A 43866-nucleotide genomic window follows, 5' to 3' on the forward strand; every position below is an offset into this window, starting at 1 on the left:
AAAAGGACAGCGCGGTGAAGACGGTGCAATCCATACGGGAACATTTAACGATTCTACAAATTGAAGTGCATTTTCATTTGCATATTGACGGTCAACATCTGTTCCGAGAACCACAGCAACTTTTTCAGCAGAATTAATTTTTTGAGCAATTGTTTTTAAATCATGATCGGATAAACATTGTGAAGATACGACATTCTTCCTTAATAAATGCTCACTTTGTTCATCAACCTCGATATCCCAATCACTATAAGGTATGGAGACATATACAGGCCCAGCAGCTTCAGCTTTTGCAAGATCAATAGCACGACTGATCGCATGCGGAACTTCATTGGCACTTGCTGGCTCATGGCTCCATTTCACCAAGGGTTTGGGTAATTGGGTTGCTTCTAAGTTTGTTAATAAAGCTTCTACCCCCATCATGGCACGGGTTTGCTGCCCCGATGTAATCACTAGAGGCGTATGCGAGTTCCATGCATTACTTAAGGCCCCCATTGCATTACCTGTTCCCGCCGCTGAATGTAAATTTACAAATGCAGGCTGCCCTGTTGCCTGAGCATAACCATCGGCAATACCAACCACCGTACCTTCATGTAAACCTAAGATATATTGGAAATCAGCTGGAAAATTTTTTAAGAAAGGAAGCTCATTCGAACCAGGGTTTCCAAACACCTTGTTAATTTTATTTTTTCTTAAAATATCATAAGTATACTGCTGAACTGTTTTCACAATATTTCCTTGATTGTGTGATTCACTACAAATCTTAGAGTCAGCCAAAATATAGATCAAATTAATAATAAATATTATCTCTTATAGCCCTTATCTATGTAGAGTAGCTTTTTTATTCAACATAACTTTTAAGCGAAAACGAAAAGTCTCAATCATTCAGTCAGCTCTGCGAAAGCGTATCCTGTAAGAAATCGATAAACCATTTCTGAGCCGTGATATCACCAGCTTTTTTATACCAATGTAAGGTGACATCAATCTCAGGTAGCTCAAATGGGAGGTCATAAATTTTAATATTGGTATTTGACTTAAAAAAAGCACCAATTCTCATGGGTACAGTCACAATGAGATTATGCTTTTCAATCAGTTCATTCAAAATACTAAATTGAGGAACCCTTAATTTAATTTTACGTCGCAGACCTTTTTGGTTTAAATAGTTTTCAATCAGGTTATGTCCTGTAGATGCTAAAACAACTGCATGATTTTCTTTTAAAAAGGTTTCCAGCGTTAACTGATGATTGACTAGCTGGATATCTTTACTGAGCAAACAGACATATTTTTCTTGAAATAATCTCAGGGTATTTAAGTTTCTATCCTCTAAATTTCTATTACAGATCGCAGCATCAACTTTTCCTGTAATCAGCCAGTCTGTGAGCTTATTCATATCCACAGTAACGACTTCCAGAGAAATATTGGGTGCTATTTTTTCCAGACTTTCATAGATTTTTGGCAAAAAGTACATTGCCCCAATATCGGTTAACGCAATCTTAAAACAGCGTTCGCTATTGGCGATATCAAAATTGGTGACTTTACTAATTGTATTTTCAATATCAATGAATGGCTGATTTAAAGACTCATAGAGCTGAGTTGAATACGCTGTAGGAATCATGCCATCTTTTGTTCTCGTAAATAGCTGATCCTTAAATATATATCTCAATCTCGATAAATTATGGCTCACAGATGGCTGTGTAATATTCAAACGCTCTGCCGCGATACTGACGCTTTGCGTATCGTAAATTGTTATAAATACTTTTACTAAATTGAGATCAATCATCATAGATACTGCTAATAGTAGTCTCAAGAAAACTAAGCTTTTAGCAATAGTAGAGTCAACCCTTGCAGAGATATTTTTAATCGATCTGTTGTTTGAGGATGCTAATAAAGTGAGTTTGCTTACATGGTGATTACATAAATTTAAGCATTAAAAAAGCACTTACAATTAATGCATGTAAGTGCTTGATATATATGGTGGGCCCACCGTGACTTGAACACGGGACCAACGGATTATGAGTCCGCTGCTCTAACCAACTGAGCTATAGGCCCTATAAATTTCAATCATATCGATATGATCAATGCTGCCTGATCTTAGTCAAATTTAACTTAAATTACAAGCAGATGATTTTATCAAACCACCAAAATAGTGTTAAAAATCATAAACTGCGCTGATTCTATCTGATCTCTATATAATGAGTAAAGCAAATATTGCACGGTTTTGATCATTTAAAAGCCACCCAGATTTCTATTATCTGAACTTTTCGGATATGTATTTTCCTCAAAACTCGTATTACACTGCGACCTCACATTGCGAATGATCACGGATATGAAAAAGTTTTTAGGAAAATCTATTTTTAAAGCAACAGGTTGGAAATATAACGTTGATCCAGCAATCTTAGAAAAGAAACAAGTCATTATCGGTTTTGAGCATACATCCAATCTCGATACCATCCTCTCTCTGGCTTTATTTGAAATTTTAGAGATTAAAATTCATACCCTTATTAAAAAAGAATTATTCAAAGGCCCTTTAAAGCCTATTTTAGAGCATTTAGGCGGTATCCCTGTTGACCGCAAAGCCAGTAAAGATATTGTCACGCAAATGGTTGAGCTTTTTAACCAGAATGAGCGTTTTAATCTGGTCATTGCACCAGAAGCAACCCGCGCTAAAGATGGTGAGGCGCGTAAACCGATCCGTACCGGCTTCTGGCATATCGCAAAAGCTGCCAATGTGCCCATCATTCTGATGTATGCCAATGCACGCACCAAACAAGGCGGCATCTTGGGTAAAATCTACCCAACCGATCTACAGCAAGATCTGGAAAAAATCAAAGCGCTGTATGCGGAATACGATATTGATGTAAAAATTAATTAATTGATTCAATCTATTTGATCAATCTTTGATGCTTGATCAAGATTTTAAATTTTGAATATGAGTTAGGGCAGTTTTCAACAAAACCTTCGCTATGCTAATATTCCTGCACTTTTTTGAGTTTTAATTTTTTGGAGTTACTTCCATGGCGGGTCATTCTAAATGGGCCAATATTAAGCATCGTAAAGCTAAACAAGATGCAAGTCGCGGTAAAGTTTTTACTAAATACATCCGTGAAATCGTAACCGCTGCACGTTTAGGCGGACCAGATGCTGCAAGCAACCCACGTTTACGTGCTGTTGTCGAAAAAGCACTTTCTGTGAATATGACACGTGACACCATTAACCGTGCGATCCAGCGTGGTGCTGGCGGCGAAGATAATGATGATTTAAAAGAAGTAACCTATGAAGGTTATGGTGTTGGTGGTGTTGCCGTTATTGTTGAAACAATGACAGATAACCTGAACCGTACCGTTCCAGACGTTCGCCATTGTTTCTCTAAAACCAATGGTAACTTGGGTACCAATGGTTCGGTTGCCTACCTGTTCACCAAACGTGGCGAAATTTCTTTTGAAGATGTGTCTTTAGAAGATAAAGTTATGGAAGTCGCTTTAGAAGCGGGTGCTGATGATATCGAGATCGATGAAGATAGTATCTTGGTAATCACTAGCCCAGAGAGCTTTGGTGATGTTCAGGATGCACTTACAGCAGCAGGTTTAAAATCTGACAATGCCGAAGTTGTAATGAGCCCATCGACGAAAGCTGAAATCAGCGATATTGATCAAGCGAAACAGATCATGAAAATGATCGATATGCTTGAAGATCTTGATGATGTTCAAAACGTTTATACCAACGTTGAATTCTCTGAAGATGTTTTAACGCAACTTGATGCTTAAACATTTATGCTGAGTAAAAAATGCATCTTTTTAGATGCATTTTTTTTATAGCTTGTTTAAAAGTTTATAGCAGTTAAAAACATTATATTCTTTAATGACAAAGCTGGAATGCAACGCCACAACACTGTCAATCTTACCAATACGGCGTAACAGGATTTCACTATAGTCATCCATATTACGGGCCACTAATTCCAGAATAAAATCAGCACTCTGCCCTGTCACTAGAAATGCATTGGTGACTTCTGGAATATCTTCTAATTCTTGTAAGAACTTATCAAAAGTTTCGCTGTCGTGTTTACTTAATGAAACCTGCAACAGAATATGTAGGCTAAACCCCAGCTTATTAAAATTAATTTCTCGTTTGAGCTGTCCCATCACCTGGGATTCAATCAGATTTTTAATGCGGCGATGCACTGAACTGACCGAAAGATTAATACGTTCTGATAGTTCATTCAGATTGACATCTTCATGGGTTAAAATTTCTAGAATTTGTTTATCAAAACGGTCCAATTCCATTTTTACAGTCCTCATAATTTATCTACGTTTTTTCGGAACTGTCTACAATCAGTAATTTTTAAGGGTCAAGGGAAAACATTCGTTTAACTTTTGACGATGCTGCATGGATAACGCAAACATGATTCCGATAAACTTTTGGTTCATCTTTGTCTCAAAGCCGAAACAAGACCTTTTGAGCAACTGTTCAACTGATCTCCCAATAGTTGAACAACTCGTTTCGATCCCCATCACACCCTGAAACATAAGATAACAAAGCCTTTTTACAATTATTTCCCTCTTTTCAGTTTTTTTAAAGTAAATTTGGTAATTATTTCTACTATTTTCTGTTTAAAACGAATTTTCTTTTAAAAATTAATTTTATTCACCAATAATTTTTTACTTTTTCAGCAATTTTTCTATTTTCTTTCTCATAAAAAAGCCCCGATTGTTTCAATCAGGGCTTTTTTACAGAAAAATTATTTATAAACCACGCCAGTCGACACGTGCATTACGCTCAGTGGCATAAATACGCTGCACATATTGTCCAAGCGGCAAGTCGGATAAATAGTCATAATACTGTTTCAGTTCACCATTAAACTGTTCAATATCATCATTTTCCAGTTCCCACGGCGTTCCCTTAATCACCAATAAAGGCGCGAGAATTGAACAGACTGCAATATCAGCAAGACCTAAACGGTCACCGACCAGATAACGTCCTTGATTATCGATCAGGCGTTGGTTGAGATCCGTAATCAGTTCCGTCATCCGCAACTTGGATTGCGCGACTTTTTCAGGGCTCAACTTATAATTGGTTGAAACCAGACTTTTTAAGATCGGCTTAGAAATTTTTTCAAACTGACGTAAATAGCCCTGCTCACCCATCATGATTTCAAGTGGATGATCCCCGACAGATAATGCATGGGCTAAAGACCAACGACGAACATGCACACCTAATTCATCAGCCAGCTTATCAATCTCTAAGGCTTGCTCACGTAACTGTTCATCACGTCTTAATAACGCATGCTCAGGATATGTCGTATCAAGATATAAAGCGATTTGGGTGGAATCAGCAATCCAGTGTTTATCATCCTTCAACATTGGCAATAAATATTGCCCTGATTTTAGGAAGGTAAATGCACGATGGAAGCCAGGAATCAAATTATGTGCAACATAGTCCAACTCCTTATGATCTAACAACCAGCGAGCTTTTTCACAATAGTGAGATAAAGGAAATTGGTATAAAACCCGCATAGACTCTCCAGATTTATTTTTCTACTCGATCAAACATAAGGTTTTTCATACTTTAGAAGTAAAAGCTAATGAATACAATGTCCTTTTCTGCCTATCTTTTTTAATTTTGGCGAAGTTTTCTTTATCAATATTCTTGGTGAGATTATTCATTTCTTTCATAGCAAAAGATTTTTTGTACCGTTCATTCAAGTCAAAATAATCATAACCCATTATTTTAACTGGAAATTTAATATTCATTTTTTTGTTATTTTTACCATAAAAAATGCTTAAGAATTATTGTGATAACTAAGCCATAACTGATGGTTTAGTGGAAAAGTAAAACTTTTGTAAAGTTCCTCTTATCTATTAGAGGTGCTCACATGTCCAGTAATCAATCAGTGATCCAAACGCAAGTACAACTGATTTCAAATGATCAGCAGGCCATTAATGCTGCCTATCAAGTTGCTGACTTTGCATTAGAAGATCGGAATCATCGAGATCAAAATCGTATCTTACCCACCGAACAAATCGTTCAGTTTAGCCAAAAAGGTCTCGGTGGAATCCGTGTGCCACAACAATATGGCGGTGCATTTGTCTCCAACAAAACTTTGGCGCATGTGTTCCGTATTTTAACTAAGGCCGATGCCAATGTCGGACAAATTCCACAAAACCAGTTTGGTCTTTTAAATTTTATCAATATCACAGGTTCAGATTCACAAAAGCAGTTTATCTATTCTGAAATTCTTGCCGGCAAACGCATTGCCAATGGTGGGCCTGAGAAAAATTCGAGAGATACCAAAGCCATTCAAACCAGCTTAAGTTTTGAGAATAATAAATATGTTTTAAATGGTGAAAAGTTTTACTCGACAGGCACCAGCTTTGCGGACTTGTTAGCTATTCGCGCACTACATCCTGAAGGTTATACCGTATTGGTAATTGTTGATCGTCATGCCAAAGGCGTGGAAGTGATTAATGACTGGAATGGCTTTGGTCAACGAACCACTGCCAGCGGCACAGTTAAATTAAACAATGTTGAGGTTGATCCTGCCTTATTTTTTGATGAACGCATTATTGCCGATACGCCGAATGTGCGTGGTGCTTACTCACAATTGTTACAAGTCGCGATTGATGTAGGCATTGCAGAGGCAGCCTTTGATGACACGTTAGCCAGCATTCGAAAAGCAAGACCAATCATCGATTCAGGGGTAGAAAAAGCCAGTGAAGAGCATTACACCCTGCAAGAAGTTGGCAAACTCAATATCCTGCTCGATGCAGCTATTTTATTACTCGATGATGCTGCCGAGTATCTGGATGAACTGGATCAACTCACGGAAATCTCTGCTGAGCAAGCTGCTCGCGCCTCGATTCTGGTGGCTGAAGCAAAAATTTATGCCAATGATGCAGCCCTACATATCTCAGAAAAATTACTGGAACTTGGCGGCAGCCGTGCCAGTCTGAGCCAGCATAATCTTGATCAACACTGGCGCAATGCCCGTGTGCATACCTTACACGATCCTGTGCGTTGGAAATTCCATGCCATTGGTGACTATTACCTCAATGGTACGCACCCTGCCCGCCATGCCTGGATTTAAGGAGTAAATCATCATGACTTCATATCAAGAATTACAAGGTTTTGCCAAAACTCATTTTAAAGCGGCGCATGTTATTCAGAGTGATGCAGAAGCACTGGAAATTGCAACCCAACTGAGTCAACAGTTTAAGAAAAATGCGGTGGAACGCGACGCCAATCGGGACTTACCCTTTACAGAAATCGAAGCGTATAGCCAATCAGGTTTATGGGCAATTACCGTACCTAAACAGTATGGCGGTGCAGAGGTTTCCAGCCTCACCGTTGCCAAAGTAATTGCCCTATTTAGTGGTGCGGATGGTTCGATTGGGCAAATTCCACAAAATCACTTTTATGCTTTGGAAGTACTACGAAATACTGGCACAGACGCACAAAAGAAACATCTCTATCAAGAAGTTTTACAAGGCGCTCGTTTTGGCAATGCACTGGCTGAATTTAAAACACGTACTTCTGCGCATAAGCAAACCACATTGATTCCAAGCGAAAACGGTTATCTGATTCAAGGGGAAAAGTTTTATTGCACAGGCAGTCTATTCGCCCATCGTATTCCAACCTTAGTGGTTGATGAAGTGGGTAATGAGTTTCTGGCTTTTGTACAACGCGACAGCCAAGGCCTTGAGCTGATTGATGACTGGTCTGGTTTTGGTCAACGCACCACAGGCAGTGGCACAGTCAAGTTTAATCAGGTCTTCGTTGCCAAAGAGGATGTGATTCCTTTTGATACCGCATTCAAACAACTGTCTTTAGTTGGCCCATTTGCACAAATCATGCATGCTGCAATTGAAGTTGGGATTGCCCGTGCTGCATTTGAGGAAACATTACAACGTGTACGTGTGGCGCGTCCCTGGATTGATGCCAATATTGAGTCCGCAACTCAAGATCCATTAACCCTGTCTGAATTGGGGCGCGTGGCAACTGATGTTAAAGCCAGTGAACTACTCCTCAAACAAGCTGCTCAATCAGTTGATATCGCTAAACAGGAACTCAATGCAGAGAACTTAGCCAAAGCCTCGATTGATGTCGCCAAAGTGCGTGCGCATAGTACAGAAACCGCCTTAAAAGCATCTTCTAAATTGATTGAATTGGCAGGTAGTCGTGGCAGTCAACGTGCAGATGGTCTTGATCGTCATTGGCGTAATGCACGGGTACATACCTTGCACGATGCCGCGCGCTGGAAATATTACTTTATTGGCAATTATGTCCTGAACGGTATCTTACCACCACGTCGGGGGACGCTGTGATGAGTCAAAATCTCCCAAAGAAAATTTTACTAAACGCCTTTGATATGAACTGTGTTGGCCATATCAATCATGGCTTATGGACCCATCCACGCGATCAATCACACCGTTTTAATGAGCTGAATTATTGGACTGAATTGGCACAAACCTTAGAGCAAGGTTTGTTTGATGGTTTATTTTTAGCTGATATTACGGGCGTTTATGATGTCTACCAAAATGGGATCGATCTGACCTTAAAAGAGTCGATTCAATTACCAAGTCACGATCCTTCTACCTTGATTTCGGCAATGGCTTTGGTGACACAGAATTTAAGCTTTGGCGTGACTGTCAATCTCAGCTATGAACAGCCCTACCAATTTGCACGCCGTTTTGCCAGTCTTGATCATTTAACCCGAGGTCGTCTAGGCTGGAATATTGTCACAGGTTATCTGGATAGTGCTGAACGCCTGATTGGACAAAAAGGCTTAAAAGATCATGATGCGCGTTATGATCAGGCCGAGGAATTTTTACAGCTTTGCTATCAATATTGGGAAGGTTCTTGGGAAAGTGATGCCTTAAAGAAAGATAAGCAACAGCGTATTTTTACTGATCCAAACAAAGTCCACTCGATCAATCATCAAGGGCAATATTACCAAAGCCAAGGTGTATTTCAGGTGGCGCCGTCGGTACAACGTACCCCAACATTATTTCAGGCAGGTGCTTCACCGAAAGGACTACAGTTCGCCACGCGTCATGCAGAATGTATTTTTATTGGCGGTGATCAACCTGAAAAAATACGTCAGCAAGTCAATAAAATACGTCAGCAGGCTACGCAACAAGGTCGTGATACACATGGCATTAAGATCTTTGTCGGGATTACTGTTGTTGTGGCTGAAACACACGAACTCGCACAGCAAAAACTGGCTGAATATCGTCAGTATGCCAGCCCTGAAGCAGGTTTAGCCCATTATGCCAGTTCAGTCGGTATTGACCTTGCCAAGTTTGATGACGATGAAGCGATTCCCTATCAAAAGAGCAACAGCATTGCTTCCGTCAATGAAAAATTTAAAGAACAGCGTATAAGTAAAAATGATCTGAAAGCGCAGCATGTTCTTGGTGGCCGTTATCCTCTCATCGTCGGTAGTGGCGCAGAGGTTGCGGAATATCTCATTGAGCTGCTTGATCAGACAGGCATTGATGGTTTTAACCTGACCCGTACCGTTGCGCCTGAATCACATCATGATTTTATTCGATTGGTGATTCCTGAGTTACAACAACGTGGACGTTATAAAACTGAATATGCAATGGGTTCACTACGTAACAAATTGTTTGCCCAAGGCGATCATTTAGCCGCAAGCCATCCTGCCGATCAGTTCCGATGTAGAACGCATAACAACATAGATGATCTAAAAAGAATTGAAGAAATTAGTGCTTAAACATTTAAGAATAGAATTGGAGAAATAAATGGCTCAAACTGCCTCAAAAAAATGGTTGGGTATTGGCCTTGTCGTTGTTATCGCAATTATCGCGTTATTCATCTGGAATAAACAAAGACACAATAACAGTAGTGAATTGGTGATTGGGATTAGCCCTTCGTTTGCACACCCCCTACAAGTCGCTGCGGATGAAGCCAAACAACAGGGTCTCAATGTGAAATTGGTGGAATTTTCTGATTGGAACACGCCTAACATTACCTTAAATCATGGTGACATTGATGCGAATTTTTTTCAGCATCAACCCTTCTTGGATAATGCGATTAAGGAAACTGGCTTCAAGCTAAAATCCTTTGCTGCGGGTGCGGCTTCGCATGTTGGATTGTATTCGAAAAAATATAAAAGTTTCGATGAACTTCCAAATGGTGCAACAGTTGCCATTCCTAATGATCCAGTGAATCAAGGCCGTGCATTACTGCTTTTACAACAAGCTAAGCTGATTGAACTGAAAGACAGCAACAATCATCTTTCTGCACTAAAAGATATTACTGCAAACCCTAAAAATCTGAAATTTACCGAAGTTGAAGGCCCTCAAACTGCACGTGCGATTGATGATGTTGATTTAGCTTTTGGCTATCCACATTACTTACGCTTGGCAAAAACGGCTGATCCTGAAAGTGCCCTATTGTTTGATGACAACACCAACAAACGTTATGCCATTTTATTTGTGGTGCGTGATGACTATCAGGACAAAGACAGCAAACTACAGAAATTTGTCGAGATTTATCAAAACTCGCCGAAGGTCAAAGCCGCATTAGACAGCGATTTCGGCCCAACGCTCTGGTTCCCTGGTTGGAAATAAGGAGAACAATAATGGTGAGTTTTGGTTCACAGGTCGATTTTTCAGTTCCACATCTGAAAATACGCGGTTTAAATAAATTTTATGAGGTACAAGACCAACGCCTACATGCCTTAAAAGACATTAACCTCGATATACCTAAAGCGCAGATTGTCGGCATTATCGGTAAAAGTGGTGCGGGTAAATCCTCACTGATCCGTACCTTAAATGGGCTGGAAGCGATTGATACAGGCAGTATTTTGATTCACCAGCAAAATATAGCTGAACTGAGTCATGCCGAACTGATCAAAACTCGGCAAAAAATTGGCATGATTTTTCAGCATTTCAATTTAATGTCAGCAAAAACGGTGTGGGAAAATGTGGCTTTACCACTGCGTATTGCAGCTTATGATAAGGCTGAAATTGAACAACGGGTGAATGATGTACTGACGCTGGTAGGTTTAAGTGCCAAACATCAGGATTACCCGTCCCAACTTTCAGGCGGGCAGAAACAACGCGTTGGTATTGCCCGTGCCTTGGTCTCTCAGCCTGAAATCCTGCTCTGTGATGAAGCAACTTCGGCACTCGACCCCGAAAGTACCGCCAACATCCTCGCTTTGTTAAAACAGATCAATCGAGACTTGGGTTTAACCATTGTCTTGATCACGCATGAGATGCAGGTCATACAGGAAATCTGCGATCAAGTGGTGGTGATTGATCATGGTGAAATCATCGAGTCTGGGCAAGTCTGGTCGGTATTTTCGAATCCACAACAACCGATCACGCAAGAATTACTCAATTTTGAACAGGTGAATTTACCCTTTGAACTGAGCCAGTCTGCTGATCAGCACACCACACAGCAGATTTTAAAACTCAAATATATCAGTGAATCGAAATCGGTTCCTGATCTGTATGAATTGCTGGGCAGCTTTAATAGCCCCGTTCAGGTCTATCACAGTCAGGTAGATACTATTCAACAGCGAACCATTGGCTCACTGGTGATTGGCATTGGTCATCTCGACTTTGACCTAAATGATGCACAATTTGAAAAACATCCTGCCATTACACAACTTGAGGTGATCGGTTATGTACAATCAACTCATTGATCTATTGTTGACAGGCACTATCGATACCTTAGTGATGGTGGGTGTTTCTGCCTTTATTGCCTTTTTTATTGGCCTACCGATTGCCTTGATTTTAGTGAGTACCGCAGATTTTGGCATCTATCCATCCAAGAAGATAAATCAGTCCTTAGGCTGGGTCATTAACATTACCCGTTCTGTCCCTTTCCTGATTTTAATGGTGGCATTGATTCCGTTTACCCGCTGGATTGTCGGCACCAGTTATGGCGTATTAGCTGCGATTGTACCCTTAACTATTGCCGCAATTCCCTTCTTCGCCCGTATTGCAGAAGTCAGCTTACGCGAAGTCGATCAAGGTCTAATTGAAGCCGCACAAGCGATGGGCTGTAACCGCAAACAGATTCTTTGGCACGTACTCCTTCCCGAAGCTCTACCAGGCATCATTGCAGGCTTTACCGTGACCATTGTGACCATGATCAGTTCTTCTGCCATTGCAGGTGCGATTGGTGCAGGTGGACTCGGAGACATTGCCTATCGCTATGGCTATCAGCGTTTTGATATGCAAGTCATGCTGGCGGTGATCGTGGTGCTGATCGTTTTGGTGATGCTGGTTCAAACCACAGGTGATCATATTGCTCAACAGTTCGATAAACGCAAAGTTTAATGTCGAATTGATAATCCGCTCTAGCCATGACTTTGTCATGGCTTTCATGTAAAATCAGCAGCAATTTTTATATTACACATTTGTGAGTGGTTTCATGGGTTTTAATTGCGGTATTGTTGGTCTGCCAAACGTAGGTAAATCTACATTATTTAATGCATTAACAAAGGCAGCCATTGCTGCTGAAAACTTTCCGTTCTGTACCATTGAACCGAATACAGGCATCGTACCCGTACCAGATCCACGTTTGGACAAACTTTCTGCAATCGTAAAACCACAACGTATTTTACCAACCACAATGGAATTCGTTGATATCGCTGGTCTTGTTGCAGGTGCATCAAAAGGTGAAGGTCTAGGTAACCAGTTCCTTGCCAACATCCGTGAAACAGATGCTATTGCACACGTGGTTCGTTGTTTTGAAGACGAAAACGTCATTCACGTGAATGGTAAAATTGACCCATTAGATGACATCGCAACCATCAACACTGAATTAGCACTTGCGGATCTTGATACCGTTGCAAAAGCATTATTACGCTTAACTAAAGCAGCAAAAGGCGGCGACAAAGAAGCCGTTGCAACCAAAGCAGTTTTAGAAAAAATTCAGCCTTTGCTTGATGAAGGCAAACCAGCACGTGCGGCTGACCTTTCTGATGACGAACGTAAAGCAGTTCGTGGTTTCGGTTTAATGACCCTTAAACCAACCATGTATATTGCCAACGTGGCAGAAGATGGTTTTGAAAACAACCCGCATCTTGAAGCAGTACAAAAGCTCGCTGCTGAAGAAAATGCGATTGTTGTACCGCTTTGCAACCAGATCGAAGCAGAAATTTCATTACTTGAAGATGAAGATCGTGCTGAATTCCTTGAAGCAATGGGTATGGAAGAGCCAGGTTTGAACGTGGTGATTCGTGCAGGTTATAAATTACTTGGCCTACAAACCTATTTCACTGCGGGTGTACAAGAAGTTCGTGCTTGGACAGTTAAAGTCGGTGCAACTGCGCCTCAAGCAGCTGGTGTGATTCACACTGACTTTGAAAAAGGCTTTATCCGTGCTGAATGTGTGGCTTATGATGACTTCATTCAATATAACGGTGAAAATGGCGCCAAAGAAGCAGGAAAATGGCGTTTAGAAGGTAAAACCTATGTTGTTCAAGACGGCGATGTATTACACTTCCGCTTTAACGTATAAATCAGTTTTTTGATTTCCAAACCGCCAGTAATGACCTTATTGGCGGTTTTTTTATTTGCTCAAAGATAACTGCAACGTTAACAGCCCATTAACTCAATAATTTTTGCAATCGCTGAGTCACATGCTGCCGTGCTTTTTTCTGCTTGAAGATTGTCGGAATATGCAATAGAAAGAACGAATAACGATATTTTTTATGGTCGCGTAAGGCTTCACTCAAATAATGGTAAAGCTCAAGTGCAGCTTCACGGTGAAAGGCCCATAAATGCTGTTGCCGATACATCACCACATAATAGGCATCATTCGGCCAGTTCAATTCATGTTTCTGTCGATAACCACAAGATTCACATATCACCCCACCCCGACTTTGCACTGAATAGCGCGTACTCCAAGCTGTTGGATCATATCCTTCTGGTAAGTCATGGATCTGGTCAATGCCGCCAGAAAGATTTGGATAATAAAATGCAGCATGCCAATAACCGCCACAAGCATCCTGAAAACGCGCATATTCAAAATCCGCATGCTGCTGAAAATAATCGATATCTTTTTTCAACGGAATCTTTGCCAATCGGGCAAATTCAAAATCCGCCTTGGCCTGACATGCGGGACATTTAATGTTTAATTTGCCAGGTAATGACCAATATTCATAAATTCCTGTCATGTGTTTTTTAATTCTGACCACCACATTTGAATAATGATAGCTTAACAACTGAATGAGTCTTTTAGAATCTTTGAATCCAATAAATGAAAAAGCCAAGCTTAATCAACTTGGCTTTGTATATATGAGTCCAGCCCATCAAGCGGCTGTTTGCGGCTTCATATCCATTTCAGCACGTTTCATTTGTGCTTCTTTTAAAATCCGTTGATGCAATGGTTTACGGAAACCCAGTAAGAAAACAAATTCAGCCAAAACAAATAAAGGACCAATTGCCAAACCGATCAGATCATCCACAAAGGCTGGTTTTTTCTTCTCAAAATAATGCCCAACAAACTGAAACCCCCAACCCACGACGAAAATACCAATACTTGCGCCCAACCAGCTCCACATAGGTAGTGCGGCAATTTTTGCAGCGAAGGGATAGGCAACGATCATGATGATCAGCATCAGAATGCCAAACAGCTTATCCAGTGAAATATAATAGAGAATACTGAGTACAATAAGTACGGAAGCTAATGTGACTGAAACGCCCGATATTTCTACGCCCGCACGGGCCGTTAAGCTTAAAATGGAAAATACAATTAAAGGAATTCCCACAAAATGAGTCACAATATTATTTCGATCTAAGTGATAAGCTGCATATTGACTCAGTAAACGTTCCAGATTTGTCATTTTTCTTTCCTCATATCATTCGTTTATGCTGTTAATCTATAAGAAATAGCGTGATCAAGTTGTCATGTAGCTGACAAATGGATGTCTTTTTAAACAAGGAAAAATCGTGTTAGAGCCGCTTTATATTCAGCATTTAAAAGAAAATTTATGGTTTCGCCATTTAGCTGAACCTTTTCAAAACTTTATTATCGAGCATGGCAAGAAATACAGCGTTGAAAAAAATGCGGCAGTTTTTCATGCCCAAGATCGCTTTGATGGCGTATACGGTGTACTGGAAGGCTCGATTAGCCTGGGATATATCGATGTGAATGGCACTGAAGCGATTGCCGCCATTGCTGAGCCGATCATGTGGTTTGGTGAAATTTCCCTGATTGACCAGCAACCCCGTTCGCATGATGCCATTGCCTTAAAAAAGAGTGTCGTACTGCAAATTCCAGCCCAAGCGCTCAATGATTTTTTGCTAAAAAATCCCTATTACTGGTATTACTTTGCCCTGCTCACCAGCCAAAAACTACGTTACGTATTTTTAGAGCAAATCGCGATTCAAACCCAAAGCATCAGTCAACGTCTGGCACAGCGTCTGTTATTTATTCTGGAAGGATATGGCAACCGTTCAACGATTCAGGACTTTAATATTCAAATCTCTCAGGATCAACTAGCCAATATGCTGACCGTCTCCAGACAAACGATTAATCACGAACTGAACCAGTTTGAAAAGCAAGGGGTGATTCAATTAGGATTTAAGAAAATTACGGTAATTGATCTAGACAGATTAAGACAATTCGCAACAGTAAGTGATGTAAAAACCTAAGATCAAGAGATAGCAATTGTGCCTTAACGATTAAGGTCTGGATTGCAATATGCTTTTAAACTTAACGCTAAATTAAAAGACAAACTGTCACTATAAAATGCTACGCATGCTCTAAAATATTTCACAAAATCAGTCTGCTTTCCCTATCTCAACACGTCTACATTAAAGCTAAGCACTATCGCTTATCCTCGCAGATGATAATCATGAGAAAAATCGCAACAATTCTAACAGCAGGCTTATTTACCGTATTAAGCGCTAGCGCATTTGCATGTCCAAAAGGAACTCAACTCCAGGGTGGCACTGGCCCAAATCATAAAGGTGGAAAATGTGTCGCAGCTGGCGTCGTGAAAGCAAAAAAAGAAACCACCAAAGCAACCCATACCGTAAAACATGATGCCATTAAAGCCAAAGACACCACTAAACATGAAGCGATGAAGGCTGCTTCGGCAACCAAAAAAGTAGCGAGTTCCACAGCGACTCAAGCCAAACAGGAAGCGGCAAAAACAGTCAAAACCTCATAATCCAACGATAGCTTTAACCATAAAAAAGCGAGATCAATGATCTCGCTTTTTTTATATGCACCTCATTATTTAGGAGAGGTATTTCCTAATGCAGGGTTATCAATCGCATCTTTACATTGTGCTTTATCACGCTCGTAGTCTGCCTGCTTTTGGGCAGATACATTTTCCTTATCTTTGACATCACGCGCCCAAGTATCCAGACTGGTCAATGCCTTACGGCAAAGCGCATATTTACCTTCAGTCACCGAGTCTGTCATTTTGACATTGATCCGCCAATCCGTGCTGAGCTGGCGTAATGGTTTTCTAACCTTCTCTTCAATTTCAGCCGTTTGCTTGTTATAAACAATCGGATCAATTTCATTGATCAGTTTCCATGCAGCATTGGCATAGGTCGTTGCATCATTATTGAGTTTTGGCGCTGGCTTGATCTCTACCTTCTCTTTTGGCTCATCACCTGAGTTCCCGCAAGCAGCCAAGAAAAAGGCACTACACAACATGATTGCTGTTACACGAGTGTTTAGATTAGACATATCAGATCGCCGATGAAACATAAGGCCATTATGCTAGTCAATTTGGGAATAATTCTCAATCATTGTTACTGTTTTATCGTGCACAGAATTTTGCGATATCAGCGAAAGATTTCAGATTTATCTTGCGCTAAATTTTTCTGTCTTAATTTTAATAAAACAATCAATACCTCATCAGGAAGTAAATCCCCCATGTCACAAATCAAGATTTATGCATTACAACAAACAATTGAACAGTTTAGAAACCAGCTTTCTCATGCCATTCATCAGACGCTGGTCAACAGCTTGAATTATCCTGTAGAAAAGAAATTCCAGCGTTTCATCAGTCTTGCGACCAACGATTTTATTTATCCAGAGGATCGCAGTGACAATTATCTGATTATCGAAATATCAATGTTTGAAGGACGTAGTAAAGAAGCAAAAAAACACCTAATCCAGTTACTTTTTACTTATATTCAACAACAATGTGGGATTTCACCTCATGACGTTGAAATCACGATTTTTGAAACACCAAAAGTCAACTGGGGAATTCGTGGGCAAAATGCGGAGGAATTAAAACTAACTTATCAAGTCAATGTTTAATTAAATCAAAGGGCTTTACCCACAATATTTTTGTCTAACAAAAAGCATGTTTTTTGTGTCATATAGGCTTAATTCGGCAAAAAGTTCTGCTATGCTTAAACACAAATTACTCAGGATAGGATTATTCGCATGAGCGTCACTCTTGGAACTCCACTTCAATCTTCTGCATTTAAGGTTTTACTGTTAGGTTCTGGAGAGCTTGGTAAAGAAGTTGTGATTTCTTTACAACGCTTGGGTGTCGAAGTTCATGCCGCAGATCGTTATGATCACGCACCAGCAATGCAAGTGGCCCATTTTGCTTATACCCTGAATATGGCCGATCCAGCCGAATTAAAACAACTGATTGAAAAGATCAAACCGAATCTGATTGTTCCTGAAATTGAAGCCATTGCCACTGAAGTCTTGGTTGAAATCGAACAAAATAAAACAGCTACAGTCATCCCCTCGGCTAAAGCGGTGAACCTCACTATGAACCGTGAAGGGATTCGTCGTTTAGCGGCTGAAGAACTTGGTCTACCAACCTCTGCTTATCGCTTTGCCAACACTTTAGAAAGTTTCCGTGCCGCATGTGACGATATTGGTTATCCAAACTTCGTCAAACCTGTGATGTCATCGTCAGGTAAAGGCCAGTCTCGCGTCAAGAGCTTTGATGAAGTTGACGCTGCTTGGGATTATGCTATGCAAGGCGGTCGTGTTAATCAAGGTACCGTGATTATTGAATCGCAAATCGATTTTGATTTTGAAATTACCCTGCTTACCGTCCGTGCTAAAAATCCAGAAACAGGCGAAATTGAAACCCATTTCTGTGATCCGATCGGACACCGCCAAGATGCGGGTGATTATGTCGAGAGCTGGCAGCCACAACAAATGACGCCTGCCGCGCTTGAAGAAGCAAAACGTATTGCCAATAAAGTAACTACAGCTTTAGGTGGTTGTGGTATTTTTGGGGTTGAGTTATTCATCAAGGGCGATAAAGTCTGGTTTAGTGAGGTTTCACCTCGCCCACACGATACAGGTCTCGTGACTTTAGCTTCACAATTCCAAAGCGAATTTGAATTGCATGCCCGTGCCATTTTAGGTTTACCTGTAAATACTGCGCGTCACAGTGTGGCAGCAAGTGCAGTCATTTATGCGGGTGTCGATGCGAAGAACCTTAGCTTTGCTGGCTTGAATCTTGCTTTAGTAAATCCAGATACAGACTTACGCCTCTTTGGAAAACCAGAAGGCTTTAAACGCCGTCGTATGGGCGTTGCCACTGCACGTGCTGAAACCACAGATCTTGCGCGTGAATTGGCCCAACAAGCCGCAGACCAAGTGAGCGTACACACTAACTCTTAACCTATTGAGTAGACCCATTTTCATGATCAATACCTCTCCATTGTTGAACTACGTCACCAGTCATCATGATATTCAAGCCATTAACCAATGGCGAACAGATGTAGAAAATCAATTACAGGAGAGTTATGAAAATGGGCAACCGATTCGTGAAGTGATTGGCGCCCGTTCAGATTCGATTGATGAGGCGCTGATCTTTCTCTGGAATCATGCTGGTTTAAATCAAACTGAACTAGGTCTATTTGCAGTGGGTGGCTACGGCCGCCATGAAATGCTGCCCTATTCAGATACCGACATCATGATTTTATCTGAGGATGAAATCAGTGAAGAACAAGAAAAACTGATCTCAACCTTTATTTCTTCTTTATGGGATGTCGGTAATTTCAAACCGGGCATTAGTGTTCGTACCATTCAAAACTGTGTTGAACAAGCCATTAATGACTTGACTGTTGCGACCACACTGATTGAAGCACGACTCATTACTGGCAATCAGCAACTGGCAAAATGGCCACGTCGTATCGTGGCGCAAACATGGACGGATCAAACCTTCTATGACGCCAAAATGGCTGAACAAGCTAAGCGTTATGCGCAGCACAACAATACGGAAAGTAATCTAGAACCAGATATTAAAAATGCCCCGGGCGGTATTCGCGATATCAACCAGATCGGCTGGATTGCCAAACGTCATTTCCGTGTCAATCGTATTTATGATCTGGTGCATTTGGGCTTTATTACCGAATTTGAACTCGGTGTACTCGAAGAAGCGGAAAGCTTTTTATGGGAAATCCGTACCCATTTGCATCGTCTTGCCAAACGCGACGAAAATCGTCTTTTATTTGAATATCAACGTGATATTGCAGCAAAATTTGGCTATGTCCGTGAAGAAGGTCAGCCTGTTAATTTTGCAGTTGAGCAGTTCATGAAGCGCTATTACCGGACGGCGCAACAAGTTTCAACGCTGAATGAAATGCTACTGGCCTATTTCAATGAGTCAGTGATTACGCCTCGCCTGCCTGATTATGAACGTCACATTATCGACATTAATGAACGTTTTAAAATTGTCGATGGTAAGCTTGCGGTTCAACATCACAAAGTCTTTTCAGAAGAGCCAAGCGCAATTCTGGAGTTGTTTTACCTGTTGGCGAATCGACCAGAAATTACTGGGATTCGTGCCCGTACCTTACGTCTGCTGGTGCTTGCAGCAAAACGGATTGACCAGCGTTTCCGCGACAATCCAGAACATCAAGCCCTGTTCATGTCGATTATCCGTTCACCCCATTTATACAACACCATGGTGGCGATGAAACGTTACGGCGTTCTCGGCAATTACATTCCCGCATTTGGGCAGATTACTGGGTTAATGCAATACGACTTATTCCATATTTATACCGTCGATGCACATACCTTATTGTTACTCCGTAATTTGAGCCGTTTTAAAGAACCTGAATTCGCCAAAGAATTTCCCGTCGTCAGTTCTGTGTTCCAACGTATTGCCCGCCATGACATCGTATATATGGCTGCAATTTTCCATGACATTGCCAAAGGTCGTGGCGGTGATCACAGTGAACTTGGCGCAATTGATGCCATTGAATTCTGTCGCACACATGGTTTTACCGAACGTGAATGCAAACTGGTGGCATGGCTGATCAACAATCATTTACTCATGTCACTCACGGCTCAGAAGAAAGATATTTCCGACCCAGACGAAGTCAGAGAGTTTGCTGAAAAAGTCGGTGATATGGAGCATCTCGATTATCTCTATACTCTCACAGTTGCCGATATTAATGCCACGAATCCTAAGCTTTGGAATACATGGCGTGCATCATTAATGCGTCAGCTGTATACCTATGCGCGTGATGTGATCCGTTCAGGCTTAGGCCGTCCAGTCGATTATCAAATGCTGATTGAAGACACCAAATTTGCTGCCAGTGAACTCTTGGTGAATGACTTCTCTCTCGCTGAAGTTGAGAAAGTCTGGCAAGAACTAGGCGATGAATACTTTGTTAAAGAATCAGCCAATGAAATTGCATGGCATACCCAAGCAATTCTGCAACACGGTGATAACCCAGAGCCTTTGGTGTTATTACGTGCGCATCGTAATGCAGCAGATGATGCGGTACAAATCTTTATCTATACTCGCGATCAGCCAAATCTATTTGCCACAACGGTGGCCGTGTTAGATCGCATGAATCTGGATGTTCAAGATGCCCGTATTATTACGGCTTCGACGTCATTCAGCCTAGACACTTACTTGGTTCTTGATCGTTTCGGCACCTTGTTGACTGATCCAGATCGCGAACGCAAAGTGAAAGCGGCTTTGGTGGATGCATTAAGTCATTCAGACCAATATCCGGGGATTATGCAACGCCGTATCCCGCGTCATTTACGTCATTTTGATGTACAAAATACAGTAGATATCGTCCTGAACCCGACCTTACAGCAACATATGGTCGAGATTTCAACGCTGGATCAACCCGGATTACTAGCACGTATCGGGGGCTTATTCATGCTACAAGGTCTGGATATCCATTCTGCAAGAATTGCTACTTTGGGCGAACGTGCAGAAGATATTTTCTTTGTCACCAAGAAAAATGGTGTCTTGCTCACCGATGAAGAAGTCAAAACTTTTGTGGAAACACTAAAAGCCGCTTTGGATGAAGCATCGAATCAAATTTGTAATCCATCTTAAATTTTATTGTTTGGTAACTGTTTAAATGAACTCTAGCTTGTCGTTATTGCATCCCTATCCTTTTGAAAAGTTAAACCAGCTTTTTAAAGAGGTACAACCTGCCAATTTACCATTGATTCCCTTATCAATTGGTGAGCCAAAACATCCAGCGCCAGAGTTTGTGAAGCAAGCAATTATTGATAATTTTGCTCATTTATCAACGTATCCAAACAGTAAAGGTTTGCCAGAACTGCGCCAAAGTATTGCACAATGGCTCACCAATCGCTTTAAGCTGAACCAGATCAGTGCAGAGGATCATATTCTGCCCGTTTCTGGAACACGTGAAGGGATTTTCTCTTTTGTACAGGCCTTGATTAAACGCGAAGATGCACCTTATGTGGTGATGCCAAATCCGTTTTATCAGATTTATGAAGGTGCTGCCCTACTTGCAGGTGCAAAACCTTATTTCATTAACTGTACCGAAGAAAATGGTTACTTAGGCGATTTCGACGCCGTGCCTGCCGAAGTATGGGAAAAAACAGCTTTATTATTTGTTTGTACCCCGGGTAATCCGACAGGAACGGTTCTATCAAAAGAACAGTTTAAAAAGCTGATTGCCCTTTCTGATCAATATGATTTTGTTATTGCATCAGATGAATGCTATTCAGAACTCTGGTTTGATCAGGCACCGATTGGTCTGCTAGAAGTTTGTGCGGAAATGGGCCGTGACGATTATAAAAACTGTATCGTGTTCCATTCACTTTCTAAACGCTCAAACCTGCCGGGTATGCGCTCTGGCTTTGTTGCTGGTGATGCAGCTTTATTGAAACCTTATTTGCAATACCGCACCTATCACGGCGCTGCAATGCCCGTACAAAATCAACTGGCTTCAATCGCAGCATGGAATGATGAAGCGCACGTTGAAGAAAACCGCCAGCAATACCGTGCTAAATTTGATTTATTCCAGTCTGAACTCGGTCATTTATTGCCGTTACAAAAACCAGATGCAGGCTTTTATTATTGGTTAAAAGTGGATAATGATGAAACTTTTGCCAAGATGTTAATGGAAAAAGCACATATTAAAGTTTTACCGGGTCGTTATCTGTCTCGTGAGACTGAACAAGGCAATCCGGGTGAAGGTCATGTGCGCATGGCACTAGTTGCAGATTTAGCCCAGTGTGAAGAAGTGGTTAAACGTCTCAAAGCTGTTCTATAAATAAAAAATCCCCGAATATTCGGGGATTTTTTTAGCGCTATAAATTAGAAATCAAAACTTGCACTAAGCATAAAGGTACGCGGCTGACCTGCTACAACATAACCATTATTGGTATTTGAAGTGCTATTGATATTGTCAGATAGGCCAACAGAAGACCAATAATCTTTATTGAAGACATTATTCACTTTAAAGTTAAAAGTGGTTGGTGTTTGTCCAAGCTGGGTTTTATAGTTTGCACCGATATCTAGCGTAGTCCAGTCATTCACTTTTAACTTATTATCCAGACTTGCATAAGTCGAGCCTGTATAAGTCAATTGTGCATTTAAGGAGATATCTTGCGGAACTGGCAACGCCCATTCAGCACCTAAATTGGCTTGGAACTTTGGCACGCCAACTTCATTATTGCCATCATACAAGGTAGATCCTGTATTTTTTTGCTTGGCATGTAGCCACGATGCACCACCCAATACCGTAATTGAATCAGTCAGCTTGCCATAGGTATTTAGCTCGACACCACGATGAACATATTCACCTGCATCACTAAACACCCCATCTTGCAAGACACCACGCTGCTTATTAATGTCAAATAAACTGATACTCGCACCTAAACGATCATTTTCGTATTTAGCACCAATTTCTTTTTGCTTGGCAACAAAAGGTTTAAGTGTTGTTGTGACATCCACTGTAGTATTACTTAACCCTTTCGCCAATGATTCGATATAGTTTGCATACACAGAAAATTCTGGCGTCAGTTTATAAGTCACACCTAAAGCAGGCGTCCATTTCGCCTCATTATATGCTGGATTGATTTTACTTCCATCGGTCTGATAGTTATAAGTTTCCTGCATGATCTTTTGATAGCGCGCGCCAAGCATCACAATCAACTTATCATCAAGCGCAGAAATATTATCCCCAATCGCGATACTTCTTAGACGGGTACGGGTGCCAAGCTTAGGATCATTAACACGATCTGGATTACCAATCGTCAATTCAGGTGCATTGCTATAATCTGGATGCAGAATATTAGTGGTGTTACTTCCGCTCATGGCCCAGCCATTACGGGTATTTTGCTGGAATGCAGAGCCTGATAACACTAGATTATGCTGGATAGAACCTGTCTGTAACTTACCGCGAACACCAATTTCACCAGTATTCACCATATCGACCCGACCATTGTCAAAGCGTGAAAATTTCGCATCACCATTAGAGACATTGGTTACAGTCGGATTTGCCAGACTATTTTGCTCTTCACCATGACGGAAGCCATAGGCCGCATAGGCAGTCACTGCATCAGTTAAATCATATTCTGCACGGTAACTACCAAATACATCTTCTTCGTTGGAATAGGTCCATTTTTGTGCATAGTTACGACTCGCCTTTATTGCATCAGGCACTTCAGTCAAACCCGCAAGTGAAATATTAGGCCGTGTCGCAGTTAAACGATTATTGCTATAGCCCATATCTCCAGATAGACGTAGGCGATCACCACGGTAGTCTAGACCAATTGAAGCCAGACCTAATGAGTTTTTTTCATCATCAACGCTGGTATTGCCACCATGATAAGCGGTGTTTACACGTACACCAAACTCTTGGTTTTCACCAAAGCGACGAGACATATCACTGGCAATTTGGCCACCGTTAAAATCTGTACCAACCGTAACACGATTTAATGGTTCATTACCTGCACGTTTTGGCAATAGATTAATTGCCCCACCAATCCCGCCATTGCCCGGCATCGCACCATTTAAGAAAGATGAAGCACCTTTAAGCACTTCGACACGTTCAAATAGCTCTGTTGGAATATATTGGCGTGGCAGAATCGAATACAGACCATTATAAGCCGTATCATCTGATCCTAAATTAAAACCTCGGATGTAATAAGATTCCTGAAAGTTTCCGAAACCACGCCCAACACGAACGCTTGGATCAGCCTTTAATACATCCCCTACACTTTTAGCTTGCTTGGACTGAATATATTCATTGGTATAACTGGTTAAGTTGAATGGTGTATCCAGATTCTTCTGATTACCAAAGATCCCGACCCGACCACCACTGGCAACTTGTCCACCCGCAAAAGGATCCATTAAACCATCTGCTGATGCATCCGCACTCGCAGTAATACGAATTGTATTTAATGTGACGGTTGCATCCGCTGCTTGCCCCTGTTGCACTTCATCTGCAAAAACAGCCGTTGTCCCCATTGAAGCGCATGTCATCATCAATACTAATGGTTTAAGTTTTCTACCCATGATTTATTTCAGCCGACTTTAAAAAAACCGCATAATAAATGAGAATTAATACGTTTTACACTATTTTTTATCTATATGTGCCATTCCATAATTTCATGAGTTTTCCAGACTTAAACGGCATTAAAATTAACAGACTGAATTCAATCAATATAAAATTTAAAGCTACCTATTCTTAAGAAATTTCACTATTTTCTTAGCCAAGCTGCCCTATAAATAAAATGATCGCGATCATCACCATTAGGCCACCAGAAACCCGACTGACGACTTTCACAGCCATTGGACGCGTTGCCAACAATTTATTCGCTGCGATTCCCACCAGCACATAAACGACTGCACAACTCAGTAGGTGAATCATACCCAGCAAAATAATCTGGGTTGTGGGTGCAAAAGACATTTCAGGATGAATAAACGGCGGCAATAAAGCAAAAAACAGCAATAAAACTTTGGGATTCAACCCACTAATCCCCACACCTTTCAGCAACCACGAACGTGCCGAATCTAAGGTTTGTGCTTCATTATGATCACTCGAAATGGTGGCAGGATGAATCAATAAATTTGCACCCATCCATAGCAGATAACAGGCACCTAAAATCGTCATCGTGGTTAACAGTATTGGATAATGCTGCAACAATGCACCTACCCCAGCAGCCACACACAAGATTGCAATAAAATGTCCCAGAATCAGGCCAGTCACCGCATTTAAGACAAAATTCCCCTTAATGCCTGCAAGAATGGCATAGGCCCAGTCTGCACCCGGCGTTAACACAAATAAAATCGAAACACACCAGAAAGCAAAAATTACACTGAGTTCCATACACCAAGCCCTTCCTGCATCATCAATGCTATTTTTAATAGCTTTCTTTTTCACCATTTGGTGAAGATTGTTGAGAAAGGATATGCTTTAATGGTGAAAATGTTATTCCAAATACTTCTATTTCTTTAACGCCAACAGGGAGATTCTTCCAAGTGGATCGCATCGATAAGAAAATTATTGCTGAACTACAGGCAAATGGACGATTATCTATCACCGAACTGGCGGAAAGAATAGGTTTAAGCCTGTCTCCGTGCCATCGTCGCGTCAAAGCTTTAGAAGAAAGTGGCGTGATCAAAGGTTATCACGCTGATCTGGAAGCCTCAAAAATCGGTCTCAATTTCTCTGCGATTATCTTTGTAACCTTAAAAGATGGCGATAAAACAGCCCTGTCCAGCTTTGAAGAAAAAGTCACTGAAATTGCCAATGTCATTCAGGCGCAGCGTTTATTCGGAAATCCTGATTATTTACTGCATGTCGTTGCCAAAGATCTGGCAAGTTTCCAGAAGCTCTATGATGACAGTCTCTCCGCCTTGCCAAATGTACAACGTCTGACCTCGACCATTGTCATGAAAAATGTAGTATCCAACCGACTGTTGCCTTTATAAAAAGGCATTATCATTTTAGGTCGACCTAAAATGTATAACTATGAATAAAGTCACTTATTTTCTTAGGTAAAAAGTAAGCAAAATAGACAGCTTTATTAATTTTTTTATCTGTCTATTGCATCTTGACCCACTGTTGAAATCTTCGTCTATACTTAGCCATCAAAACTTGATGACTATGGAAAGATGACTTCTCAAACTCCCAAGAAAATAAAGAAAAAGGGTTGGCTCATTTTAGCAATCGTTGTTGTACTTTTAATTATTGTAATCGTGGTTTGGCAGACTGGAACTGCTAAAAAAACAACAGCTGCGAAACAGCAAAAAAATGCTGATACCACCGCGCAGAAAGCGGCACTGACTGTTACCGTGGTCTCTCCTCAACAGCAAAACTGGAAACAGACCTTTACGGCGAATGGCAATATTGCTGCATGGCAAGAAGTGGTGATTGGTAGTGAACTCTCTGGCCAGCGTCTGACTCGGGTGAATGTCAATGTTGGTGATGAAGTACGACGCGGTCAGGTTTTAGCTGAAATTAACAGTGAAACTATCCGTGCCGATCTCGCAGCAGCGAAAGCCAGTTATGCAGAAGCACAAGCTGTGCTTACCGATGCCATCACCAATAACAAACGTATTCAGCAACTCAAGAACACAGGGGCAATTTCAGCTCAGGAAGCCACCCAATATCAAACGTCTCAAGCCACTGCGCAAGCAAAGCTGGATGCAGCTAGAGCACAGATTGAAAGCAATCAATTACGTTTAGCTCAAACCAGAGTGGTCTCGCCTGACAATGGTGTCATTTCAGCACGAACGGCTACGGTAGGTTCATTAGCGCAAACTGGGCAGGAACTTTTCCGTCTGATTCGTGACCATCGTCTGGAATGGCGCGCAGAAGTGACTACCGCTGATTTGTATAAACTCAAACAAGGCATGACAGCGCACATCATTTCTCCTGATCCAGCCCAGCCCGCCGTAACAGGTAAAGTGAGAATGATTGCACCTGTGATTGATCCACAAACTCGTTATGGACTGGTGTATGTGGATATTCCAACCACGCAGGCTGTACGCATGGGGATGTTTGTCAAAGGTGAATTTGATTTGGGACAAAAACCCGCATTAACCGTTCCACAAACAGCGCTGTTGTTACGCGATGGCTTTTCTTATGTATTTACGGTCAATGACAAAAATCGTGTGACTCAAAATAAAGTCAATGTTGGGCGTCGTCTAGGCGATCGAGTCGAAATTTTAGATTTGGCACCGAATGTCAAATTAGTGTCTTCAGGTACAGGTTTCTTGGCAGATGGTGATCTTGTCAGTATTGCCAAAGACATTCCTGATACCCCACTCACCAAACAACTCGTGACCACACAGGAGAAATAAGATGAATTTCTCCGCTTGGTCGATCCGAAATCCGATTCCTGGCATCTTGTTATTTATCATGCTGGGATTGGCAGGATTGTTATGCTTTAAATGGATGAAGATCCAGCAGTTCCCTGATATTGAACTACCCATGGTGACGGTAACTGCGGCCCTTCCGGGTGCCGCGCCGCCACAACTTGAGACCGAAGTAGCACGTAAGATCGAAAACTCGATTGCAACCTTGCAAGGACTCAGAAACCAGTACACCAATATTCAGGATGGTGTTGTCACCGTTACTGCCGAGTTCCAGCTGGAAAAACCCTTGCAGGAAGCGGTGGATGACGTGCGTAATGCCGTGTCACAAGTCCGTTCCGATTTACCTGCTGATTTACGTGATCCAATCGTCAGTAAAATTAACCTATCTGGCTCACCTATTCTGACCTATACCATCCAGTCGCCCAAGATGGATGAAGAAGCACTGTCTTGGTTTGTGGATTACGATATTGCCCGCGCCATGCTCCAAGTCAAAGGTGTTGGTGCAGTAGCACGTGTGGGTGGTGTCACACGTCAGGTTGATGTTGAGCTTGATCCAGAAAAACTCTTGGCACTGAATGCAACGGCGACCGACATAACCCGTCAACTACGCTTAATCCAGCAAGATGCCTCGGGTGGTCAAACCAAAATCGGTGGCAGTGAACAATCCATTCGGACCATTGCCACAGTCAAAACAGCCGATGAAATTGGTGCAATGGATATTGCGTTGAGTGATGGTCGACATATTCGTCTGGATCAGGTTGCCACTGTTCGGGATGGGATTGCTGAAAGACGTTCGGCTGCACTGTTAAATGGACAGCCCGTCATTGGTTTTGAAATCACCCGTAGTAAAGGGGCCAGTGAAGTTGATGTGCAAAAAGGTGTTACTGAAGCACTGGATAAACTGAAAACGGCACATCCAGATATCAAGATCACCGAAGCGTTTAACTTCGTCAATCCTGTAGTCGACAATTACGAAGGCTCAATGTCGCTCTTGTATGAAGGCGCTATTCTGGCGATCTTGGTGGTGTGGTTATTCTTACGCGACTGGCGTGCCACGATTATTGCAGCAACGGCTCTGCCATTGTCCATCCTACCCGCCATGATCGGCATGTATTTTTTTGGTTTTACCCTCAATACCGTGACGCTACTGGCCATGTCACTGGTGGTGGGGATTCTGGTCGATGATGCGATTGTTGAAATTGAAAATATCATCCGGCATCTGCGCATGGGCAAGACACCGTATGAAGCCGCGATGGAAGCCGCAGATGAAATTGGTCTGGCCGTGATTGCGACCACTTTTACCCTGATTGCCGTATTCCTTCCGACTGCCTTTATGAGCGGGATTGCAGGAAAATTCTTTGTTCAGTTTGGCTGGACAGCAGCATTGGCAATTTTTGCTTCCCTCTTGGTTGCACGTTTACTCACTCCAATGATGTCTGCCTATATCCTGAAACCATGGATCGGCAAAGTCGAACAACAGGACGATGCTTCTGATACCAAAACGGCGGCAGATCAAGGCACAGCACGTTTAGCCAAAGATCGCGCCAAAGATGGCAAAGTCATGCGTGGTTATATGCGTCTGGTCACTTGGTGTCTCAATCACCGCTGGATCACTTTAGGCGGCGCAATTGCTTTCTTTATTGCCTCGGTCATGCTCATTCCCTTATTACCGACTGGGTTTGTGCCTCCACCAGATACGGGACAAACACAGGTTCGACTGGAATTAACACCCGGTTCTCAATTTGGAGATACGCTTAAAACGGCTGAATATGCACGCAACCTGATTAAAGATCACCCTGAAATTAAAAGTATCTATACCACCATTGGTGGCGGTGCTGCGGGAACAGATCCATTTTCAGGTGGCGCATCGGGTGAACCCCGTAAAGCCACTTTAACCATTCAAACTACGGAACGTTCTGACCGAAGTGCAAGCTTGCAAGACATTGAAGACCAATTGCGTCAGCGTCTGGCACCACTGCCTGGTGCCCGCATCCAAGTCGGACTTGCAGGCAACAATAGCCAATATCAAATTGCACTTTCTGGCGATGATCCCGATACATTAATGGCGACAGCACGTAGCCTTGAACGTGAATTACGAACTGTTCCAAATGTAGGAAGTATCACCTCAAGTGCTGCCCTGATTCGTCCTGAATTGGTGATTCGTCCAGATTTTGCCAAGGCTGCCGATCTAGGTGTCACCACTTATGATATTGCAGAGACTTTGCGTATCGCGACTGCAGGTGATTTTGACCAGAATCTAGCTAAGTTAAACCTGTCACAACGTCAGATTCCTGTGGTGATCAAACTACCGCTATCAGCACGTCAGGATCAGGAGCTGATGAAACGCTTAATGGTCAAAGGCAGTCATGGGCCCGTCATGTTAGGCACCATTGCTGATGTCAACATTGAAAGTGGCCCATCACAAATTGACCGCTTTAACCGTCTACGTAATATCAACTTTACCATTGAGCTGAATAATCAACCTCTGGGTGATATTGCCGCAAAAGTTGACCAGCTCCCAACCATGAAGAATCTGCCTCCAACGGTGAAACGTACCAATATTGGTGATGCCGAAGTCATGCAGGAACTGTTCTCAAGCTTTGGTTTGGCAATGCTAACAGGCGTATTGTGTATTTATGTGGTGTTGGTGCTGTTATTCAAAGACTTCCTACAACCGATTACCATTCTGGTGGCCTTACCTTTATCACTTGGCGGTGCGTTTGTGATGCTGCTATTGGCGAAAAGCAGTTTCTCGATGCCAAGCTTGATCGGTCTGATTATGTTAATGGGGATTGCCAGCAAGAACTCGATTCTACTGGTGGATTACGCCATTATTGCCAGAGATGAGAAGCATTACTCCCGTTTCAATGCCTTGCTGGATGCCTGTCATAAACGGGCACGCCCGATCATCATGACCACGCTGGCAATGGGTGCAGGTATGTTACCAATCGCCTTAGGCATTGGTACAGATCCGAGCTTCCGTGCCCCTATGGCGATCTCGGTGATTGGAGGCTTGATTACCAGTACCTTCTTGTCCTTACTGGTAATTCCTGTGGTCTATACATTTATTGACGATATTAATCGCAAGATACACAGTTTCAGGAAAACCCAGCCTCAACCTATTGAACCATCCCAATAGTATTTAAGTAAAAAAGACGGTCATTTGATCGTCTTTTTTATATTCAGGATAAAATCAGTACCAGCATAAAAAAGAGAAAACTACTGCCCGCCAGATAATATAAATAATGAATATGCTGATTTAACCATGACAGATAAATAGTTGCGCTCATCAGTTTCACCATCGCCAGATTCCAGATCAGTACCAAGCCCACCATCCAGACACAGACCAAAAAGTTTTGCAAAAAATTATATTGCGGATAAACCAGAATCACCAAGACCGAATAAAACATCAGGTTTTTGGGATTGAGTAGACTTGAACCCAAACCCAGTAAAAAGTGCGTAAATTGAGCCTTGTTTTGCGACACTGCAACATCTTCCAGCTCGGTGTTAGGGATTATCTGTGCTGAACGCGCCGCACAAAAACATTGAACCGCCAGATAAGCAAAATAAAGGACACCTAACCATTTCATCGCGACCAGTATTTCAGTATTGACCTTACCCAACAGAAACAGACTGCAATAAATCATCAGCAGAATGATGGCATTGCCTACTGCAATTCCCATACAAGTCAATCGCGCTGCCTTTATTTTGCTTTGCATCAGTGTTTTTAAAATTAAAAAGAAATCAGCACCCGGTGTCAGCAAAGCAATAAAATGAGTCACCACGATCGTTAAAAAAAGCTCCATACCTTCTCTCCAAATGAAGGAGAGCCAGCTTAAAAAAGCTTAAAACTTTATTCTTGTATAAAATTGCGGGAGCTAAGATTTTTTAGAATATTGTTTTGGGGTGACCCCCGTATATTGTTTAAAGACACGATGAAAATGGCTTTGGTCAGTAAACTCCAGCTCATGCGCCAGTTGAGCCAGATCACAGCCCTGACGCAAGCGTAAGCGTGCCTGATTCACCTTTTGATTTAATTGATAGGCATGTGGCGTTAAACCCAAATAATGCTTAAATAGCCGGATTAACGCATAACGACTCATCTGTAATTCATCAGCCAGTTGCTGTAGCGATAAATCATCCATACTGCTATTCAGACATTCAATTAAGCGTGGTAAATACGGCTGGAAATAACCTGCCGCCCCAATATTTTCCCAATGAAAATTCGGTATTAACATTTCAGTCAAAATCTTAATTAAGTATTGTTCTTTTTCTAATCTTGGAATCTGAGGATCAAACAACACCTGATTTAATCTAGTAAATGCGGCGTAAATATCCAGATCATGGAGAATTATGGGTTTGAGTTGCGGCAAATATGGGATGTTTAAATCCAACTGCGAATCTATTTCCTGTTGCAATTCATTGATCAGTCCAGCAAGCCATGCTGCATCAAGATGCATCATTTGGTAACTCCAAGCCTGTTGAGGCAAAGGATTACATGAATGTTCAACATGAGCAGGAATAACTACGACACTCCCCGCCTGAATCAGCTGCTCTGAAGCAAAAGAACTGGAAAAATGGCTCTGCCCGGCATCTACAGCGCCGATTGAAAAGGTGGGATGACTATGCGATTTATAACAGATTCGACTTTGACATGCCCTACGCGTTTCAACATACGGCATGTCAGGATGGTTCCAAAACTCAACGGTGGAGTTCAAAATGATTTAACTCAAAGCCAAAACGTATTATTTCTGGGCTAAAGCTTTTTCAATATCTGCTTCTAACGCTTCTGGCTTAGTCGTTGGCGCATAACGCTCTAGCACTTCACCATGACGACCAACTAAAAATTTCGTAAAATTCCATTTGATATTCCGACTACCTAAAAGCCCTTTCGCTTCACGGGTTAAATAACGGAAAATCACATGTGCTTCAGGCCCTTTCACATCAACCTTGGCAAACATGGGAAAACTGACGCCATAATTACGCTGGCAAAAGGTTCCGATTTCTTTATTGGTGCCCGGATCCTGTCCTCCAAATTGATTGCATGGAAATCCTAATACTTCTAGTCCCTGAGATTTATATTTTTCATAAAGTTTTTCTAATCCAGCAAACTGCGGGGTAAAACCACACTTACTTGCAGTATTTACAATCAGCATGACCTTGCCTTTATAATCAGCGAGCGCTTTTGTTTCTCCCTCTAACAACTCAGCTTCAAACTGATAAATGTTACTCATGGATAAGTTTCCTCGTCATTCTTCTCATCTGTTTTAAGTTGTAATGATGCCGAATTCACGCAATAACGCAGTCCTGTCGGCTGTGGACCATCCTCAAACACATGGCCCAAATGTGCATCGCAATCATGGCAGACAATTTCTGTTCTGACCATACCATGCGATAAATCTTCATGTTCTTCTATTGCAACACTATCAATCGGCTTAAAGAAGCTCGGCCAGCCACAGCCGCTATCGTATTTTGTATCGGAAGAAAATAATTCCGCACCACAACAACGACAAACATAAGTACCATGTTGCTTATTATTCCAATATTGTCCTGTAAATGCGGGTTCTGTGCCTTTCTGACGGGTAATGCGATATTCTTCTGCGGATAACTCTCGTTGCCATTCTCGGTCTGTTTTATTCACTTTTCCCATAACCTGCACCTTTTATTCTGATGTTAAAAATATCATGATGATCAGATTTTATATTTACGCCATTCGCAAAAAAAACTCTAGTCTCAGATCGTATAATTTGTTGAAGTTTAAGCATCTAAATTAAAAATAGCAAAAAGAAAGCAAATTAAATATTTAACGTAAGCAAATTTTAACAATATTGTCTTTTGCGTGAGCAAATATAGTGATATTCTTGTTCCGCACGGTTGTATAGGACAAAAAATGTCTCAGAAAAAAAGTGTGGTGTTTCAAAACTTATTACCAACCATCAGACAATATCAACAATCAGGTTTTACCCACGAAAAAATTGTTGAATTACTGAGAGATCAGCACGACCTGAATCTGGTAACAGTTGAAACCTTTAAAAGTTATTTATACCGATATGCAAAAGTGAATCCTGCTATGTCTAAAAGTACAGTTGTTCCCCAGTCTCATCCATCAAGCCGAGAAATTAAAAAATCATCTAAGCTTGAGCATGTTTGTTATGACATCCGTGGACCTGTATTACGAGCCGCCAATGAAATGGAAGAGCAAGGACATAAGATTATCAAACTGAATATCGGCAATCCTGCCCCGTTTGGCTTTGAAGCCCCTCAAGAAATTATTAATGATGTCGCTTTAAACCTTCCGAATGCGATTGGCTACACCGATTCAAAGGGGATCTTCCCTGCACGTAAAGCCATCTGCCAGTACTACCAGCAGAAAGGCATCTTCGATATGCATGTGAATGATGTCTATGTTGGCAACGGCGTATCTGAACTTATCGTTATGGCAATGCAAGGCTTGCTGGATGATGGCGATGAAATGCTGGTGCCAATGCCTGACTATCCTTTATGGACGGCAGCGGTCAATCTGTCTGGCGGTAGCGCAGTGCATTATAAATGTGATTCGGAGAACTACTGGTACCCAGATATCACGGATATGGAAAGCAAAATCACGCCAAATACCCGCGGTATCGTGATTATCAACCCGAACAACCCGACCGGTTCAGTTTATCCACGCCATGTATTAGAGCAAATTGTGGCATTGGCGAAAAAGCACGACCTGATTTTATTTGCAGATGAAATCTACGACAAAATCGTTTATGACGGCATCGAACATGTGGCTGTAGCTGCATTGGCTGGCGATCAACTGTGTATTTCCTTCAATGGTTTATCAAAAGCGTACCGTATTGCAGGTTATCGTGCAGGATGGATGGCGATTACAGGCAATAAAGCACGTGCAGCAGACTATATCGAAGGTTTGGATATGCTGGCTTCAATGCGTTTATGTGCCAACCACCAAGCTCAATATGCGATTCAAACTGCATTAGGTGGATATCAATCAATTAACGATTTGATTCGCCCAGGTGGCCGTTTATACGAACAGCGTAATATTGCTTGGGAAATGCTGAATGAAATCCCCGGCCTTAGTTGTGTTAAACCTGATGGCGCAATGTACTGCTTCCCTAAACTCGATCCAGCAGTTTATCCAATTGAAGATGATGAAAAACTGATGCTGGATCTGTTAAAAGCGGAAAAAGTATTATTGGTACAAGGCACAGGCTTTAACTGGCCGACGCCAGATCATTTCCGTGTCGTATTCCTGCCTGCGGAAAATGAGCTTCGGGAAGCCATCAATCGCTTAGGCCGCTTCTTGGCAAAAATGCGTTAATACAAACTCCCCCTATCTTCAGGGGGATTTTTTTATATTCAATCTTTAGATGTGTTGTCTAGATTTTAGATCGCTTTCCACAGCAGTGCCGTAGATTTTGAATCAAAATCGAATATCTTTTTACACAGCCAAATTCCAAACAGTGCAGCTTTACTTTGATGTAGTTTGCTAGCACATTCAGAGCAACAGGATATCTTTTACTCGTGTAAGCGCTTTTCACATTAAACATGACAGATAAGCCATAGCTCGGTCTAGTTGCTATGCAAAACTAGGCCACACATAGAAAAAATCAAAAACTAATTTTTAACTTTTGAACAAAATAACAAAGCAAACACACGGTTTGCCAAAATATTAAGCATGTCATTTTCGGTTTGCATGCTAAACTATGCGTTGGTTTGAAAAAGGATAGTCCTTCTATGCGGTTTGTTCATCTCGGTATCCATACAGAGTTTTCGATTACAGAATCGATTGTTCGCATACCTGATTTGGTCAAGGCTGCCGTAAAAGATGAGATGCCAGCTCTGGCACTCACAGACTTATCTAACCTGCACGCAGCAGTAAAATTTTACGAAGCATGTCTAAAAAAAGGCATTAAGCCCGTTTTAGGCAGTGTTATTCGCCTCAATGATGCTGAACATCGCGCCACTTTACTGGCAATGAGCAATACTGGATGGCGTAATCTGACTGAAATCGTATCTCGCGGTTTTATCGAAGGCCAACAGTTAAGTATCCCATGCGTACAAAAAGAGTGGGTACTTGAACAGGCAGAAGACCTGATTGTCTTGCTAGGCCAACATAGTGATGTGGGCAAAATGCTCTGCTCTTCCAATCCACAAAAAGCTGAACCTTTACTGGAAGCATGGATTGAGAAATTTGGCAATCGCGTCTATTTGGCCTTAACGCGTACTGAACGCGTAGGCGAAGAAGATTTTATCCAGCAAGCCGTCAAATTGGCCGCCAAATATCAGATTGGTGTTGTTGCCCATAATGATGTGCACTTTGTTGAACAAATAGATTTTGAGGCCCATGAGGCCCGCGTTTGTATTGCTGATGGCTATGTACTTGGCGATGATAAGCGCCCGAAAAACTATAGCCCTGAACAATATTTTAAAACTGGCGAACAAATGTCTGAGCTGTTTTCAGACATTCCGAGCGCGATTGAAAACACTTACCATATTGCAAGACGTTGTAATGTCGCATTACAGCTCGGAACTTATTTCTTACCTGATTTCCCGATTCCAGATGGGTATACCATCGACACCTATTTCGAGCATTTATCTCGTGAAGGTTTAGAAGAACGCTTAAATGTTCTTTATCCGATCGCTGAACGTGATGAAGACTGGACCGAGATTCGCAAACCTTATGATGAGCGGATCAAATATGAAGTTGATATTATTCTCAAGATGGGATTCCCGGGTTACTTCCTCATTGTCATGGACTTCATTCAATGGGCCAAAAATAATGGCGTGCCTGTTGGGCCGGGTCGTGGTTCAGGTGCGGGTTCACTGGTTGCCTATAGTTTAAAAATTACCGATCTTGACCCACTACGTTATGATCTACTCTTTGAACGTTTCTTAAACCCGGAACGTGTCTCGATGCCCGACTTTGACGTCGACTTCTGTATTGCAGGTCGTGACCGTGTGATTGAATACGTTGCACAGAATTATGGTCGTCAGGCGGTTTCACAGATTGCCACTTTCGGTACCATGGCGGCAAAAGGTGCGATTCGAGATGTAGCCCGTGTCTTGGGTAAATCCTATGGTCTGGCTGACCGTATTTCTAAAATGGTTCCGACCAAACCACTGGGTGTCGATCTAGCGACTGCGATTGACATGGAACCGCAGCTCAAAGACATCGTCACCAACCCGTCAAATCCAGACAATGATGATGCCGCTGAAATCTGGGAAATGGCGCTTAAGCTAGAAGGTATCACGCGTAATACAGGTAAGCATGCCGGTGGTGTTGTTATTGCACCCGGTAAAATTACCGATTACTCAGCCGTTCTTTGTGATGCCGATGGTACCAACCGCGTAGCACAATATGATAAAGATGATGTTGAAGCTGCGGGTCTGGTTAAATTCGACTTCTTGGGCTTACGTAACCTGACGGTAATTGAAGATGCGGTTCAGAATATCAACAAGCGGATCAAATCCGAGATACCACTAAACATTTCCAATGTTCCTTTAGACGATAAAGATGCTTATCTGGTGTTTGCCGAGGCAAATACCACTGCGGTATTCCAGTTTGAATCCGTCGGCATGAAAAAGATGTTGAAGGAAGCACGACCAAGCAAATTTGAAGAAATTATCGCCTTCGTTTCCTTGTATCGTCCGGGCCCGATGGATCTTATTCCTGACTTTATCCATCGTATGCATGGCGGTGAGTTTGAGTATCTTCATCCCCTGCTTGAAGGCGTATTAGAACCAACCTACGGGATTATGGTTTACCAAGAACAGGTAATGCAGGCTGCACAGTTCTGTGCGGGTTATACACTCGGTGGTGCGGACTTACTTCGTCGTGCCATGGGTAAAAAGAAACCTGAAGAAATGGTCAAACAGCGCCAGATCTTTATTGAAGGTGCGGCGAAAAAAGATATTGATGAAGCAACTGCCAACCATATCTTCGACTATATGGAAAAGTTTGCAGGCTATGGTTTTAACAAATCCCATGCCGCGGCCTATGCCCTTGTTGCCTATCATACCGCTTGGTTAAAGGCACATTATCCTGCTGAATTTATGGCGGCCGTATTATCTTCGGAAATGCAGAATACCGACAGTATCGTGTTCCTGATCGACGACTGCCGTAATAACAAGCTGGAAGTGCTACCACCGTCTGTGAATATGTCTTTGTATCATTTCCATGCCAGCGATGAAGCAACCATTGTGTATGGTCTAGGTGCAATTAAAGGCGTTGGTGAGCAAGCGATGCAATCGGTCATCGACTCACGCATCAACGAAGGCCCATACAAGGATTTATTCGACTTCTGTCATCGTATTGATTTGAAAAAAATCAATAAACGTACTTTAGAAGCCCTGATCCGTGCGGGTGCGCTGGATTGTCTCGGTATTGAACGTTCAAGCTTAATGGCACAATTGCCAGAAGCCGTGCAAGCAGCCGAACAAGCGCGTAGTAACCGTGAAACAGGAATTATGGACTTGTTTGGTGAAGTTGAAGAAGTTCAGCGTAAACCAGCCAAACCCGTGAAACCTTGGTCAGATGAAGTTCGTCTTAAAGGTGAAAAAGACACGCTGGGTCTCTACCTCACAGGTCACCCGATTGATGTCTATCGTCCAGAATTAAAATCATTCATTTCAGCAAAACTGAATGAGTTGACACCGACACGTCGTGGTGTTACCACAGTTTTTGCAGGTTTAGTTGTTGATATTGCCAACTTCCCAAACCGCATTATGATCACACTAGATGATGGTACTGCCCGTGTCGAGATCAGTTGCAACCATGAGCGTTTCCAACGCTACAAAGAAGTGGTTCGTTTAGAACAAGTGGTGGTGATTGAAGGCGAAATCTACGAACGTGAAGGCTTTGACCGCCCAATGGCACGGTTAAGTAAGGCATTCAGTTTAAATGAAATTCGCCAGAAACGTGCCCAAAGTATTCAAGTTCGCTTAGCACAAGACCTGATGAGCAAAACTTTAGCAAAAGATTTACAAGCGATTCTTTTACCTTATTGTAATGTTGATATGTGCCAGCATATTGGTCTGCAAATCCAGCTGGAGCAAAGTTTTGCAACCGCCGAGCTACACCTCGGCCCACAATGGAAAGTTGCACCACTGGATGAGTTGCTGAGCAAATTACGGGATTATTTTGGTAAAGAAGCAATTGCGATCGAATACCAAGTGAAATCTAAAGCAGCCAAAGTTGCAGAAGCACCGAAAGTGGCAAATATCGCACCGCCGCCTGACAACATGTCAATGGATGAAGCGCTTGATCTCTATCAAGCAGAAGTCTCTCAATACTCTTAATTCTGGATAATATATGAACCAGTTTGACTCAAATAACGTGTCCAAACATTTGGATCATGTCCGTATTGTCATGGTCAATACCACCCTACCAGCCAATATTGGTAGTGCTTTACGTGCAATGAAAACCATGGGCTTATCCAAGCTCGTATTGGTTGCACCGAAAACCTATCCGCATCCCGATATTGATGCTCTGGCAGCCGGTGCACAGGATTTAATTGAACAGATTGAGATTGTTGAGACGCTGGAACAAGCTATTCAGGATTGTCATATCGTATTCGGTACCAGTGCCCGTAGTCGCACCATTCCTTGGCCATTGCTCGATGTTCGCCCTGCGGCAAAAGAAGCATTACAGGCAGCAAGCAAAGAACAACATGTTGCCATCGTTTTTGGACGTGAGGATCGTGGACTGACCAACGAAGAACTGGCCTTAGCCAATTACCATTTAACCATTCCAGTCAATCCTGAGTATGGCGTTCTGAATGTCGCTCAAGCCATTCAGGTGGTGTGTTATGAAATGAGAATGGCTGCACTTGAACAAAATACTCAAGTTACAGATACACCAGATGACCATATGCAACTAAAACAACAGCAAAGCATGGAATGGGATGAACCACTGGTGACGCAGCAACAGATGGAAGAGTTCTACCCTCATCTGGAAAAAATGCTGACTGAAATCGAATTTTTAGACCCGAATAATCCCCGTTTACTGCCATTACGCTTGCGTCGTTTATTTGGAAGGATACAATTAGATCGTATGGAGTACCATTTATTACGTGGGATCTTCAGTCGCGTTCAGGCACTTGCCAAAGGTTCATGGAAAAAGACAAACACGGAGGATCATTCAAATGATTAAACAGCTTAAAGAAGATATCGAGGCTGTATTTGCACGTGATCCTGCGGCTAGAAACACGCTGGAAGTGCTAACGACCTATCCCGGTATCCATGCGCTGATCATGCATCGTATGGCACATGAATTGTGGAAAAAAGAATATAAAGGTACGGCTCGCCTGCTTTCTTCTTTTAGTCGCTTTGCCACAGGCATTGAAATTCACCCAGGGGCAAAAATTGGCAAACGTTTCTTTATCGATCACGGCATGGGTGTTGTGATTGGTGAAACGGCTGAAATTGGCAATGACGTTACGCTTTATCATGGCGTTACTCTAGGCGGCACAACCTGGAATAAAGGCAAACGCCACCCAACCCTAGAAGATGGTGTTGTAGTCGGTGCAGGTGCAAAAATTTTAGGCCCATTTACAGTCCATAAAGGTGCGAAAGTTGGCTCGAATGCTGTAGTGACCAAAGAAGTCCCTGAAAATGTGACTGCGGTCGGTAACCCTGCACGTTACATCTTCAAAGATAAAAACCAAGTCGAACAAGATGAAGTCAGCCGTCGTGACTATGCCGAAAGTATTGGCTTCCAGCCTTATGCAACGACACAAGATCAATCTGATCCAATTTTGGAAGGTATTCGTGTGCTGCTGGATCGTATGCAGAAAAACGAAAAACGTATGAATGTGCTGTGCCAGCGCCTCTCAGAACTGGATCCGAGTTTCTCGCCTCAAAGTTCTAAAAATCAACCATTGAGTAAAGAAGAACTTAAAATTATTGAAGAAGTTAGACGTGAATGTGAAGCACAGAACAAAACTTCGGCAACCTAAGCGAATATATAAGAAATGTAACAAGCTTATCATTGCAAGTTGGTTTTGCTTTTCCTAGACTGGTGAAACCAACGATCTACTTCTCATTTAACTAAAATTAATGGATGTAAGCATGAATTTTAAGCCTTTGGCATTACTTGTACTTTCAACTTCTTTTTTAACCGCCTGTGGCATCGCCCCAGTCAAAAAAGATAAAGCTTCTGAGCCATTTGTATTCAAAGAGCCAGAACCGACAGCACCGTTCTATGCTTTAAATCCAATCAAATATGATGCACCACCAAGCTTCGAAGTTGCAATTAAAGATGCTGCTGCTCAGCCTGTGACTAAAATGGTTGTGTCATTACAAAATGATCCATCAAAAACAACCACATTAGATATCAACAAACTCATCGTTCCGACGATCGACAGCAAACAACGCAATGTAAAATATGCAGTTCTTGCTGGTGAAAATGAAGTCGATGTGACTGAGATTGATGACTTCCTACAACTTGTTGAAGGTAAGGCACGCCACTATCCACCTCGCTTCCCTGACCGTCAAGAGCGTAAAGGCTATGAAGCGAAGTTGAAAGAAACAACTCAAAAATTAGATGCTTTGGCAGAAAAACCAAATGCCTCTATCGACGTATTAACACGTGCTTTTAAAGCAAGCGTGATGGCACGTAATATGGATTTGGGTACAGCGTACACCACCAAATCATTGAACTATGCTCAACGTATTCTTGCAATGAACCCGAATGATGCTGAAACAAACTTCTGGTTCGGTTTTGGCTTGTCAGAAGGTGGCGGTCAACGTGAAGCGATTCCTTATTTAGATAAGGCAATGAAAGGCGGTGTTCAAGAAGCTTATCTTTCTGCTGCTAACAACTATCTCTGGTTAGAGCAAAAGAAAAATGCGCTTCAAACCTTAAAGAACTACAAAATCAATTACCCAGATGAAGCTGAAGTTACTGATCGTTTGATCAAAGAAGTTGAATCTGGAAAACGTTGGAATGTTTGGCAAGTATTGAACTAATTACTGTCCCATTCTGTAATGGAAAATAGACTGTCGTGTACAGTCTATTTTTTTATGGATGATTGAAAAAACATTCGATTTTCGTATTATAGCTACAATCTCCCAGCCAACTTGCTGATTTATGAAGCTAGCATTTACCCCGAATAAACGTTTATTTGCGATCAGCCTACTCAGTACTATGGTGATGAGTGGTTGTCAGGTCGTCAGTCTGAAACAGCAAGACCTCAATGTGACGATCGCGAACGAGCGTAATAGTATTCTGACACAGAAAAAATTGAGCGAAGCCAGCCTCAATGTCCTGTCGATGTCCGGCAAAGAAGCAAAAGTCTGCATGCAGACTCCAAATGAATGTATTGCAGATCTGCATAAGATTCCGCAGATTCAGGATGAACAACTTCTATCTACTGCCAGCGAATTATATCTTTCAAAAGCAATGAGTCTTTCCGACTCCTCTGAATGTAAAGTCAGCAAGCTCACCAAACATAAAGCTGAAGAAGAACAAAAAGCTATTCAGAAAACCTATGAAAACTGTCTGGATCAAGAGCTTGAAGCTTTAGATAAAAGTATTCGCTACAGTTATGCTTATTTATTTAAGACTGCCCGTCAGCCGCAGGAACGGATTTTTGATAACAGACAAGTTCAAATTCGGGATTTCTATAATCAGGCGTTGACCAAAATGGTCAATGTCCATAGTTTAAGAAACCCATCCAAAACCATTACACCAACGATTAAAATTGGTAAAAGCACATACACCATCGATATTCAGTCCTATCAACGCTTGCAGAACATGCAGCTCGAGAAGTTTATTTCTAGCTATAACATGAACTTTTCTGGTTTAAGAGCGATTAACCGTCGAGATGGTTTCGGTTCAGATTTCGTCGCTGTATTTCCTTCTACCGATGGCGCTGCTCCTGATGAAAATAAATACATCCTTGATCCATTAAGTTATAGCTATCCAAACGGTGTTAATCCAAATATTCATAAAGCACGTTATCTAGCTGCAACCATTATTGCACAACCTAAAAAGACAACCGCAACGGTTGACGATGTGCTTAATAGTCCAGAATTTGAAGTCAAGGTTTACGATCCATATAGCGTCGAGAAAGTAAATATTGCTGGAAAAGAATACTCTCTGGCAGCCAATTTCTCTGCGCCTTATGGGCTTTGGCTGGCTGAAAATAATTTAGGGACTGCCGCTTATTTAACTCTAATTGACCGCGATCAGCACCTCACCATGCCGCATTTATATATGCTTGAACCTTATAATCCGAACAAGAAAGTGATTGTACTGGTGCATGGTCTGGCAAGTAGCCCAGAAGCATGGATTGCCGTAACCAACGACATTATGGGTGATGCAGTATTACGTGAGCATTATCAGGTTTGGCAAGTCTTTTATTCGACCAATATGCCTATTTTGGAAAGTCGCTTTCAAATCTATGCTGTGTTAAAGCAAGCCTTTGGTTCACTAAATCCTAAAGATGCCGCTGCTCAGGATGCAGTTTTAATTGGTCATAGTATGGGCGGGATTATTAGCCGTCTTTTGGTCAGCAATGCTGATATTTCCAAAGAAGCATTGACCATGATGAACAGCCGCCAACAGGCACGTTTGAGAAAGCATCCTGTGATTGGCGAGCGTCTCAAGATGGAACCGATTACGAACTTTGATCGTGCCATTTTCTTGGCAGCCCCACATCGTGGTACAGACTATGCAGATCGCTGGTTTACCTTGGCAGCCCGTAAGATTATCAAGCTCCCTGCTACATTCTTGACAACCTTAGCGGATACACTTACTAGTGATGACATGGATCTTAAGGATTTCGTCAAAACTTTGACCAATGACGTGATCCAGAATGGGCCAAGTGATCTGAGCAAAAAATCCAAATTTATGGAATTAACCGCAACGATCCCACCAGAAAAAGGTCTGGTTTTCCATTCAATTATGGGCAACATTACCAAGAGTGATGATCCGAATGTCATCACCGACGGAATTGTTCCTTATAAAAGTGCACATCTAGATGGTGCTGTGTCTGAAAAGATTTTCAAAGGCGGTCATTCCATTCAGGAAACCCCTGAAGCAGTATTAGAACTTCGCCGTATTTTACGCGAACATCTGGTTGATCATGGTTTATATAAACCAAAGAACTAAATGCAATAAAAAAGCCCCAATCATCATTGGGGCTTTTTTTTGATCACATCATTTATACGCCAGAACGGATCATATAATCAAAGGCAGACAGGGATGCTTTGGCGCCTTCACCTGTGGCAATGATAATTTGCTTGTATGGCACTGTAGTACAGTCACCAGCAGCAAATACACCCTTAACACTGGTTTCGTTGCGATCATTAATCACGATCTC

Annotated in this window: 37 protein-coding genes, 1 tRNA gene and 1 pseudogene (1 of these 39 running past the window's edge); 24 read left to right on the top strand and 15 right to left on the bottom strand. The window is 42.0% G+C overall.

Annotated elements, in window-relative coordinates; genetic code table 11:
* The 3 genes from mdlC to EC846_RS06010 form a co-directional block, all read right to left on the bottom strand.
* Nucleotides 1-726 carry the 5' portion of a benzoylformate decarboxylase gene (gene mdlC, locus EC846_RS06000; RefSeq protein ID WP_213071305.1) on the bottom strand. Its footprint begins 855 nt before the window's first position, so only the first 726 of its 1581 coding nucleotides appear in the window; it begins with the start codon at nucleotides 724-726; the stop codon falls past the left edge of the window.
* A 160-nt stretch (nucleotides 727-886) separates the two neighbouring features.
* The gene (locus EC846_RS06005; RefSeq protein WP_050560179.1) at nucleotides 887-1777 is read right to left on the bottom strand and encodes a LysR family transcriptional regulator; all 891 of its coding nucleotides are present in this window, start codon (nucleotides 1775-1777) and stop codon (nucleotides 887-889) included.
* Nucleotides 1778-1969: 192 nt separating this feature from the next.
* A tRNA-Ile gene (locus EC846_RS06010) sits at nucleotides 1970-2046 on the bottom strand.
* 277 nt (nucleotides 2047-2323) lie between these two features.
* Between EC846_RS06010 and EC846_RS06015 the strand changes: the two genes are divergently transcribed.
* Nucleotides 2324-2869 (top strand): 1-acyl-sn-glycerol-3-phosphate acyltransferase, encoded by a 546-nt coding sequence (locus tag EC846_RS06015; protein WP_032863876.1) that lies wholly within the window; start codon nucleotides 2324-2326, stop codon nucleotides 2867-2869.
* Between the two features lie 142 nt (nucleotides 2870-3011).
* Complete coding sequence (locus EC846_RS06020) at nucleotides 3012-3761, top strand: YebC/PmpR family DNA-binding transcriptional regulator (protein ID WP_062848351.1); 750 nt, start codon at nucleotides 3012-3014, stop codon at nucleotides 3759-3761.
* 45 nt (nucleotides 3762-3806) lie between these two features.
* Here EC846_RS06020 and EC846_RS06025 read toward each other — a convergent pair whose 3' ends face one another.
* Nucleotides 3807-4277 (bottom strand): Lrp/AsnC family transcriptional regulator, encoded by a 471-nt coding sequence (locus tag EC846_RS06025; protein ID WP_004771770.1) that lies wholly within the window; start codon nucleotides 4275-4277, stop codon nucleotides 3807-3809.
* Nucleotides 4278-4736: 459 nt separating this feature from the next.
* Nucleotides 4737-5507, bottom strand: coding sequence for a glutathione S-transferase family protein (locus EC846_RS06030; RefSeq protein ID WP_005257103.1), 771 nt, complete (start codon nucleotides 5505-5507; stop codon nucleotides 4737-4739).
* Nucleotides 5508-5866: 359 nt separating this feature from the next.
* Between EC846_RS06030 and EC846_RS06035 the strand changes: the two genes are divergently transcribed.
* From EC846_RS06035 to ychF, 7 genes are all read left to right on the top strand, one after another.
* Nucleotides 5867-7078 carry an SfnB family sulfur acquisition oxidoreductase gene (locus tag EC846_RS06035; protein ID WP_123774531.1) on the top strand — a complete coding sequence of 404 codons (1212 nt, stop codon included), beginning with the start codon at nucleotides 5867-5869 and terminating at the stop codon, nucleotides 7076-7078.
* A gap of 13 nt (nucleotides 7079-7091) precedes the next feature.
* Complete coding sequence (locus EC846_RS06040) at nucleotides 7092-8315, top strand: SfnB family sulfur acquisition oxidoreductase (protein ID WP_123774532.1); 1224 nt, start codon at nucleotides 7092-7094, stop codon at nucleotides 8313-8315.
* Nucleotides 8315-9727, top strand: coding sequence for an LLM class flavin-dependent oxidoreductase (locus EC846_RS06045; RefSeq protein ID WP_123774533.1), 1413 nt, complete (start codon nucleotides 8315-8317; stop codon nucleotides 9725-9727). Before EC846_RS06040 ends, EC846_RS06045 begins: the two co-directional genes overlap by 1 nt.
* Nucleotides 9728-9755: 28 nt before the next feature.
* Nucleotides 9756-10586 carry a MetQ/NlpA family ABC transporter substrate-binding protein gene (locus tag EC846_RS06050; RefSeq protein WP_123774534.1) on the top strand — a complete coding sequence of 277 codons (831 nt, stop codon included), beginning with the start codon at nucleotides 9756-9758 and terminating at the stop codon, nucleotides 10584-10586.
* Between the two features lie 11 nt (nucleotides 10587-10597).
* Nucleotides 10598-11668, top strand: coding sequence for a methionine ABC transporter ATP-binding protein (locus tag EC846_RS06055; RefSeq protein WP_123774535.1), 1071 nt, complete (start codon nucleotides 10598-10600; stop codon nucleotides 11666-11668).
* Nucleotides 11649-12308 carry a methionine ABC transporter permease gene (locus EC846_RS06060; protein WP_123774536.1) on the top strand — a complete coding sequence of 220 codons (660 nt, stop codon included), beginning with the start codon at nucleotides 11649-11651 and terminating at the stop codon, nucleotides 12306-12308. The genes EC846_RS06055 and EC846_RS06060 overlap by 20 nt, the downstream gene beginning before the upstream one ends.
* Before the next feature lie 94 nt (nucleotides 12309-12402).
* The gene (ychF, locus tag EC846_RS06065; RefSeq protein ID WP_062848343.1) at nucleotides 12403-13494 is read left to right on the top strand and encodes a redox-regulated ATPase YchF; all 1092 of its coding nucleotides are present in this window, start codon (nucleotides 12403-12405) and stop codon (nucleotides 13492-13494) included.
* Nucleotides 13495-13582: 88 nt separating this feature from the next.
* Here the strand turns inward: ychF and EC846_RS06070 are convergent, their stop codons facing one another.
* Complete coding sequence (locus EC846_RS06070) at nucleotides 13583-14152, bottom strand: hypothetical protein (protein ID WP_123774537.1); 570 nt, start codon at nucleotides 14150-14152, stop codon at nucleotides 13583-13585.
* 135 nt (nucleotides 14153-14287) lie between these two features.
* Nucleotides 14288-14821 carry a DUF962 domain-containing protein gene (locus EC846_RS06075; RefSeq protein WP_123774538.1) on the bottom strand — a complete coding sequence of 178 codons (534 nt, stop codon included), beginning with the start codon at nucleotides 14819-14821 and terminating at the stop codon, nucleotides 14288-14290.
* A gap of 106 nt (nucleotides 14822-14927) precedes the next feature.
* On the opposite strand from EC846_RS06075, the gene EC846_RS06080 reads away from it, so the two are divergent.
* Both EC846_RS06080 and EC846_RS06085 read left to right on the top strand, forming a co-directional pair.
* On the top strand, nucleotides 14928-15632 hold the full coding sequence (locus EC846_RS06080) for a Crp/Fnr family transcriptional regulator (RefSeq protein WP_123774539.1): 705 nt from the start codon (nucleotides 14928-14930) through the stop codon (nucleotides 15630-15632).
* A gap of 203 nt (nucleotides 15633-15835) precedes the next feature.
* The gene (locus EC846_RS06085; protein ID WP_123774540.1) at nucleotides 15836-16153 is read left to right on the top strand and encodes a hypothetical protein; all 318 of its coding nucleotides are present in this window, start codon (nucleotides 15836-15838) and stop codon (nucleotides 16151-16153) included.
* 65 nt (nucleotides 16154-16218) lie between these two features.
* Here the strand turns inward: EC846_RS06085 and EC846_RS06090 are convergent, their stop codons facing one another.
* A complete protein-coding gene (locus tag EC846_RS06090) occupies nucleotides 16219-16683 on the bottom strand; it encodes a hypothetical protein (protein ID WP_032810570.1) in 465 nt (154 codons plus the stop codon).
* 189 nt (nucleotides 16684-16872) lie between these two features.
* On the opposite strand from EC846_RS06090, the gene EC846_RS06095 reads away from it, so the two are divergent.
* From EC846_RS06095 to dapC, 4 genes are all read left to right on the top strand, one after another.
* Nucleotides 16873-17262, top strand: a complete 390-nt coding sequence (locus tag EC846_RS06095; protein ID WP_123774541.1) for a tautomerase family protein — start codon at nucleotides 16873-16875, stop codon at nucleotides 17260-17262.
* A gap of 120 nt (nucleotides 17263-17382) precedes the next feature.
* Nucleotides 17383-18600, top strand: a complete 1218-nt coding sequence (gene purT, locus EC846_RS06100) for a formate-dependent phosphoribosylglycinamide formyltransferase (RefSeq protein ID WP_171409992.1) — start codon at nucleotides 17383-17385, stop codon at nucleotides 18598-18600.
* Nucleotides 18601-18622: 22 nt separating this feature from the next.
* Nucleotides 18623-21286: a [protein-PII] uridylyltransferase gene (glnD, locus tag EC846_RS06105; RefSeq protein ID WP_005257074.1), complete on the top strand. Its 2664-nt coding sequence runs from the start codon at nucleotides 18623-18625 to the stop codon at nucleotides 21284-21286.
* 25 nt (nucleotides 21287-21311) lie between these two features.
* Nucleotides 21312-22481, top strand: coding sequence for a succinyldiaminopimelate transaminase (gene dapC, locus EC846_RS06110; protein WP_062848336.1), 1170 nt, complete (start codon nucleotides 21312-21314; stop codon nucleotides 22479-22481).
* A gap of 44 nt (nucleotides 22482-22525) precedes the next feature.
* Here dapC and EC846_RS06115 read toward each other — a convergent pair whose 3' ends face one another.
* Nucleotides 22526-24730: a TonB-dependent receptor gene (locus EC846_RS06115; RefSeq protein ID WP_123774543.1), complete on the bottom strand. Its 2205-nt coding sequence runs from the start codon at nucleotides 24728-24730 to the stop codon at nucleotides 22526-22528.
* Between the two features lie 193 nt (nucleotides 24731-24923).
* Entirely contained in the window at nucleotides 24924-25544 is a 621-nt protein-coding gene (locus EC846_RS06120) for a LysE family translocator (protein ID WP_123774544.1), read from the bottom strand.
* 152 nt (nucleotides 25545-25696) lie between these two features.
* Here EC846_RS06120 and EC846_RS06125 point away from each other — a divergent pair, with 152 nt between their 5' ends.
* The 3 genes from EC846_RS06125 (at nucleotide 25697) to EC846_RS06135 (ending at nucleotide 30677) form a co-directional block, all read left to right on the top strand.
* Nucleotides 25697-26149, top strand: coding sequence for an Lrp/AsnC family transcriptional regulator (locus EC846_RS06125; protein ID WP_047432711.1), 453 nt, complete (start codon nucleotides 25697-25699; stop codon nucleotides 26147-26149).
* 183 nt (nucleotides 26150-26332) lie between these two features.
* Nucleotides 26333-27523 carry an efflux RND transporter periplasmic adaptor subunit gene (locus tag EC846_RS06130; protein ID WP_123774545.1) on the top strand — a complete coding sequence of 397 codons (1191 nt, stop codon included), beginning with the start codon at nucleotides 26333-26335 and terminating at the stop codon, nucleotides 27521-27523.
* Nucleotide 27524: 1 nt separating this feature from the next.
* Nucleotides 27525-30677, top strand: a complete 3153-nt coding sequence (locus tag EC846_RS06135) for an efflux RND transporter permease subunit (RefSeq protein ID WP_123774546.1) — start codon at nucleotides 27525-27527, stop codon at nucleotides 30675-30677.
* A gap of 43 nt (nucleotides 30678-30720) precedes the next feature.
* Here the strand turns inward: EC846_RS06135 and EC846_RS06140 are convergent, their stop codons facing one another.
* From EC846_RS06140 to msrB, 4 genes are all read right to left on the bottom strand, one after another.
* On the bottom strand, nucleotides 30721-31344 hold the full coding sequence (locus tag EC846_RS06140; protein WP_123774547.1) for a LysE family translocator: 624 nt from the start codon (nucleotides 31342-31344) through the stop codon (nucleotides 30721-30723).
* A gap of 72 nt (nucleotides 31345-31416) precedes the next feature.
* Complete coding sequence (locus tag EC846_RS06145) at nucleotides 31417-32220, bottom strand: AraC family transcriptional regulator (protein ID WP_123774548.1); 804 nt, start codon at nucleotides 32218-32220, stop codon at nucleotides 31417-31419.
* Between the two features lie 63 nt (nucleotides 32221-32283).
* Complete coding sequence (locus EC846_RS06150; RefSeq protein WP_004771737.1) at nucleotides 32284-32772, bottom strand: glutathione peroxidase; 489 nt, start codon at nucleotides 32770-32772, stop codon at nucleotides 32284-32286.
* Nucleotides 32769-33188 carry a peptide-methionine (R)-S-oxide reductase MsrB gene (gene msrB, locus EC846_RS06155; RefSeq protein ID WP_004771736.1) on the bottom strand — a complete coding sequence of 140 codons (420 nt, stop codon included), beginning with the start codon at nucleotides 33186-33188 and terminating at the stop codon, nucleotides 32769-32771. Before msrB ends, EC846_RS06150 begins: the two co-directional genes overlap by 4 nt.
* Nucleotides 33189-33428: 240 nt before the next feature.
* On the opposite strand from msrB, the gene EC846_RS06160 reads away from it, so the two are divergent.
* The 6 genes from EC846_RS06160 (at nucleotide 33429) to EC846_RS06185 (ending at nucleotide 43655) form a co-directional block, all read left to right on the top strand.
* Complete coding sequence (locus EC846_RS06160) at nucleotides 33429-34859, top strand: pyridoxal phosphate-dependent aminotransferase (RefSeq protein WP_123774549.1); 1431 nt, start codon at nucleotides 33429-33431, stop codon at nucleotides 34857-34859.
* A 416-nt stretch (nucleotides 34860-35275) separates the two neighbouring features.
* Nucleotides 35276-38839, top strand: coding sequence for a DNA polymerase III subunit alpha (dnaE, locus tag EC846_RS06165; protein ID WP_123774550.1), 3564 nt, complete (start codon nucleotides 35276-35278; stop codon nucleotides 38837-38839).
* 13 nt (nucleotides 38840-38852) lie between these two features.
* Nucleotides 38853-39692 carry an RNA methyltransferase gene (locus EC846_RS06170; protein WP_062848328.1) on the top strand — a complete coding sequence of 280 codons (840 nt, stop codon included), beginning with the start codon at nucleotides 38853-38855 and terminating at the stop codon, nucleotides 39690-39692.
* On the top strand, nucleotides 39685-40497 hold the full coding sequence (gene cysE / locus EC846_RS06175; protein WP_005257044.1) for a serine O-acetyltransferase: 813 nt from the start codon (nucleotides 39685-39687) through the stop codon (nucleotides 40495-40497). Before EC846_RS06170 ends, cysE begins: the two co-directional genes overlap by 8 nt.
* 112 nt (nucleotides 40498-40609) lie before the next feature.
* Nucleotides 40610-41509 carry an ABUW_2363 family tetratricopeptide repeat lipoprotein gene (locus tag EC846_RS06180; protein ID WP_062848327.1) on the top strand — a complete coding sequence of 300 codons (900 nt, stop codon included), beginning with the start codon at nucleotides 40610-40612 and terminating at the stop codon, nucleotides 41507-41509.
* Between the two features lie 121 nt (nucleotides 41510-41630).
* Nucleotides 41631-43655, top strand: a complete 2025-nt coding sequence (locus EC846_RS06185) for an esterase/lipase family protein (RefSeq protein ID WP_123774551.1) — start codon at nucleotides 41631-41633, stop codon at nucleotides 43653-43655.
* 52 nt (nucleotides 43656-43707) lie between these two features.
* Here EC846_RS06185 and EC846_RS06190 read toward each other — a convergent pair.
* A pseudogene (locus EC846_RS06190) lies at nucleotides 43708-43866 on the bottom strand (pyridine nucleotide-disulfide oxidoreductase); the annotation flags it as partial.

The organism is Acinetobacter sp. BIGb0102 (assembly GCF_003815055.1).
Lineage (GTDB): Bacteria > Pseudomonadota > Gammaproteobacteria > Pseudomonadales > Moraxellaceae > Acinetobacter > Acinetobacter vivianii.

Excerpts from the sequence above, each read along its gene's own strand:
- EC846_RS06005 (WP_050560179.1), bottom strand. The coding sequence starts at position 1,777 with ATGATTGATCTCAATTTAGTAAAAGTATTTATAACAATTTACGATACG.
- EC846_RS06015 (WP_032863876.1), top strand. The coding sequence starts at position 2,324 with ATGAAAAAGTTTTTAGGAAAATCTATTTTTAAAGCAACAGGTTGGAAA.
- EC846_RS06020 (WP_062848351.1), top strand. The coding sequence starts at position 3,012 with ATGGCGGGTCATTCTAAATGGGCCAATATTAAGCATCGTAAAGCTAAA.
- EC846_RS06025 (WP_004771770.1), bottom strand. The coding sequence starts at position 4,277 with ATGGAATTGGACCGTTTTGATAAACAAATTCTAGAAATTTTAACCCAT.
- EC846_RS06030 (WP_005257103.1), bottom strand. The coding sequence starts at position 5,507 with ATGCGGGTTTTATACCAATTTCCTTTATCTCACTATTGTGAAAAAGCT.
- EC846_RS06035 (WP_123774531.1), top strand. The coding sequence starts at position 5,867 with ATGTCCAGTAATCAATCAGTGATCCAAACGCAAGTACAACTGATTTCA.
- EC846_RS06040 (WP_123774532.1), top strand. The coding sequence starts at position 7,092 with ATGACTTCATATCAAGAATTACAAGGTTTTGCCAAAACTCATTTTAAA.
- EC846_RS06045 (WP_123774533.1), top strand. The coding sequence starts at position 8,315 with ATGAGTCAAAATCTCCCAAAGAAAATTTTACTAAACGCCTTTGATATG.
- EC846_RS06050 (WP_123774534.1), top strand. The coding sequence starts at position 9,756 with ATGGCTCAAACTGCCTCAAAAAAATGGTTGGGTATTGGCCTTGTCGTT.
- EC846_RS06055 (WP_123774535.1), top strand. The coding sequence starts at position 10,598 with ATGGTGAGTTTTGGTTCACAGGTCGATTTTTCAGTTCCACATCTGAAA.
- EC846_RS06060 (WP_123774536.1), top strand. The coding sequence starts at position 11,649 with ATGTACAATCAACTCATTGATCTATTGTTGACAGGCACTATCGATACC.
- ychF (WP_062848343.1), top strand. The coding sequence starts at position 12,403 with ATGGGTTTTAATTGCGGTATTGTTGGTCTGCCAAACGTAGGTAAATCT.
- EC846_RS06070 (WP_123774537.1), bottom strand. The coding sequence starts at position 14,152 with ATGACAGGAATTTATGAATATTGGTCATTACCTGGCAAATTAAACATT.
- EC846_RS06075 (WP_123774538.1), bottom strand. The coding sequence starts at position 14,821 with ATGACAAATCTGGAACGTTTACTGAGTCAATATGCAGCTTATCACTTA.
- EC846_RS06085 (WP_123774540.1), top strand. The coding sequence starts at position 15,836 with ATGAGAAAAATCGCAACAATTCTAACAGCAGGCTTATTTACCGTATTA.
- EC846_RS06090 (WP_032810570.1), bottom strand. The coding sequence starts at position 16,683 with ATGTCTAATCTAAACACTCGTGTAACAGCAATCATGTTGTGTAGTGCC.
- EC846_RS06095 (WP_123774541.1), top strand. The coding sequence starts at position 16,873 with ATGTCACAAATCAAGATTTATGCATTACAACAAACAATTGAACAGTTT.
- glnD (WP_005257074.1), top strand. The coding sequence starts at position 18,623 with ATGATCAATACCTCTCCATTGTTGAACTACGTCACCAGTCATCATGAT.
- dapC (WP_062848336.1), top strand. The coding sequence starts at position 21,312 with ATGAACTCTAGCTTGTCGTTATTGCATCCCTATCCTTTTGAAAAGTTA.
- EC846_RS06115 (WP_123774543.1), bottom strand. The coding sequence starts at position 24,730 with ATGGGTAGAAAACTTAAACCATTAGTATTGATGATGACATGCGCTTCA.
- EC846_RS06120 (WP_123774544.1), bottom strand. The coding sequence starts at position 25,544 with ATGGAACTCAGTGTAATTTTTGCTTTCTGGTGTGTTTCGATTTTATTT.
- EC846_RS06130 (WP_123774545.1), top strand. The coding sequence starts at position 26,333 with ATGACTTCTCAAACTCCCAAGAAAATAAAGAAAAAGGGTTGGCTCATT.
- EC846_RS06135 (WP_123774546.1), top strand. The coding sequence starts at position 27,525 with ATGAATTTCTCCGCTTGGTCGATCCGAAATCCGATTCCTGGCATCTTG.
- EC846_RS06140 (WP_123774547.1), bottom strand. The coding sequence starts at position 31,344 with ATGGAGCTTTTTTTAACGATCGTGGTGACTCATTTTATTGCTTTGCTG.
- EC846_RS06145 (WP_123774548.1), bottom strand. The coding sequence starts at position 32,220 with ATGCCGTATGTTGAAACGCGTAGGGCATGTCAAAGTCGAATCTGTTAT.
- EC846_RS06150 (WP_004771737.1), bottom strand. The coding sequence starts at position 32,772 with ATGAGTAACATTTATCAGTTTGAAGCTGAGTTGTTAGAGGGAGAAACA.
- msrB (WP_004771736.1), bottom strand. The coding sequence starts at position 33,188 with ATGGGAAAAGTGAATAAAACAGACCGAGAATGGCAACGAGAGTTATCC.
- EC846_RS06160 (WP_123774549.1), top strand. The coding sequence starts at position 33,429 with ATGTCTCAGAAAAAAAGTGTGGTGTTTCAAAACTTATTACCAACCATC.
- dnaE (WP_123774550.1), top strand. The coding sequence starts at position 35,276 with ATGCGGTTTGTTCATCTCGGTATCCATACAGAGTTTTCGATTACAGAA.
- EC846_RS06170 (WP_062848328.1), top strand. The coding sequence starts at position 38,853 with ATGAACCAGTTTGACTCAAATAACGTGTCCAAACATTTGGATCATGTC.
- cysE (WP_005257044.1), top strand. The coding sequence starts at position 39,685 with ATGATTAAACAGCTTAAAGAAGATATCGAGGCTGTATTTGCACGTGAT.
- EC846_RS06180 (WP_062848327.1), top strand. The coding sequence starts at position 40,610 with ATGAATTTTAAGCCTTTGGCATTACTTGTACTTTCAACTTCTTTTTTA.
- EC846_RS06185 (WP_123774551.1), top strand. The coding sequence starts at position 41,631 with ATGAAGCTAGCATTTACCCCGAATAAACGTTTATTTGCGATCAGCCTA.